A 57671-nucleotide genomic window follows, 5' to 3' on the forward strand; every position below is an offset into this window, starting at 1 on the left:
TGGATAAGTCAAGGTATCAGTCACGCAATAATCCACCACATAACCTACGCGGCTAGCAACTTTAGCTATTAAAGCCTTATAGTTACAAACTTATCAATATCCACAATTTTATTATGGATTTATTACTTAACAAAGGTGATTTGCACTGCTACTATAAAGTTAATGACTAACTAGGAGTACCTTATGAGCTACCAACATGTTTTACTGGTCACTGACTTACTATCCGATGCGGACAAAGTGGCGCTAAAAGCCAAGCGTATTCTCGCAGGCTCTCCTGAAGCCAGACTGTCTGTCTTGCATATAGTCAAAGATGATATGGTGCGCTTCGGTTATGAGCTTGTGCCTGCCTCTAGCCTTTCGGGTGATGTCGATAGTGAAAAATGGCAAGAAGCACGGGCTAAGCTGGCGCAATTTTTGGCACGTAACGGGCTAGAAGCAATCAACTCTGAGGTCACCGCTGCCATCTCTAATAGCAAAGGTATCATTAATTACTGCCGTGAAAAAGACGTCGACTTACTTATCATTGGACGCCATGAGCGCCATGGTATCGCTGCTTGGTTGGTTGGAGCCACTGCCGATAGTATCTTGCCAAATGTCCCTTGCGACAGCTTAGTGGTTAAACTTGATCAGCCTGTCTTAGAATAATTGGCATCGCTCCCATCCGCTGCTAAAGACGACAAGCTTTACTTAACAGCGCCCTAGAGTAGTGCTATAGTAAATACTATCTGACATGAGGAAGACGCTATGAGTTACGAACATATTTTACTGGTCACCGACTTACTCTCTGATGCAGATATAGTCGCCCAAAAGGCCAAGCGCATCGTCGAAAACCGTCCAGGCTCTAAGCTATCTGTTTTGCATATTGTCAAAGACACTATGGTTGGCTTCGGCTATGAGCTGGTGCCTGCCTCTAGCCTATACGATGAGATTGATGATGAACGCTGCCAAGAAGCGCGTGCAAAGCTGGCGCAATTCCTTGAACGCAATCAGCTAAATGCAGCAACGTCAGAAGTCACGACTGCCATCTCTAGCAGTGAAGGTATCGTCAGCTACTGTCATAAACACGATGTCGATCTATTGGTCATCGGACGTCATAAGCGTACCGGTATCGCTGCATGGATCAGTGGCGCGACAGCAGATAATATCTTGCCTAATGTACCTTGCGATAGCTTTGTAGTGAGATTGGACAAGCCTGTTTCAGCATAACAATATGCTTTGATTGTCTTATATTATCTAGAGCATGTCTCAAAAAAAGCGCAGCGTAACTTTTAACGCTGCGCTTTTTTATGGCTAATAATTTAAAAATTATTTCAATCAGTCCTGTTGAATGATATCTATAAAGGTTTGCCAAATGGGGCTTTGGTGACGGGCTTTATGCCAGACTAGCCACCATGTCCTTGATAAATCAATTCCCGCCACGTTCACTTGTACCAACGTCCCTGTCGAGAGTTCCGTCTCAATCACATGCTGTGATAGACAACCAAGACCAATATCTGCACTTACCATATGCTTAATGGCCTCAGATTGATGTATCGCCTTCACCACTTCTGCATTAGGTAGATACTTTAGTAATTGCTCATCGATAATTTGCCGTGTGCCTGACCCTGCCTCACGTACCAATAGTGGTAACTGCGCTAGCTGATGAATGGTCAGCTGATAGCAGTCCTTATCTTGGCTATAAATAGCCACATTCTTTAACCATTTGCTATCACGCTTGGCAAATACTACTAGCGTATCGGTACGCCATTCACGCTGCTCAATAACTTTCATATCTATCGGACGTGGCATCCCTTCTACCAGCGCGATATCGATATTTAGTTGCTCAACCTCATTTACCACTTCTTGCGTATTGGCAATATACATATCGACATTGGCATCGGGTAGCGCCTCATAGAGCTTGCCAAGCAATGATGGCAGTACGTAATTGCCAATTGTGGTACTAGCACCGATGTGAATCTGTCCTGCTTGATATTGATGATAATGCTCAAGCGTGAGCGACTGACCCAAGATAGCCTGTGCCTGTATATAAATGGGATGAGCATTGGGGTGCTGATTAAGCCGACGACCAACGCGCTCAAATAGCGGCATCTGTAGTCTAGACTCTAACTCTGTCAGTGCGCTGCTAACTGCTGATTGTGATAAATGCAGCTCTTCACTGGCGCGACTGGTGCTGCCTGTCTGATAAATGCTGACAAAAACAGCAAGCTGCTTAAGCGTAATCTTTGGCATTGTCTGCACAGATTTTTTCATAATATTAATAATGCCCTATGTTGCTTTATGTCAGTTTTTAGCCTGTCTTATTTGCTATACGTATCTTTTTTTACGCTTATGCGCGGTATACCTATTTTTATTGTAGATATTAACCTAAAAAATCGATAGTTTATATCTTATTAATCTGTTTTTATTATAAATGTAGCGAGCATATACTGTCTATTCATAAGCTTATGCTTATCTTAATATAAGTAATAGGATGCCGCGTTATGCACACATTCGTCCAATCAGTCAGCAACTCCGTTCACAACTATACCCCTAATCACCGTCACTTGGCGGGATTGGTAGTCGTTCTGATTGGTAGTTTATTTTGCTTATGGTTGGACAGCAGTTTGGATGTATGGTCAAACGGACGTATCGTTGGCTTGTCCTCTTTAACGCTAGCGATTTTGCTAGGCATGATCTTGGGCAATACTATCTATCCCAAATTCACTGAACGTTTAAACGGCGGCGTTTGCTTTGCAAAGGGTCAGATACTGCGACTTGCGATTATGTTTTATGGGTTTAAGCTAACCATGACACAAGTTGCGAGCGTCGGTATGCCAGCGATTATGACTGACGCACTGGTACTGACGTCGACCTTTACGCTGACCTATTGGTTAGGTACTAGATGGTTAAAAGTCGATAAAGAAACGGTTATCTTGATTGGCTCAGGAGCAAGTATTTGCGGTGCTGCTGCCGTTATTGCTGCAGAGCCAGTCGTCAACGCGCAAGCTCACAAGGTCACTATCGCCGTGGCAACTGTGGTGGTGTTTGGTACTATCGCGATGCTGCTCTATCCTTTTTTATATCATCTCGGTTGGTTACAACCGTGGCTCAGCGCTCAGCAATATGGCATGTACACTGGCTCAACCGTCCATGAGGTCGCACAAGTTGTGGTCGCAGGTAATGCAATCAATACTGAGATTGGTGATACCGCTGTTGTGACCAAGATGATACGCGTCATGATGCTTGCACCTTTCCTGCTTGTATTATCGTTTGCGCTAACCAAAGAGCGCACCGTAGATAATACCGCTATAGAAGATAAAAGCAGTAAAAACGAGATAACGTCATTTATGACTCGTGTCAAACAAGTCAAAGTGCCATGGTTCGCGTTTATCTTTATCGGTATTGTGTTGATACATACTTGGGTGCCGATGTCTGAGAGTATCGTACGCAGTATGGTGATGCTAGATGATGTGCTACTTACGATGGCTATGTTTGCATTAGGTTTGACCACTCATCTAAGTGCGATCAAACAAGCTGGCGTTAGACCGCTTATTTTGGGTGCCATTATGTTTGGTTGGTTGATACTGGGCGGTGGTCTGATCAATATCGGCATTAGCTTTATATAATAAGCTAAATGTCCATTCTTAACTGCTGATGTCATTGCACAATATAAAAGGCCTCCAACTATTTATAGTCGGAGACCTTTTTGCATCTGTTATTTGATCTAATATAATTGGCTAAAACCTTTAATCTTGGACTAGTACTAACTTTAATACCAGTGTCTTAGATACCAATCTCTTAAGTACTAATACTTTAAACACTAATACTGTAAATACCAAGTCTCTAAATACTAAATAGCAGACGAAAAAAAACGAACCCGAAGGTTCGCTTTTCTACATCTATTCATCTATCTGTCTATAAAGACAAATTAGATAGCAACGATGTTATGTGCTTGTGGGCCTTTTTGGCCTTGAGTTACAGTGAACTCAACTTCTTGGCCTTCAGCCAAAGTTTTGAAACCTGAACCAGTGATTTCGCTGTAATGAGCAAAAACGTCTGCGCCAGTTTCTGGAGCGATAAAACCAAAGCCTTTAGCTTCGTTGAACCACTTAACTGTACCTTTTTGAACGTCTGACATAGTATAATCCTACTTTTAAATTTATTAATGGTCTAGTGACCGGTAACGCTTGCAAATAGCTACTGAACGATAAATATTAAAACGAAGGATTATAACTAATACTACGAGGTAATGATTTGGTGCAGAACTGCTCTTAAGCTTGGGCGTATTATAAGGGGTACATCCCAGTATCGCAAGTCTTATCTCATGTTTCGTGTAACCAGAGCCGTTTATTGGCTGATTTTGGCGCAAATTGCAACGGATTTAGGCATTTGGTAAACGGAACAAATATATCGCTACCCCACTACAGACAGCGGCTACCGCCCATGCCATCCACATCATATCGGCAGGTAAACGATAAAATAACATAATTGTCGATGCTGTCATCATAACCGTCGCTAAACACTTGGCATAAAGCGGAACGGCATGACTCTCTTCCCAATCACGGACAAATTTACCAAAGTATTTATGATTAATCAGCCAAAAGTGAAAACGTCGAGAACTACGTGCCCAGCAACCTGCTGCTAGCAAGATAAAAGGCGCAGTAGGCATCACTGGCAACAATATACCGATAATACCTAAGATAAAAAACAGCCAACCAAGCGTCACAAAGGTCCAACGCAGCATTGGGCTGTTGGACTGATCGGTCTTGGGTCGGTAATAGAACGCTTTTTTATTATCGGTCATATAAGTTGTCGGTCGTGTAAGTTATCAGTTATGCCAAATGTCAATTGTTTAGAGTAGCGCCTATTATATAAGCAGCGGCATAGAAGGCTAATCATGCAATATCACCTGTCTATGCACAAGACTATTTATATAAGGTTTTTGCTATTGATAGGTATGTTTGGTTAGTAATTGGGTAAGTACCAATAATAAATGCTGCACTCTTTTATTAATCCGTCGCTAAAAATAACTATCAGTAGCCGTGATAAGCAACATCTATCATAAAGAGCGGTTAACGAACACCACTCATCACCTGCCATCGTCTTTCCCGATACGCTTGCATCACGTCTCGTAAGTCGTCTATGATGACGCAGTAGCTATCGATAATAGCCATTAGCAGTACTGATCAAAAACAGCAGTACTACTCAAAAATAATATAATACCAATCAATCTTGTCGGGGTGCTTTGATTTAACGCTGTAGATACAGCCCACATCATCGCTGAGACATACCCGTGAACCTGAAGCAGTTAGCACTGACGTAGGAAACAAGCGTGACACGCCCTCAGAGGTCTATAAATAAGAGCAGTCTATAGATGATGTACTGATAGTGATAACCATATCAAACGCAGAGCATCTGACAGTTAGCATCGAGACTTTACCTTTCTTATTTGGCCTTTCTTGTTTTACTTAATCGTATCAGTCTGATTGTTTTCTATACTTAAAAAGGAAACAACCATGCAACCGACCACCAAACTTACTCTGACCCTCGAATGGTTTTTAAACCCTGATCATCTACCCTTTATCGCTGGTGTGACCACGGGCGCATATGAGCAGGCAGGGCTTGATATCACTATTATCGAACCAGATGACCATTATGATGGCTTTGCCGAATTACAGAACCAAAGTATCGATCTGCATGTCAATGAGCCTATCCATCTGTTTGAGCATTACGCGCCTAATCTACGTGCGCTGGGCTGCTTTTTTGAGACCGATGGCGGCATATTGATGCAGCGCGCTAGCATGGATAAGTTCAAAAACAATCAGCCTATCCGCATCTGTACCCCTGCTGCTGAGGAAAAAACCAATCGTATTGGCTTTGAGATATTGGCTCGCTATGCAAAGAAAAACGGCTTTAGTATCAGCCGTGATAATGTGAGCTTTGTACAAAAAGACTTTTATCATATAAAAAATCTGCAAGAAGACCCAAGCCTAGATGCTGCATGGCTATGCTTTTATAACTTTGAGGGCGTTGAGGCAACTCATGAAGGGTTGGACTTTGAATTTATCGATCAGCACCTATCACCTTATCCTAATTTTTCGGCGTTAGAAATCCTCACGACGGATGAGATCTATAGCGCGAAAAAGGACGCGATAGATACCTTTATCGACGTGACCAACCAGATGACAGAATTGTGCAAAAACGAGCCAGCTACCGCTCACCGTATGTATTACGACTATAGTAAAACTGAAGCCGATACGCTGATGGATGCCATCATTGATAATACGCTAGGCAGATTGATCACACCTATCAAACCAAGTGCAAGTAAGTGGGAAGCACTGCGCGAGATGCTAGCTGAAATCGATATCGTGACCTTGACTGATGAGCAATATCAATCGCTTTGGTCGCTGTAGACACTTTAGAAGTTACAATATTTTGAATAATAAAAAACCGCCATGGCATTTGCTATGGCGGTTTTTTATTTAGCTGTAATTGAATCATAAAATTATTGCTGCACGATACCAAGTTGCTTGGCTTCTTTTAGCCACATTGGAAACTCTTCTAGCATGTTTTCATACAGTGCTTCTTCGCTGATATCAGCCAAGTCATCGAGTTCAAAAAAGTCGCAATTATCAATCACGCGCCCTGTCATGTCGTCTAGTTTTTTGAGAATGCCATAGCCACGACCACCCAAGCCTACAAACTGCCAAAATATCGGCAGTTTCGCCGCTTCCGTCATGACTCTGGTGATACCGCGATTGTCATTCACCCCGCCATCACTGATAAATAGCACGTATACAGGCACATCCAAGCCGTCCTTTTGGTAAAACTCCGTCACGGCTTTCATGACCTCTGCTTCGTTGTTAATGCGCGGGCCAAGTGCCCATTTGCGCCAGCCACCATGAGCGTTATTGATAAAACCGTCATAGTTGCTCAGTCCAATCTCACCCAAATACTGCGGATCTCGGGCAAACGCCCAGCAGTCTAGTGCTTGGTCGTCATCGAAGCTCACTGCCAATGGTAATATGCGATTGACCACCTCTTGCACGCGGCCTTTTTTGTACTGTCTGTTCATTGAACCTGAGGCATCTAACACCAACGCTACCTTTGCGGTTAATTGCTGCAATTGGCGTTTCTCAAGCGATATCGTGGCTTTTTTGGCGAGATTGACGAGTTTTGGGGCTTTGTCTAGCATGACCTTCTCGAGCGACGGTTTTGTTTGAACTGGCGTAGCGGTCTCTTCTACTGTAGAGCTACTCTCTTCTACGTCACCACCGAAATGTTGCACGATGGCGGCAAGTCCTCCATTAAAGCCTTGCGCGACGTTAGATACTCGCCAAACGCCACTCTTACGATAAAGCTGCATTAGCATACTGGCTTGCTGCTGGGCAAAGTCTGCTGCTTGATACTCTGCCTGCGCCTTTTGTGATTGTTGCCAAATGCCAATATCTAACGATTGTATTTGATTAAGCGGCGTGTCAGCTGATAACACAAAAAACAAGCTGTCTATATCAGTCGCCAGTTTGGATAAATTCACTTCAAACTCGGCTTGGATGCCTTTATTCGCTGTTGGCTGCGACTCGTAATGGGTAAGCTTGATTTGCCCGCAAGGCGAGATTGGCTGATTATAAAACACCATGTAATCATCGTTTATCAGTTTGCCCGCTGCGTCTAAGACAAAGCAGCTGATGTCCATCTCTATTGGGCTTTGGCGAGTGAATTTGAGCGTGATGGGTGCGGTATCGTCAATAGCAAGTTTGCTTAAAGGCGCGCGTTGTCCGACGGTGAGATGGTTCATGGTGTTCCTTACGTTAAAGTGTTATTCCTTTAAAGATAATAGACTAATTACTGATGTAGAAAAACCGCTACAGTCATAGTTGAAGCGGTGATTCATATAGAATGTATTTTTTGTAGCACACAATTACATAGTCAATTATCTTCTACTTATATTACAACACTATTTTCTAGATAACTAACTAGGCTTTCGATAGAGTTTTTATGATGCGAATGCAAACAATCAGACTTACTATCTTGGATACATTTAGCTACTGTATACTTTATACTCGACTCAAGTTTATTATCCCATGCTTTCCCTTGATCAACTGCCGCTCTTTTTATTCTTTCCGACCATTTTTTATTACCTTTAAATTTTGGATTATCTAAACTAAATCCGAATTCATCTTCAACAGCTTTCTTATAAACTTCAGGGTTAATACAGTCTTCAAACTCCGATTCATTAAAACCCTGACAATTCGTAAGAGTATAGTTATTTGTAGCAATCAAGCCATCTTCCAATGCTTTTCTAACTGCTTTATTCCCAGCTTCATCATTATCCAAAAAGCAATGATACTTGCAAAGAGAGTTTCTCAATAGAGAAGCTTTATAAGATAAATTACCTGCTCCCCCAATCTCTTCTATCACAAATAAATTGTTAGCAATCGCTTTTCCTAACTTTCTACTTAGCCTTGGTAACATAGCTTTGAAAGCAATCACATCTTCTGCACCTTCTACAATTAGTACATAGTTTGCATTAACTAAATTATCAGAAGCCTTAATACCCATTACGTTTCTTATAGATTCAATATTTTTAGCGGAAACAGCTTTCCCCATATCGACTATTATGTTGGACTTAACGTCATTTCTATCAACAAATAGTGGATTATGTGTTGTGATAATAACTTGATGGTTTTCACCTAAAGCACAGATCACATCATTCAGCTGATGTATAGCTCCTGGATGAAGATGTGACTCAGGCTCTTCTATTGCTATAATTGAAGCTCCTGATGGACCTGTTCGACTTTTCAGCATGCTTAAAGCAGCTAAATTTTTTACGCCATCACCCTTATAAGCAAGTTCTGTAGCTGTTCCATCATCTATTATAACTTCAAAGTCATTACGTAATGCTACACGTCTTTCGGTTTCAGGAATAGAGATTTTCACTTCTACTAAGTTAGGTAAAAACTCTTTAAGCGGCTCCATTAATTGATTCTCTAAATCTCTCAGCAAAGGCTCTTGAAGAATTCGGATTGTATCTATAGCTTTTAAATAATCGTCGTTATCTTCAAGTTGTTTCAGTTGTCTTGAAAGCATCGTCCTCACTACATCAAGTGTGTCGCTATCAGTTCGAATGGTAGGAATATAATTAAATTCAATATTACCTGCAATAAAAGAAGTTATTTTATTTATTTTCTTATTTAGAATTGTTGCTCCTGCACCTCTTTTATTTTTAATCTTAATAATTGGCTGATTGTCTCTACCTATTCTTATTTCCATAGGCAAAAAACCGTTTATCTTAGAGCCTACAACTTCTTGAAAACTTAATATCTCTTCCGGTTCAAGCTCAAAATCTAGCGCAAAAATGGTCTGAGTTCCAGAACTTCTACCTCTCAATGAAACTGGGAAATCTCTCTCCCAGTAGTAGTACCTATCATCTATATTCCTATATCTTGAGTTTCTTAAATTTCTATTTGACGGCCCTAATCCTCTTCGATCTAACACATGCATTGCTGTATTCAAACCTTTTAATATATTAGATTTCCCTTCATTATTTTTCCCAATCAAAATAGTTGTACTATGCAACGAAATTTTATGGGCAGTTGTAATACTTCTATAGTTAGTGATAGAAAAGTGAGTAAGCTTCATCCTATTATCCTTATCTATATTATTTTCGGCTATTTTTCGGAAGGTTATTAACTAATTGATATAAAGAAAAACTTACTCAGGATATCTCTTAAATAACTCATCGTTAATTTTCAATATCTTTTGTAGGTATCACCATGTTTATTTTACTTAATAGTGTGCACCCCGTAAGACAATGGATAATAGCACACAAATATTCAGTTATTTATCAGAACCAAGCGTTGGTTAGAGAACTAACCAGTAGACAATAAAAAACGCCATCACAAATGTGACAGCGTTTTTTATTCATACAGCTATTGTCATAGCAGTTACAGGTTCTTTAACTCTTCCATCTGCGCTGTTATCGCCGTCAACTGCCCTTCTAACTCAGCCAGTTTTGCCTTCTCAGCATTGACCACTTCCGCAGGTGCTTTACTGACAAAGCCTTCATTGCCTAGCTTACGAGCGATGCCGTCAGCTTGCTTTTGTAGTTTTTCATGCGCTTTGCCTAGGCGTGCCAGCTCAGCCGTAGGATCGATCAGACCTTTCATCGGTACGAGGACACGTAGCTGACCGACCATACTTGATGACGATAGTGGCACCTCATCGCCTTCTTTGACGATCTCTAAGCTCTCGACTTTGGCAAGCGCTTTAAACTGGTTTTTGATACGTGATAGACGAGCATCTTCATCGCTAGAGACGTTTTGTAGTAGCACTGGCAGACGTACCGCGTTACCCAGTTTCATCTCACCACGGATGTTACGGACGCTCGCGATTAGCTCTTGTAGCCATGCCATATCTGCTTCGGTCTGCTCACTGATTTGGCTGGCATCGGTCTGTGGATAGTCAGCGACCACGATGCTGTCGGTGTTTTTGCGACCCAGTAGCGGCGCGATGGTCTGCCAGATTTGCTCAGTCAGATACGGCATGATTGGATGGGTGAAACGTAGCGCAGTCTCTAGTACGTGCAGCAGCACATAGCGGATTTGCGCTTTACGCTCGCCAGATACCGAGTCATCATTTAGGCTGGCTTTGGCAAGCTCAACGTACCAATCACAGTACTCATTCCAGATAAACTCATAGATATCTTGGCTGACCATATCGAGACGATACTGAGCGAAATGTTGATGGATATCAGTAATGGTAGAGTTCAGACGACTCATGATCCACTTTTCTGGTAATTCCCAAACGTCAGGGTTGGCCGTTTGGTCGATAGGCTTGGCACTGCCTTCGCCATCGACACAGTTCATGAGGACAAAACGGCTGGCGTTCCAGATTTTATTACAGAAGTTACGATAGCCCTCGACACGCTTTAGATCAAAGTTGATATCGCGACCAGTACTGGCTAGTGAGGTAAAGGTAAAGCGCAGTGCATCCGTACCATACGCTGGGATACCTTCTGGGAACTCTTTACGCGTTTGCTTTTCGATTTTGGCCGCGTCTTTCGGGTTCATCATATTGCTGGTGCGTTTTTCTACCAGCGCTTCTAGCTCAATACCGTCAATTAGATCGATCGGATCTAAGACGTTACCTTTTGATTTTGACATTTTTTGACCATTGCCATCACGTACCAGGCCATGCACATAGACGGTCTTAAACGGTACTTGCGGCGTGCCATCTTCGTTTTTCACAAAGTGCATGGTCATCATGATCATGCGGGCAACCCAAAAGAAGATAATGTCAAAACCTGTCACGAGCACGCTGGTTGGGTGGAAAGTGTCCATCACGCGTGGATCAGCGTTGACGTCTGCCCAGTCAAGCGTACTAAATGTCCATAGACCCGAGCTGAACCACGTATCGAGCACGTCATCATCTTGGCGCAGTTTTACATCATCACTTAGGTTGTACTTACTACGTACTTCCGCTTCATCACGGGCGACATAGATTTCACCTGTCGCATCGTCATACCATGCAGGGATACGATGACCCCACCATAATTGACGGCTGATACACCAGTCTTGTAGATCGGTCATCCACGCCATATACATGTTTTTGTACTGCGCAGGGACGAACTCAATGCTGCCGTCTTCTACTGCGTCAATTGCAGGCTTAGCCAATTCTTTAACAGCGACATACCATTGATCGGTCAACCACGGCTCAACGATCGTGCCGCCACGCTCAGCACGCGGAGCCTTAAGTGCGTAGTCTTCGATATCTTCTAGCCAGCCTTGCTCGCCTGCTTGCTCTACAAGGAACTTACGTGCAGCAAAACGCTCAAGTCCTGCATACTCGCTCGGCGTAGTCTCTAGCTCTGGCTCACGTGTTTGCAAATCAGGATAAACTTCCATCGCTGGCAAAATATTGGCGCGCTCATCTAGGATATTAATCAATGGCAAGCTGTGACGACGACCCAATTCATAATCGTTGAAATCATGCGCTGGGGTGATTTTGACACAGCCCGTACCGAAGTCTTTTTCGACATAGTCATCAGCGACGATAGGCACGATACGACCCGTGATTGGCAAGGTAATGGTTTTGCCGACTAAATGCGCATAACGCTCGTCGCTAGGATTGACGGCGACAGCGGTATCACCAAGAAGCGTTTCAGGACGCGTAGTAGCAACCACTAGATAGTTTTTACCATCTTGGGTCGTTAAGTCTTTATCCGTGAAATGATAGCGAAAATGCCACAAGCTGCCTTTTTCATCGTGGTTTTCTACTTCTAAATCAGATAATGCGGTTTGGAACTTAGGATCCCAGTTGACCAAACGCTTACCACGATAAATTAAACCATCATCAAACAGACGAACGAACACTTCTTTTACCGCATTAGACAGACCGTCATCCATGGTAAAACGCTCACGCGACCAGTCAACCGAGCTGCCCAAACGGCGAATTTGGCTGGTGATATTGCCGCCCGACTCTTCTTTCCATTCCCAGACTTTATCGATGAAATCTGCACGCGTCATGTCACGGCGCTTGAGTCCTTGCGCTTCTAATCGACGCTCAACGACCATCTGGGTGGCGATACCCGCATGATCCGTACCTGGTTGCCACAGCGTATTATCGCCATCCATGCGGTGATAACGGGTGAGCGCATCCATAATAGCGTTGTTAAAACCATGCCCCATATGTAGCGAGCCGGTGACGTTTGGCGGTGGCAGCGCAATAGAAAATGACTCGTCTTTATCAAAAGTCGGCTGAAAATAGCCGCTTTCTTCCCAGCCTTGATACATACCTGCTTCAACTTCCGCAGGATTGTAGGCGCTCTCTAATTGGCTTAGCGCCGCTTGGATCGACTGGGTCAGATTGGTTTTCGCATTGCTATCAATGCTGGTATCGGTATTAGGATTGCTCATAATAGGGTGATCTTATTGTTGATAATGAATGTGGTCAAAATGAGATAGCGCAAAACGCTATAAAAACAGGAAAAATAGTTGATAGTGTGATTTTAACGCAGATAGGCAGATTTTGTTAGATGGTAAGGCAATTTATAAAGCCTGAAGGCTATTTATTACTCAAATTGTTAATCAATTAACAACAGCAATCAGAAGAATGGGAAATATAATAGAGATTACTTATGCAGCAAAATCATTAGCCTATAACCAGCGAGCCAACCGTGTCCCAAGATACCGAGCATGACCATGATTCTCAGGCTAATCGACCAAACGATGAGCGTACAAATGCGAGTACCACCCCTCCTGTGCCTGAAGATAATCATACGCTAGAAGAAAACAGCGATTCTTCTAAAGACATTGAGGTAGATAAGGACGCAGACGACACTACAGACAGTCATGCAAACGAAACTTCAGATGGCGACGTAGACGAACCTATCAAAGCCACTGAAGACTTAGAAAATGACGACCTACCAGAAGAAATCAGCGACGAAGACAAAGAAACCATCAAAAAGGTCGCCAGTGACGACAATTTAAGCCAAGCGAAAAGCTACGCCAGTATTTTAGTCGAGCAAGTTATCCACGCAAAAGAAACCTTTGAGCGTTCACTTGGCTCGCTATTTACCAGTGCTTTTACGGCTGGGCTAGAGATTGGCATCAGCTTTTTTATGATTTTATCAGCGTTTGCCTTACTTAATGACGTGATGCCAAGTCGCTATGCCATGGTGCTGTCGTCACTGTTGTATCCGATCGGCTTTATTATCGTGGTGATTGGTCAATCGCTATTATTCACAGAACAGACGTCCCTCTTGAGCTTGCCTGTCTTAAATAAAATTGAGCCGCTACATAAACTGCTGCGGCTATGGGGAATTGTCATCGCTGGTAATATCGTTGGCGGTTGTATATTTGCAGCATTAATGATCGGTCTGGGGCTGCATATGCATCTGTTTACAGACCATGCTATTGATGTTTATGCCGAGCATATCTTAGGTTTTGAGTGGTGGGTTATCTTTGGTAGCGCCGTGCTGGCAGGCTGGATGATGGGCGTGGCCGCATGGCTGGTGACCTCTGCACGAGATACGCTTAGCCGTATCGTACTGGTGACGCTTATCACTGGTAGCATTGGGTTTTTAGGCTTGCATCATAGTATCGTGGGCAATATCGAGGTATTTTCAGCATTACTATATGGCAATACCGTCAGTCTTTGGCGCTACTTGGTATTTTTAGTCGTAGTACTGGTGGGCAATACAGTGGGCGGTGTGGTATTCGTCGCGGTGCTTAAAAACCGCACATTCTTATTTGAAATTGAAAAAGTCAAAGAGCAAGCTGCCGAGGCAAGAGCGAAAATGGACAGACGAAGATTCTAGACTTGAGATAAAACTGGTTTGAGCTAAACTGATTTGGGTTAAAACGAGCGCTAAACGCAAAAGCCCATAACCAGCTTCATTATACAAAGCGGATTATGGGCTTTTTTTACTAAACCATACACTGTTGATTTTTGCCAAGTACTGTCTCAACTGGCGCAACAATGCGTTACTACGGTTATCTTAAAACTCTTACATTCTACGTGCTGCCAATACACTGTTTTCTATCTCGGTTCTTTTGGCTTTATTGTGCTGGGCAGTAAATACTCTGACCATGATACCCGCGGTCAAGAACATGATTAGCGTATAAATGGCTGGCGTCATCGACATTTTATAGTTAGCCAATAGCGTCAGTGCCATAAACATTGAAAGCGTACTGTTTTGTAGGCCGACTTCCATAGTAATCGAGCGTCTTTGTGCAGGATTCAGGCCGAACCATTTACTGGTGTAATAACCAAGCGCCATCGTCGATACGTTCAGTATCAATGCCACAGGGCCAGTAGCGATTAACGCTTCAACGATAATGTCTCGTTGCACATAGCTTAAGAAAAGTACCAAGAAGCTCAAAAATATCACGCCAAAACGAGACACCATCACCTGTCCCTTGTCTGCAGCATTAGGGGCGTAGCGTTTGATCAACATACCAATACTGACGGGTAAGATAGTCAGAGCAATTAGGCTAATCATGGTCTTGACCACTGGCAACTGAAACTCACTACCAGCACCCATGAAGTATACGAGCGAAAAACTGAGGACGATAGGAATGGTAAATACGGTAATGACACTAGCAATAGCGGTCATGGTGACCGAAAGTGCGACATCACCTTTGGCTAAATAGGTAAATAGATTCGATGTCGTGCCACCAGGACACAATACCAGCAACATGACCCCAACGGCATACTCTGGCTCGAGAGACATAGTGGTTGCCAAAGCAAAACCTACGAGCGGTAAGAATATTAGCTGATTGGTCAAGCCTATAGCGACTGCTTTAGGGTATTTGACGACTCTCTTAAAATCATTGGTAACTAAGGACAATCCCATCCCCATCATAATCAAAAAGATACTAATGGGAATGACTTTTGCATTTATAAATGTGACTAACTCAACACCTTCCATAACTACATCCTTGTAGATAGAGCCCTTACACGGGCAGGTTTATGACAACCTCGTCATGCTCAATCAGCCAATCCTGCTGATATCTTGGGTAAAAGCTACCGACGTTGTCAGCTCTTTATATGACACTTTTCCATACAGTCGTGTTTTTAAACCGACAATTTTTGATAAAACTGGTTACTACGAACTGAAATAATAACGGAACGGTAAAATTCAGTATATCGTTGTAAAAGTGTATGGTTTTGATTTTTTTGACTACTCGTCAGTCAATTATAGGTTTTCACACTTGAAAATAACGTAGAAATGATTTAAGCGGAGGTTTTGTGATTTATAGCAGATGTAGAGTGAATATGGTCGATACTGATAACAGCTGTACCGTAGGCGATGGCTTCGACCATACTGCCTAATTGGTTGACATTGGTTACCTCAAGACGTAACCCGTAAATATGCGTGTAGCCTTTGGCTTTTGCCTCAGTCCGCATACGAACAATGGCTTCGCGGCGTGCACGATCTAGTAAAGTCTCATAGGTGGTTAAGTTTTTGCCAAAGACGCTTAGTACGCGAGCGATGATCATTTTGAAGTAATCTTGAGCGATGACGACACTACCAAGCACCAGCTCGCCTTCACTACCCGCTGCTAACTTGGGACGGTATAGACGTTCGCTTGAGACAGTGATATCGCCCAATGCTTGCTCTGCTACTGTTAGCTGTGCCAAATGCTGACGCTCATGACGCGATCCGAAGAACCAGCCAGCTGCGAATAAGAAGACAAACGGCCCATAGTTGATGAGCACTTGCGTGAGTGAATCATTCATAGCACGTTTCTCATCATAAAAAGCATCGGTGCTTTTAGCATTGTAGGATTTGGTATTGTAGCTTTTAGTATTATAGAATCAACCAAAAGGATTGAAGCGCGGTAAATCATCGGGTGCGACTTGGGTCTGAGTACTCACATTTTGATTAGAATGGTTGTAACCATCGCTTGGCGGGTTTTGATATTGCTGCTGTGATATCGGCGCGACCTTGACCGCCGTACCATAGACAAACAGCTCTGAGGCACCTTGGGCGATACTAGAAGTCGAAAAACGTAGACCGACCACCGCATCAGCACCGAGCGCCTCTGCTTTGACAATCATGCGATCGATTGCTTCTTGGCGTGACTCTTCTAATAGCTCGGTATAAGCCGTCAGCTCACCGCCAACGATGTTTTTTAACCCAGCAAACAAGTCTTTACCGACGTGCTTTGAACGCACGGTACTACCGTACACCACGTCTAGGCGTTCAGTAATTTGATAGTTAGGTAAGTGTTCAAGGTTAGAGAGTTGCACAGTCATAGGATGACCTTATCGGTGACTTATAAAATACATGGTAAACCAAAGCGCTGCGATACAGCATAGATAAGACAAAAACAGCACTGCTAGTAGCAACGCTGCTTCTTAGCTTTATTAATCGTTGGTATGAAACAACAAAAACAATTCAGTCAAATTGCCTTCGATGCTATTGGCCATCTGTACCATTTTGTCTTCGTCTTTACGCATCTCAGACAGCTCTGGATCTTCATCATCGATACCGCTTAGTACGATCATTGGCAAAGTTAACACAGCCACGTCTTCTGCCGTTTCTTGATCTTCAAACCAATCGCTTGCTTCATCACCATACATGGCATCGACAAAACCGATTGACCAAGCAACGATGTCAGACTCATCAGAGAAATCAACCGCCACTTCTTCGTTACCGGCATCTTCACCAAACGGTAATTCGATCGGCGTCTCGTTTTTTAGCTCAGCCATGATCGAATCGCGCCAGCGTTTGATGCCATCGATGACGTTGTCTGGAATCTCACTCACGTGACCTTCAAAGAGGGCATCCATCCAGTTAGGCAATGGACGACCGATGACTGTCGCCGTCAAAAAACCATGCGCTGCGACACTATCTAGCACGAACTGGCTTTCTTGATTGTCCAAATAGTCTAGTAATTCATCAAAACTTAGTTGGTTACTCATAATTTGGTTTTCCTTAGCAGATAGATGTCATCAATCGCAGTGGGCGATCGGTTAAATAAAAGAGGACGAGTACTTATTTTAAGACTAAAGGCTGCTTAATTAATCAAACTCAAGCAACCTCTATCAGGTAAGTATTATCGAGATGAACTGGTTGCGAGCAACCTAGAAAATTAGCAAACAACAGGCAACCAGTTTGATGGGATGAATAATTTTAGTCATTAAAATAGCCACTGCCGTTAAAGTAGCCACTAGAGCACTTTAGTCCACTGAAACGACGGATGCCGACAAATTAAAAATCGTCATCATCCCAATCATCGCCGTCTTCATCGAAGTTGTCTATGTCGTCTAGATCGTCTTTTAACTCTTTAGCCAAACGCTTTTCTTCTAGCAAATTATCGATTAGCCGACGTTTTTCAAGACTACTTAAACGTGTACGTACGCTCGTCTCAGCTTCTTCAACCATCTTTGCATCATCATCGTCGACAAAATCATCATCAAAATCGTCGTCAATATCAGCGTCACTCATGACAAACTCCTATCATTTTTAGGCAAGGGTATTAAGAATACATCAATATATATATGCCTTATAAAGTCTCTATTGAATGTTGTCAATCCTTTTTCGCAATATGGTACATTTCAACTCTACGATTAAGATAGTCCAGTAGGCTATATAACAGACAATTGTAATATAAATGACCAAATACAGTCGGCATTAAATGTCTAGCTCGTCCTCATCTTCAATCATCAGAACTGCGTTGCGCACATCGGCCAAACGCTGAATCAATGAGTCGTTGGCCCCATCAAATATCGCACACTCGCGCTCATAGACAGTGGTTGGACGCATGATGTTATGTACTTGTACATGATTGCTGATTTGCTTGAGACCTGCATTTGGCAATAATATCAATAGCTGCTCTTTTTTGCCGATACTCTGGAGCAAATGAGTCATTGGCTCTGACTGCGCATCATCACTGACACCCGCTTTTGCTGGTAAGGCAAAACGTGACAGCTCAATATGCTTATCATGGATAATTTTGTTGAGCATTAAATATAGCTTGGCAAGCATCACGCCTGCGAGTGCCACTTTTGCATGGCTATTATCAGCCTTTAGTACCACACTTGCGCTATTATCTTCGAAGTGCGCTTCATTCATCGCACTCACACCTAGTAGCAATGGTTGTCTTAGCAACTCAGTCACGGCTTGATTGAGCAGCTGGGTGCAGAGTGCTAGATACGGAAGACGCTGCGCAGGTGCAAGGCGTTCAAGCATATTGAACTCATCATGGAATACGACTTGAACTTTGACGCTATCAACGGATCGGGTGGCAGATAGCTTAGACGTATGGCTAGTAGCTTGAGGAGCAACACCGTCTGTATCTACTATTTCACTTTCGCTACCTTCACCCGCACTCGCTAGATTGTCAGTATCGCTACCTGTCTCTTGGTTTTGCTGGGTTCTAAGGTACTCGTTCACTTCATTATGTACATTAAACTTGCGGGCATTAGTCACTTCGTCATCTGCTGCGTTTGCCGTATTATCAATCGCCACTTGACTGTCTGCTAAATGAGACGCTGATTGACCCGTTGACTGGCGCTCAAGTTCACGGTCATAGCCGCGTTGATCGACTGGTCTATATTGGTCACGATACAGCTCTTGGATATCTCGACTCAATGCATTGATTTGCTCTTTGGTCGGACGAGCGAGGTAACCATAAATCAACCACAGCAGTAAATGTAGCAGCATGGTGCCGATAACAAACGGCCATTGCATGGCGATAATTTCGCCTTTGCTAACGTCTTTTAGAGTCAGTGCAACGCTACCGATGACTGCATCGCCATTGGTAGCGATTTGACGAATGGTGTCGCCTTGCTGCATCGGCGCATTGCCTACTGGCACCAAGATATCATCGTTGTTGTCCTTAATCAGTATCCGTGTGACGTCTTGCTCGCTGGTATAGCGGTTGGCAATAACGCTTAAACTCACACGGTCTTTATTTTCTAAAGACAATCTTGCTTCATCAATCAGCTGGGCGACCATCTGCTCGCCTTTTAACGCACGACTATTGCTCAGCTGTTGGTCAGTACTAATGACCAATAACAGCGTCTGCAAACAAAAACTAACCAGAAGAATAATGGCAAACAACCCTTGCCGCGGCGCTAAATACGTCATGATATGTTAAACTTTTTTGGAGAGAAGAAATTAAAAAACGAGGCTACTGCTCATTTTTTGGCTAATTTTTAAACAATTGTGATGCGCACCAATTGTAGTGCGCACATAGTGATAAAGCAGTACTGCTTATTAATGACTATCAACACCATCAATATTGTTGCCAGCTTCGCTATCTTTTGCATTGCTATCTTTTGCGAATGCATCGTTAGTAAGAAAGCATCGTCAATCAACAGCCAGCTTATCTCATCTACTATATCACCATAATAAGCCTTATAGCGTGAGCGCTTTATAAATTTATCATAATAACTTTATCGCGTTTTCTATGGCTTCTTACGCCATAAAATCTGTTTTTTAGCATCATTGTTACTTTGCGCGTCATCTATAGGCGCTGCCCAGTAAAACTGTTATTATTCCTAATCTTATATGAGCATACAAGGGACAATTGAGCCATGCCAAAAAATACATCTTATTCGTTACCAAAAGACAGCAAAGCATGGCAACAAGCCGTCGATTCTATTGCGGCATTATTACCCGAAGATACCAATTTGCAAGACTTTGATGCGCTACAGTCGCTACCTGTCTTTGCGCTCATCGTAGTACTACCTACTCAGGTATCCGCGTTAGATATTCATCAGTACGTTCAGTCGTGGGTCGACGAACAGCCAAGCTGGCATCTAGTGACCGTTGCCGAAGATACTGACGCTAGCTTCGTCAATATCATGGTATCTGATACAGAGCCTACAGCAGCAGACGCACAGCGCCTACCCTTTACCCATACTCAGGTCTACCGTTATCTGCTAGTACCAGTCACTGACACACTAATGCACCCTGGTAAAAAAACCGCAGCCGCTCACATCATTGATGATCAGCTGACCACTCGCCTGCGTCGTGACCTAACTGAAGAATATAACAATACACGCAGTGCAGATAGCACAGGCAACATAAACGTCGTAGACTGTCATATCTTGTCTGTTGGTCATATGCTACGGACGCACAAACTTGCCTGCTTTGATATGGACTCGACCTTGATTGAGCAAGAAGTCATCGTAGAGCTAGCAAAAACGGCTGGAATTGGTGAAGAAGTTGAAGCCATCACTGAAGCCGCAATGCGCGGTGAGATTGATTTTGATGAATCGTTTGCTCAGCGTGTGGCCTTGCTAAAAGGCACTTCTACTGATGTGCTGGATGATATCTGTAGTCGCTTAACGTTATCGACTGGTGCGCGCACGACGATTAGTGCGCTAAAAGCATTGGGGTATCATACGGTGCTGGTCTCGGGCGGCTTTACTTATTTTGCCCGTTATATCGCTGAGCAGTTGGGTATCGATGAAGTGCATGCCAACGCTCTAGATATCGAGGAAGGTGAAGTTACTGGTCATGTACAGTGGCCTATTGTCAATGGTGCCAAAAAAGCCGCTATCGTTGAGCATACTGCTGAGCGCTTAGGCATTGAGATGTCACAAGTGGTCTGTGTCGGTGATGGGGCCAATGACTTACCGATGATGGCGCTTGCCGATCTTGGTGTGGCATATCATGCCAAACCAATCGTTCAAGCACGTGCTGATGCCGCTATCAACGTGACAGGGCTTGAAGGTACTTTGTACGCTCTTGGCTATCCAGCCCTCGCTCCTACTGAGTAATCGCTAAGTATTCTAGATTATCCGCTAAGCTAGGTTAATGTTTTGTCATTAATCTGGCTTTTATGCTTTAGGGCGTGGCTTAAACAAGGAAAGTAGCGTAAATAGTATCGGTAATTAGCTAGCTATTTGACGATGTCTGACAAGATTTATCCATTTTTAGTTCAGTTAGATGCCTATTAAGTGAATGGAAGACACGCCCTAGTACGTTACGATAATTAATACAATCTGCTATGCACACTGATGTTTAGCTATCGCTCACTTTTAGATAATACTTATTTTTAAATGATAAAGGAATGCCCATGACGGCACCACAATCTCCACGGCCAACTCAGCCGTCAGCGTCAACGCCATTACAGCAAGATACGGTACCTGTACGTACCGATAGCCCAAAGCAGCTGGTAGGTATCTATGTCAGAGGTATGGCCATGGGAGCAGCTGATATTGTGCCTGGTGTCTCTGGCGGCACCATTGCGCTAATTGCAGGGATCTACGAGCGCTTGATTAACGCGCTTGGCAGTATCGGCCCCAATCTTTGGACGATATTTCGTCAGGAAGGTGGCATCAAAGGATTCGCTGCGATTTGGCGACAAGTAGATGCGACATTTCTATTGTGTTTGCTACTGGGTATTGCCACTAGCTTTGCGACCTTAGCCGGTATCATTAAGCACTTATTGGACAACCAACCATTGCTTATTTGGTCATTCTTTTTTGGACTGGTCGTTGCAACGGTGTTTATCTTACTCAGTGAGATAAAGCGCTGGAATATAGGACGTGTTGCACTGTTTGCGACTGGACTTATTGCCGCCGTAGTCATCAGTAGTATGCCGTTGCTTACGACCACGCCTAGCTTACCGTATCTGTTTTTTGCAGGGGCAATTGCTATTTGTGCCATGATCCTACCGGGCATATCAGGGTCGTTTATTTTGCTATTGCTAGGCGCCTACGATGCAGTATTAGAAGCGGTCGATACGATGAATTTGAGTGCCATTTTCACAGTCATTGCGGGTATGGCGACTGGGCTATTGCTATTCACGCGCGCACTTAAGTGGCTACTCTCGCATTATTACCAAGCTACCTTGGCATTACTGACAGGCTTTATCGCAGGCTCTCTAATAAAAGTCTGGCCATGGAAAGTAGATGCGCTAGGCTCACTAAATACTGAAGCTGTCCATAATGTCATGCCGTGGCAATACCCTACTGGCGCACAGTGGTCAACGACAGTAGGACTTATGCTACTCGGTGCTATTCTAGTTTCGCTATTATCTTGGTGGGGTAACCGTACCAATCGAGTCTAAGTATTTAGCAAACTGTTAGTCCTGTTTTCTATTTTACTTTGCTAGCTAACAAACACCCTCCCGAGCAAACAAAACCATTTCCATATTCCTCAAAATAAGCGCCACTCCTCACGGCGCTTAGCCTAACATCTAGCCATCAAATATCGCAAAACAAGCCAAAAAACCAAACGTCAACGGTTGTCGCAAAGTCGCCTGTACCCTCTTCAGCTTTACTCAATAACCTCTCATAATAGTCTCATTGGAATTCACCTTATGAATAGCGAGATGAATGATGTTAATGACTATATTTTCTTTTATCGGTGTAGAGGCATGGAGCGGCGCGGCATGGCTGGGTTATGGACTGCTAGCCAGTTTAGTAGTGGTGCTCGCCTTGTCGTCATATCGTTGGCTACTGCTATATCTGTTTGGCGGTATGGCTTACTGGTTCACCGTTGAGTTGATTCAAAATATATTAGCCGGTCGTCCTATGTTGATGGAGCTATCATCATGGCATCGCTATATCATCGCTATGAGCATCAGTTGGTTACCGTTAGCAGCATGGGTACTGTATCGGGCATTACGCTATGATGATGTGAGCCAAACAGTTAGTCAGCAACGTGAGCTAGAAGCCGCACGCTATATTGAACACACTCCTGTCTACGATGATAACTATCAGCCACGTTTCCGTTAAAATTGTCCTATTTATACCTCTGCTCGTCTATAGCAACACCTTACTTACGTCAGTGACATCGAATGTTACAAGATACTTAACGCTCTCTACTTAACTCCTAAAGAGTTGACACCCGGTGATAGTTTATAATCCAGTTATATATTTGTCATAAAAACTGGTATAAAGTACGCTTTATTTTTATGCCTCATTTCTTTAGGAGTTCTGCTATGTTTACTGTTCCTGTATTAGATATCAAATCTGATCCATTAGATGCTTTATTGGCTGTTGTTGGCTATCGTTTGTCTATGTTAGCTGATAGCGATAACGAAGACGTCAAAGCGTTGTTCGCTGATCGTCAAGTTACGATTGAGTTTGCTAGTACTGAGTCAGATATCGCCCGTTCTTTTAGCTTTGACAACGGACAGTTCAATCAACAAAGCGGGCATGCAAAAGAAGCCGATTTGACCATCACCTTTAAAGATTCTATGACTGGCGTTAGACTGCTAACCAAAGGTAGCTTGCCTGCCTTTATGACTGCTGTGCAAGAAGGTAACTTGAGCATCGAAGGCGACTATAGCCTAATGATGTGGTTCAATAAACTTGCTAAGCATATCGTTCCAGCTATCCCAGAAGAGTGCAAACCATATATCCAAAAAGCCAAACCTTACGCTTATAAAGCACAGAAATTTGCTGAGCATTGGGTTGGTATCGCTAAGCATAAACTTGGTAAATAAAAAGAATGGTGCACTGAGCGGTAGTCATTGGTAGAATGGATGATATAGAACTAGATAGCCAAACGTATAGTTACTATTTATGTGCGCTACTGTGACAATTATACATACTGTCTAGCAGTGTTCTGATTTTCTAAAAAGGTTGCGGTATACTATACGGCAACCTTTTTTGTTACCTTATAAATGACAATAGATAAAAACATTGGTTTTATTTAATACCCTCTAATTCTTATAAAAGGACTTACCTTATGGCAGGATTGCTTAGCATCTCCGAACCTGACGCCACCCAGCCAACTGATCTAGCCACTCAGCCAGATGTGACCAACAGTGATTTTTTGGCCAATCTAGCCACAGACGCGACTCAAACTGATAGTAAAGTTGCCACCACATATAGCCGTGAAGAAATCGCGCAACTGTTTGACTTACCTCTAATGGACTTGTTATTACAAGCACAGACCATCCATAGAAAGCATTTTACTGCCAATGAAGTACAAATCAGCACGCTACTCTCTATCAAAACGGGCAACTGCCCTGAAGATTGCGGCTATTGCTCGCAGTCAGGTCATCATCGCGACACCACCAAACTACAAGCAGAAAAACGCATAGAAGTTGATAAAGTCATCGCAGCCGCCAAACGCGCCAAAAATAGTGGCTCATCGCGTTTCTGCATGGGTGCCGCGTGGAAACATCCAAGTGCCAAAGACATGCCTTATGTGGTTGAGCTGATCAAAGAAGTGAAAGCACTGGGACTTGAAACTTGTATGACGCTGGGTATGCTCGATACCAATCAAGCGACACAGTTGGCTGATGCAGGGTTAGATTACTACAACCATAACCTAGATACTTCGCGCAGCTACTATGAACAAGTCGTCAGCACGCGTAGCTATGATGAGCGCTTAGACACGATAGAAAACGTGCGTAACTCTGGCATCAACGTCTGTAGTGGTAATATCGTTGGTATGGGCGAAAGCCGTGATGACCGCATCGATTGGGTACTTGAGCTGCTAAAAATGCCAAAAGCGCCTGAATCAATTCCAGTCAACTTACTGGTGCCTATTGCAGGTACACCGATTGGTGACAAAGTATTGGCCGAGGGTCAGCTATCTGTACTTGAGTGGATTCGTACTATTGCGGTCGCCCGTATTTGCTGCCCGACTAGCTATGTGCGTCTATCTGCTGGCCGCGAAAGTCTATCTGACTCTGAGCAAGCATTGGCCTTTATGGCAGGTGCTAACTCATTCTTTTATGGTGACAAACTTCTTACCACTGGTAACGCGAGCCAGTCAGGCGATGACAGACTCATGCGTGAGCTTGGCCTAACCAAACAGTTTGCCGCACCAAGAGCGCCTAAAGTACTGCCTGTAATGGATGCGATGAATGGTCATCAAACACAAGTTGTATTGGCAGATTAAGCCCACGCTAAAAAATACAAGCTAAGCAAGAGAAACTATGATGGCAGATTATTTTAACTGGATTAAAGCGGCGCACATTATCTCGATGGTCTGCTGGTTTGCGGCGATATTTTATTTGCCGCGCCTGTTCGTCTATCATGCGATGAGCGACGATAGCATCAGTCATGAGCGCTTTGCCATTATGGAGCGCAAGCTATATCGCGGTATCATGACCCCATCGATGATAGCGACATGGATCTTTGGTCTATGGATGTTAGGACTAGGCTGGGATGTCTATAAAACCCAAGGCTGGCTCCACGTCAAATTACTATTAGTAGTGCTGCTGTCAGGCTATCATGGTGCTTGCGGCTTTTATCGTAAAAAGCTGATAGATAATCCACACTATAAAACGCATAAATTCTGGCGCTGGTTTAACGAAGTGCCTGTCTTTGCCTTAGTGATTATCGTGATTCTAGTCGTGGTAAAACCGTTTTAGGTTCAGAAAAACCATTCAACATGCAAAATAAAAGCGTCCGTAACTTCAATGAGTTACGGACGCTTTTTTATTCACTTATAGAACATGGTGTCAAACTGGAAATATCAAACACTAAACACTAGGGCGCATAATTTGATAAACATTGCTTAAGTCATAAACGCGATAACGAGCTGGTTCACGGCGATTTTCGCCAGCATAGCTCAGTATTAAAGCCTGCTTGGCACGCTCATCGACCCAACCGACAAACAGTCCACTATGCTCAACGCCATTGTAACCATGATTGATATAATAGAGCCAGTCGCCTGCTTCAATCTCGCTGCTACTAGCATAGGGCCCTTGCGCATAAGTGCCTTTATGTATGGTATTACGCGATACCCCTGCCCGATTAAATACCGCATTTAAATAGTCCCAACAGCCACCTTGAATAATTGTACGCTCGTTAAGTGCCATTTTTCGTGCGGTACTGACCACTTCGCGTGCTGCCATACTACTCTGCGTCTCTGCATTACTCAGCAGAGGTAGATACTCGCTATCGACATTGTCATAGTTGCCTGATAAAAACGCTGGTAAGACTGTAGGTGCTGAACGCTGTACCTCAGGATAACGATAGGACGTATTCATCGTTGGTTGAATAGATTTTTGGGCGATAAGCATACTCATACTATCTGCATGGGCTTGTCCTACCATGCCGCAGGTAAATAGTAAAAAACCGCACGACGCGGCGACTGACGGTATAGACAAACGCAGCATGACTAACTCCTTGTCAACTAAATCTCAATGACAGTATCAATAATAAGAAGGATAAATTTTATAATCCTACTTATAAACCATTTGCGCACAAATCTGCAAGCACTATTCGCCTGCGATAGGTGATAGACGGTATAAATATACTGATAGATGACAATATTGGAGAGATACGTCGAGTGAGATTTAAAATGATATTTGAGTTAGAAAGTTAGATAACACGAAGATAATAGCTATACTTTGGTAAAGTATGAAATTAAGAAAAGATACTAATTACTCTTCATTCTGATATTTACATGGCGTTTCGTTAGCGCTTGCCCTTCTAAGATAGCTTTCGCAGCTTTTGCTTCTTGAGCACTCTCGAAACCAGTAATATGATATTTGCGAACGTCACTGCTATCGACAATCTGTAATTGCTCGCCAATCAGCGTTATCTTATCACCATCCGTTAAATGAATATGCTCACGCTTACCTAGATTGTCATGGACCAACTCGCCAGCCCTTACCCATAATGTGCCACTGCTAATCATACCGCTCATGGCTTTTTTATGCTGTTGGCGCTTTTTATTAAAAATGAAGCTACCAATGATAAGCAGTGCAAGCGCACCGATAGCTAGACGCTCAGGCAATAGGCTCATCGCCATGGCGACTGCGACGGCCCCGACCAATAATGCAGAACCAAACCAAAACATGCCATTATCAGCAGCATTTGATTGCCCTTGTAAGGTGATTTTGGCGCCATCATCAGTCAGCTTTAGCATGTGTTGTTACCTATTACGTAATGTACGAATATTTTCTATTAAAAAACTGCCTATTAGCAGCTAACAGGCAGTTATTGACACTAAAAACAAAGACAGTGTGTTGTATTTAAACGCTAGTCTACCAACCAAGCGCCGTCTGTTGCATTTTAATCAATTCAGCAATGCCTTTTTCAGCTAACGACAGCATAGCATCTGCTTGAGCACGAGTGAATGGCTTTTCTTCAGCAGTACCTTGTAGCTCAATGTACTCGCCTTTTTGAGTCATTACGACGTTCAAGTCGGTATCGCAGCTAGAGTCTTCTTCATAGTTCAGATCAAGATATGCTTCGCCATCTTTCATACCAACGGAAACCGCAGCAACCAATCCGATTAGCGGATCTGCTTTTAGTTTCTTAGCCTTTTGGATACTCTCTAGCGCATCGATAAGCGCAATCGCAGCACCAGTGATACTCGCCGTACGAGTACCACCATCCGCTTGCAACACATCGCAATCAAGATAGATAGTGTTTTCACCAAGTTTGCTCAGATCAATCATGGCACGTAAGCTACGACCGATCAAACGCTGAATCTCTTGCGTACGACCTGACTGCTTACCGCGGGCCGCTTCACGCTGATTACGCGTGTTGGTCGCACGTGGCAACATACCATACTCGGCTGTGATCCAACCTTTGCCTTTACCTTTGAGCCAACGCGGCACACCAGATTCTACACTGGCAGTACATAGTACTTTGGTATCGCCAAAACTTACCAATACTGACCCTTCAGCATGCTTCGTATAATGGCGCTCAAAGCTGATCGAGCGAAGTTGGTCAAGCTCACGATTGTCAATACGCATAAAAATTCCTAGTACAATGTTATAAAAGCAGTGTCATAAAAATACCTATCAGTTGTCAGCAAACACATTGATAGGTATGTAGTCGACTAAAATCTTAAGATATCCTAACGTGACAACGGCGCAATAGCAAGATTCGCTCCTGCCATTACGCCACCATTATCAATAGAATGTCAGATATAAACTATTCTAACCCTTCCATCTTACGCAATTCCTTACGTAGGATTTTGCCAACGTTCGACTTTGGTAATTCGTCAACGAACTGTATATGACGTGGGCGCTTATAGCCAGTCAGTTGTTTTTTGCCATATTCTAGTAGCTCTTTTTCAGTCACGTCGCCTTTTTTGACCACAAACAGTTTTGGTTCTTCGCCGCGATCATCGTTCGGTACACCAATAGCACCGCATTCTACGACTGCTGGATGCTCACTCATCGCCTCTTCAATTTCGTTTGGATAGACGTTAAAACCAGACACCAAAATCATGTCTTTTTTGCGATCGACAATTTTGATAAAGCCTTTTTCGTCCATGATGCCGATATCGCCCGTTTTTAAGTAACCGCTAGCCGTAAAGGATTCAGCAGTTTCTTTCGGACGATTCTGGTAACCAATCATGACCTGTGGACCTTTTACACAGATTTCACCGCGATCGCCCATGGCTACTATATTTTCGTCATCATCAATGAGTACGATATCGGTGCTAGGCGCAGGAATACCGATTTTTCCAGTAAATTCCGCAATGGTCATCGGATTAAAAGCCACCACAGGTGAGGTCTCAGACAAGCCATAACCTTCAACGATAGGCAGACCAGTGATTTTATGCCATTCTTTGGCTACACTTGGTAATACTGACATACCGCCGCCGATAGACGCTTTTAGATTAGAAAAGTCCAAATCAGCAAAGTTATCTTTGTGTACTAAGCCATTAAACAAGGTATTTACAGCAGGAATAAACGCTGGCTTGTACTTGGCCATCTCTTTGATAAGCCCATCAAGATCGCGCGGATTCGGAATGAGTAGCGAGGCATAACCTTGGTACATGCTACACATACCGCAGACCATAAATGAGAATACGTGATATAGCGGCAGTGCGGTCAAAATCACGTCTCTACCATCTATATCATCATCAAATGCACTGTTCATCAGCGCACTGACCTGTAGCATATTGGCAACTAGATTTCCGTGAGACAGCATCGCCCCTTTCGCGACTCCCGTCGTACCACCAGTATATTGCAGCAAGGCCACATCGCTTAAGTTCAACTCAGGGCGCTGGTATTTGCTGGCTGACTCAGCATTTAAGGCATGCTTGAAGCTCACACTATTCGGTATGCTATAAGCAGGAATCATCTTTTTGACATGACGAGCCACGAGGTTGACCACGGCTCCTTTAATCGTACCTAGCATATCGCCAATGGTACACACGACTACATGCTCTACCTGACCTTTGTCTTCGGCATCTTGATACGTCTTAGCAAAGTTTTCAACGATAAATAGCGCTTTCGCACCACTGTCATGCAATTGATGTGACAGCTCACGACTGGTGTATAGAGGATTTACATTGACCAACACCATCCCTGCGCGAATGATACCCAAAGCGACTACTGGATACTGCAAGACGTTGGGCATCATGACCCCAACTTTATCGCCTGCGACCAGTCCTATTGACTGCAAATAGCTAGCAATCTGGCGACTATATAGATCTAATTGCTTAAAAGTAATCGATGAGCCCATGCAGATATAGGCAGGTTTTTGGCCATAACGGCTAAAATTACGCTCGAACACATCAAGTAGAGAGGTACTGTCTTCTGGCATCTCGATAGTAGCATCGATGCTATAGCGCTCATAAGCGCTCAGCCACGGACTATCGCTGTCGATGGTCGGCATAGTAGGAAACGCATTGCTTTGATAGGCGTCGTTAGTAGTATTAGCTTTATCATCAGTTATAGCGCTATTATCTGTCGTTTTTTTATTAATATTATCCGTCATAATTTTCCCTAAATGTTACTGTTAAAAACATTGAATATGCTAATGGAAACACCATTTTTTATGATTATTGCTGACAGCAGAAGCTTATGAATAAGAAACAGATAAGTATGATCGGGTTTGTCATTCATAAGCTTTGCAAATTAAAGGACGACACTAAGTCTATGATAAATAATACTACCACTCAGCACGACCAAGTCGAAAACGATATTTACTACCATGATTTCGCCTATTGTTTTGAGTAAAACCAGTACGATTTTTTGGATAAAAACAAAAATACGTCGATGGGCACTATAGCAGTTTTAATAGATATTCTCTATTAATAGTAGCTGTCATCCGCAAATATCAAAAGCGATAAAGACAAAAAAATGATAAGACAGCATGGTTGCAGCCTTATCATTTTTGGTTACTACTTTAGTTACTACAGTATCTAATCGAGCGATACTTTCACATGTGCCCTTAGTTAATACACGCAGCTATCAAACAACTCTCTAGGTACGTGTATCAGCAAATTAACCGTGGTTCTTTTCTTCAAGTACGCGTAGATCTTTACGTAAAATCTTACCAACGTTCGATTTTGGTAGCTCGTCAATAAACTCAACACGACGAGGACGCTTATAACCTGTTAAGTTCTCTTTACCGTACTCAAGAACTTCTTCGGTAGTCAGACTTGGATCGTTACGGACAACATAGATCTTAGGAATCTCACCGCTTTTCTCGTCTTCGATACCGATGACACCACATTCTAAAATCTTAGGATGGCCAGCCATGACTTCTTCAACTTCGTTCGGATAGACGTTGAAACCAGAAACCAAAATCATGTCTTTTTTGCGGTCAACGATCGTCACGTAGCCATTGTCAGCCATGATACCGATATCGCCAGTACGGAAGAATCCGTCTGCGGTCATCACTTCGGCGGTAGCATCTTCACGATTCCAGTAGCCTTTCATAACCTGTGGGCCACGAACACTAATCTCGCCGCGCTCACCAAGCTCTACTTCGTTACCAGCATCATCTAAGATAGCAACATCAGTCGCTGGCATCGGCACACCAATAGTACCTGTGAATGTTTTGCTATTGCTAGGATTAGAAGTCGCAACCGGTGCTGTTTCAGACAATCCATAACCTTGGATAATGATATTACCCGTTACTTGACGCCATTTTTCAGCAGTTGGACTCAGTACTGCCATGCCGCCGCCCATTGATTGACGCAGCTTGCTATGATCCATCGCGATAAATTCTTCGTTATTGGCAAGCGCGTTAAACAACGTGTTAACCGCTGGGAAGAATGCTGGTGGATTGGCTTTATATGCTTTTAATAAGCTGTCAAGATCGCGTGGGTTTGGTACTAATAGCACCACACAACCGCGATATAAACCAAACATGCCGCACACAGTAAATGAGAAAATATGATACATCGGCAATGCTGTCATAATGACAGGCTGCTCACCCCTTTGATCGAAATCATCAAAAGCGGTGCCCAAAAAGGTATTAGATTGAATTAAATTTGCGACTAAGTTTTTGTGCGTCAGCATTGCGCCTTTTGCCACACCTGTCGTACCACCGGTATATTGTAGGACGGCGATGTCATCGAGCGTGATATTGCTTGGGCGTTTATATTTACTCGCAGCGCTATGACTCAGCGCACTTTTGAAGGTAATGCTATTGCTAATACTATAGGCAGGCACCATTTTTTTGACATGGCGGACGACCGTATTGACCATAAAGCCCTTCAGCGTACCCATCAAATCGCCCATACCCGTAATCACGACTTTATCGACCACATTGCGACCGATGTCTTGATAGGTTTTGGCAAAGTTTTCGACCATGATTAGCACTTTGGCGTCTGAATCGGTCAATTGATGCTCAAGCTCTCTGGTAGTGTACAGAGGGTTGACGTTGACTAAGGTAAAGCCTGCACGTAGTACAGCGATGACAGAGATTGGTAACTGCAAAATGTTGGGCATCATGACGGCAACTTTATCGCCTTTGACCAATCCTAATGACTGTAGATAAGCGGCCATTTGACGGCTGTATAAATCTACTTCTTGGAAGCTTAACGATGAACCCATGCAGATATAGGCAGTTTTATCAGCATTTTCAGCGAAGCTTTTTTCGAAAATATCGATAAGTGACGTATTGTCGGCTGGCAACTCAATGTCATACTCCAAACCAAGTTCTTCATACGTTTTCAGCCAAACTTTATCGTCACGACGGGTTAAGTTTCCTTGATTTTCCATAATCTTTTCTCTCCTAGTAATAATACATTACCGTCAACTCACGCCAATCACAGTGTGATAAATATACAAAACGTCAGAGTCTTGCCTATCGTTATGATAAAAAGCAAGGCTGCGACATATTTGTATAGTGCTGAGCGAACAATATAGCGGTAAATAGCCCTTTGTTCATTAACATACACACTTTATACATAGTACTCAATACAAAAGATTGCTACACCAGTTCTCAAATAGGCTTGACGCTCAATATCCCTATAAATATCAATATATTAGATTAAAAATCTCAGTCAAGCTATTAGAAGATATGACCCTTGACTTTTGCTCCCTAATGACCATCCCGACACGATATCTGTTCACTATCGGCTACTTTTTAGCGCACTCGCCAGCTCAGTCAACGTCACAAAGTTGCGACGAGTACCATCAGTAACGCTACTTGGTCTATCTGCGATACTACTTTTGGCAAGCTTAGTGCTATCACTGTATTGCCAGTCATTAATATAATCGCTTTGAGTCAAGCGTTGACCGAATCCTGCTACTGCCATCGCAAACTGGGTATCGATACTGGCTTTATTTAAAGCGTGGCTGGCTTTATTAATCGGTTGACTAATCAGTTTGGAGCTACCTCCTGTCGGTGCTTTATAACGAATTTTTAGATAGCCAAGCTCATTAGAGTTTTGTTTGTTATTCGAACTAATACTGGCATTGCTATTAGCATAACGGCGATCGCTATATAACCCTTTTTGACCTTTTGGTGTCACTTCAAACAAGGCGATAACTGCCTTGCCTGCCCCGAGCTCCCCTGCATCAATTTTGTCATTATTGAAGTCTTCTTCAGCCAGTACGCGATTTTCATAACCAATCAAGCGCCACTCACTCACCACATCAGGATTAAACTCAACTTGGACTTTTACGTCTTTAGCGACGGTGTTAAATGTCGCTGCTAACTCATCCCCAAAGACTTTTTTTGCTTCAGTTAAGCTGTCAATATAGCTGTAATTACCATTGCCGTTGTCCGCCATCTGTTCCATCATGTGATCATTCAGATTACCACGACCAAAGCCAACGGTAGACAAAGAGATACCGCGATCGCGATTGGCTTTGACCAAATCAAGCATCTCATCGACATCACTAATACCAACGTTAAAATCGCCATCCGTTAGCATCATTATTCGATTGATACCGTTCTTTTTTAGTCCTTGTTCAGCTTGTCTGTAGGCCAATTTCAGAGCATCTTCCCCATTGGTTGAGCCTGAGGCGTTTAACCCATCGATCGCAGCCAATATTTTTGCTTTTTGGTCACCACTGGTCGCAGGCAATGCCACACTAGTACTACCTGAATAGGTCACGATACTGATGCTGTCTTGGGCGCGCATTTGCTCTGTCAACAGCTTAAGCGAAGACTGTGCCAATGGCAGCTTATCGCGTGACGACATAGAGCCTGACACGTCTACCAAAAATACGAGATTGGCAGGTGGCATAGATTGCTTATCTGTTTTTTGCGACCAGCTATTATCAACGGCCTTGATACCGACTTTGACGATTTTATTATCCTGATCTGCTCTATCCCAAGGTGAATCCACTACTTCAGTTGATACAACAAACGGGGCACTACCTAAACGTTTGCTATCATCAAATTGATAGTTAAAATAATTAATCAATTCCTCTACCCGTACGGCATCAACAGGTGGTAGTTGACCCTCGTTTAAATAGCGGCGCACATTGGCGTAGCTGCCCGTATCGGTATCGATAGACAAGGTTGATACCGCCATATCCGTAGTTCGATGTACAGGATTGGCTGCGTTTTTTTGATAGTTGTCTTTTGCCTCTGGCGTGACTATGATGCTCGGTAATGGGCGTACGATACCTGTCTGCGCCGCAGAACGTATCATCATCTGTTGGCTGATGACTGAGGGCTTAACACTGGGTGACGCCATGATAGACTCTGACACCACTGCTGCACCTTGATTGACTGTGCTGCTTGTCTCGGCTGGTAGCGTTTTGCTCATTTGTGAAGGGCTACAGGCTGTCAATCCTAGACTGGTTATAGCAGTAATCAATAGTACATTTCTAGTAGTGTTTTTCCCTATGTGCTTACTTTCGTTTTTCAGCATTGTAGAGGCGGAAATTTTAGATAAAGGGTCAAATGACATAACAGAAATTCCTTATTGTAAGATAATTCAGTAGCGACTTGTCCGTGTCAATACATGGTTAACGCTATTTAAATAGGCAAAGCAGCCGCCTTATTCAGTCTATTAGCTGTCATACTTTCAGTTGTTAATTTTGCATTAAAACTATTCTGTACCTACTGTTTTTGGATTGATGATAGACAAAATATCTTAAATAGAAAGGATTCAACCTTAAGACATCTATTAACCATATAAAAAACAAATATTAGATTTACTATACTTAACTTGATCTATAAAAGCTATGAATCACCACACTATAAAAGACCCTTATAAGCGCTTGTTTTAAGCACGTCACGAGATGTCGTATATTCTGATATACGTCTTTTTAATTGGTGCAATATCCTTTACGATAGCACTATCCTATTTGTATGCTTGAACCAATTATCTATACCTATTAAAACTGATAAGTGAATCCTATTTTATGTCTGATGTTATTGATCATACGATCGCCCCAATTATTCCCAATGAGCCGATGGATACTCGTTCAGTCGCAGAATTCACTGAGCAGGCCTACCTCAACTATGCCATGTACGTCATTATGGATCGGGCGTTGCCAAATATCGCTGACGGTCTAAAACCTGTCCAGCGTCGCATCGTCTATGCTATGAGCGAGCTTGGGCTAAAGTCCTCTGCCAAGGCGAAAAAGTCTGCGCGTACGGTCGGTGACGTATTGGGTAAATACCATCCGCATGGTGATAGCGCTTGTTATGAAGCCATGGTACTAATGGCTCAGCCGTTCAGCTATCGCTATCCGCTTATCTCTGGTCAAGGTAACTGGGGTAGCCCAGATGATCCGAAATCCTTTGCAGCGATGCGTTATACCGAAGCCAAAATGTCGGCTTATGCCAATACGTTGCTGGCAGAACTCGGACAAGGCACGGTCGATTGGCAAGATAACTTCGATGGCACGATGCAAGAGCCAACTACCCTACCTGCCCGCCTGCCTAATATCTTATTAAATGGTACAACGGGTATCGCAGTCGGTATGGCAACAGACATTCCGCCGCATAACCTTAATGAAGTGGTACGCGCGGCCATTCGTTTGCTCAAAAACCCAGAGCTTTCGATCAAGCAGCTTACCCAATCAATACCAGCACCTGATCTGCCGACACCTGCTGAAATCATCACTAGCAAAAAAGATTTGCAAGCGATGTACGAGACTGGACGCGGCAGTTATAAGATGCGCGCCACCTTTCATGTTGACCCTAAAGAAAAAAATCTCGTCATTATTGACGCGCTTCCTTACCAAGTTTCAGGCAACAAAATCCAAGAGCAAATTGCTAAGCTTATGACTGATAAGAAGCTGCCTTGGGTGACCGACATTCACGATGAATCAGATCACGAAAATGCCTGCCGTATCGTCCTTGAGTTGCGCTCAACGCGGGTCGATGTCGATCGTGTCATGAGTCATCTATTTGCTAGTACTGACCTAGAAAGCAATTACCGCGTCAATATGAATATGATTGGCTTAAATGGTAAGCCTCAGGTGAAAAACCTAAAGGAAGTCTTGGAAGAATGGTTAATCTGTCGCCGCTCGGTGGTCACGCGCCGCCTGCAATATCGCCTCGATAAAATTGATAAACGCTTGCATATCTTGGCGGGCTTGCTGATTGCTTATCTGAATATTGATGAAGTGATTCGCATCATTCGTGAAGAGGACGATCCAAAAGCGACCTTGATGCAGGACTATGACCTGACTGACATTCAAGCCAATGCTATCTTGGATATTCGTTTGCGTCAGTTGGCAAAATTAGAGGAAATTGAGCTGCGCCGCGAGCAAGATGAACTCGCTGCCGAACGTGCCATCATTCAAGAGTACTTAGACAATCCAGACAGTCTAACCAATCTGATGATCGATGAGCTTACCGCCGATATGAAAGAACATGGCAATGAGCGTGTATCACCATTGGCAGAGCGCGAAGAAGCACAAGCATTAAAAGAGTCAGATCTCGTACCAAGTGAGCCGGTCACTGCCATCCTATCAAAAGCGGGTTGGATTCGAGCCGCTAAAGGTCATGATGTCGATGCTGCTGGTATGAGTTACCGCTCAGGTGACAGCTATCAAGCACACGTGCGCGGCAAATCTAACGAGCGAATCTACGTGCTCGACAGCACTGGACGCAGTTACAGTATCGATGCGCATAATTTAGCGTCTGCGCGTGGTCAAGGTGATCCGCTAACCAGTGTGTTAAAGCCGCCAGCAGGCGCTAGCTTTGAGCAGCTATTAACGGGTGATAACGAGCAACGTATTATCCTTGCTAGTTCAGCAGGTTATGGTTTTATCAATACCATTGGCAACCTCGATAGCAATCAAAAAGCTGGTAAAAACGTCATTAACCTAGCAACTGACAGTCGACTGCTCCCTGTTGCACGTATCGATGCGCCAGTAGAGACGGCCGCTAATACCGAAGGTGAAAATAGCAATGTGCGTGTGACACCTGATCATGTTGCTGTCGCGACCAATGCAGGGTATCTACTGATATTTGCCCTTGATGATTTGCCTGAACAAGCTCGCGGTAAAGGGAACAAACTTATTAAATTAAAAGATGGTGAAGAAGTGCTCGCTATCACACCACTTAGTCAGCAAGACAGTCTTGTCATCACTGCTGGCAAACGCCATGTGACACTCAAGCCAAATGATTTGGCTAACTATACGGGTGTTCGCGGTAATCGTGGTGGACAGTTGCCAAGAGGCTTTCAGAACGTAACGAGTGTTGAAGTTGGGTAGTTTGACTATTTAAATTTTGGAAATCCTAGTTCAAAATCTAGCTAATAAAATTAAACAGCTCCTATTAAAAAGCCGCCTACACAAACGTATAGGCGGCTTTTCTACGCTACTCAAAATAAAGAAATTATTTAAGACTTATTAGATACAGCATCCTCAAAGATCGCTTTCAGGAAGCTTGTAATCTGAGTGCTTTTCATTAGATACGGATTAAAGTCAGCACCTGCCGAGAAGCTTTTTAGGGTATATGCTTCGTCTTCTGCACTTGATGTTAAATATTTTATTAAAAACCCATCCCACCTACGTTCTTCTATTTCCTCAATCTCACTGAGGTGGGGTACTAGGTAAGAGTACTCACTAATTAATTTTACTAGTATTTCATTGATAAGAGGTCTTGGACCTTCAATATTTTGAATAAAGTAATTGTCATTCACGACAAGCGCTGAGGTTACACCACTTTTTTCATTATTTCTTCGCCATTGCTCAAGCAGACGAGCCAACCCTATCCCATTATTACTGTCACTATTTCTGCCAATATACGTTAGGCTTAGAGTAATATGCTCACCATGTCTTTTTCTATCTTCTAAAGGTTGGCTGGTAGTGATATGCATAAGAAACCTTATTTATAAAAAATTATCTAAATCAAAAGACACTTTATAGACGGCTTTTTTATGCCAATTAAAATAGATGACTCTTATGATATGTAAATGCTACTCATCTAAAACCTATCGGATTCAGCCCCTTCAAATATCGCTGTCAAAAAGCTTTCAATCTGAGTACTTTGCATTAGATAAGGATTGAAATCAAAACCTGCTGAGAAACTTTTTAAGGCATACTCCTCATCTTCGGCACTTTCCGTCAGGTGTTTGGTTACGAATCCATCCCATCGAAGCGCTTCTATCTCTTCCACCTTGACAACATTAGGAATAATCTTGAAATGCTCATCAATTATCTTCGCTAGAGCAGCGTTGACCGCCGGTCTTGAGCCTTGAATGTTTTGAACAAAGTAACCGTCATTGATCACAAGCGCTGCAACTAACCCGCTTTCCTCAAAGTATCTTCGCCACTGTTCAAGAGCACGAGTCAACTCTATACCTGTTTTCATTTCGATGTTTTTACCGATATACGTTAGGCTAATCAGCAGATGCTCGCCATGTCTTTTCCTATTTTCTGAAGTTTGACTGGTCGTTATTTGCATAAGAAAATCCATTTATATAATAGGTATATAAATTAATATACACTTTATCATAAAGTATAATCAATAAAACTCTTAGGAATTGACCAACTTCTTATCATCTATACCTTAAAATAATATGACAAAAACAGGTATCACCAAGGCGTCTTTAGTAGTTAAGTTCTGCAAGAGTCAGGTATGAATAGTCACTTATGAACATCCGCCAATATTTTATCCAGTTGCTAAGAAAACATCCTGTACCGCTACTGCTAACTTGCTTTCAACAAAAAGCCGCCTATACAAAGGTATAGACGGCTTTTATATTCTATCTAGGACAAGTATCTATTAACTATTTTAAGAGGCAAATGCTTAAGAAATAAATGCTACTCATTAAAAATTAATTAGATTCAGCATTTTCAAAAACCGCCTTCAAGAAGCTTTCAATCTGAGAGCTTTTCATTAGATAAGGATTATAGTCAGAGCCTGCTGAAAAGTTCTTTAGGGCATGCTCTTCGTCTTCAACACTTGAGGTTAGATGTTTAACTAAAAACCCATTCCATTGGCGCGATTCTATTTCCTCTATATTCACAATATTAGGGACAATAGTGGAATGCTCGTCAAGTATCTTTTCCAAGGCAGTATTGATAGCAGGTCTTGTTCCTTGGAAACTTTGAACGAAATAACCTTCGCTAATGACTAAAGCTGAAACGATATCGTTTTCTTCAAAATATCTGCGCCAGTACTCAAGTGCGCGAGTCAGCTCAATCCCCGAATCTAGATCGACATTTTTGGCGATATATGTCATGTGGATAAGAATATGTTCGCCATGCCTTTTTCTATCTTCTGAAGGTTGGCTTGCCGTTATGTTCATAAGAAACCTTATTTATAAAAAATTCATTCAAATCAAGGTATACTTTAAGATAAAGTATAATTAATAACGTTTTTTACCATTTGCTATGATTTTTTTAGATTTATAACATAGAAGTTTCAATGATATAGTATACCGATATCCATAGTAGTAAAATTATACTACAAAGTTGTCACGTTCAGTATCTTGGCATTATTCCAATAGTTAACAAGCCTAATCTATATTCTCCTATAGCCCTGCCTCAACGCACTTATATGACTAAGTCATGTTTACTTATAGACTAAACTCTACAAGCATTTATCAGGGTCTTTAATGTCTGTTGAGTTAACGCATTTATAGGTATGTAAAACACAACCCACCCTCAATAAACAGCCGTCTATGCTATGTATAAATAGTGTTGTATAGACGACTTTGTTGCATACTAATTGCTGCATATTAATTGAATAGCTAACGTATCAATACCGACCCATCTCAACGGTTGTTTCAGCAAGTACCGAATCGCCTTGCCATGCTTGTACATCTACCGTATACAGATGGTTCTTGCCGCCAGAGCAAGGCGGCTTATATGCACCGCCCACCTCACCTTTGCGGTTACGGTATTCTGCGACCATCTCAATACCGACTGGTACTTCGTAAGTATGACCAAATACTCTTGGCACTTCTGCGCTCGTAGCACCCTCTGGTAGCGCGAACTCGACGATACCATGCCCACCATGCTGCATACGTTTGTTGCTTACATCGTTATAGACGAATACCAAGCTTTCCGCGCCTGTAGGAATGTTTGAAACAGTCATACTAGGCGTGGCTGGACTTTTGCCATCATAATTCAGACATTGCTGCCCCTCAGGTATTTTTTTGCCATCCCAAGCAGCATCATTAAATTCAACATCCATTGCAAGAGCATTGGCAGATAAAGCCAAGGTTGCCCAAACTGTAACCGATTTTAAGGTAAAGAATTTCATACTTGTTCCTTTAGGTAACTGATGCATTAATAACGATAGTCCATCTTATTTCGTAGATTATTTTTGATAATTGAATATAACTTTATAATAAATAGACACGGTTAAGTTAATCATATCGTTTAGCATTTTTGTTAATCCTCTGGACAAGCTATGAGCAATTTCACAGATCACTATGCTAATGCTGACTCAATAAGCATACTTGTAGCATCATAGGTTACTCGATAGGTATTTATCTGATTGGGTATGTTGTAGTAGTATCTGAATCATTGTATCTACACGACTAAAAATAATAGGATCATCATGTTTATCGAAGATAAGATTGCCAAAGAAAGTATGACTACTAAGATTTCGACCCCCAAAATCATCTTTTTTGACATCGATGATACCTTGAGCCGTAACGGCATTATCGCTGAACACAATAAAGCGACGCTTGAGCAGCTTGCAGATACCGATATTAAACTAGTGATTTCGACTGGTCGTTCTAAAGCCATATTGCCTGAAGACATTCTAACGTTGCTTGATGCAGATATATTGGACGCCATTATTTGTATGAATGGACAATATAGTTTTGATAAAAGCGGCCGAATCAGCCACTACCCGTTAACTGCTGAACAGACAGATAAAATCGTACGCCTGTGTCAACAGAGTGATTTGATTCATAAGTTTGACTCTGCCACTCATATCGCGTGGTCAGGTGAAAATGAACGTTTACGCGAATTCAATGCGGTCACGCCCAACTCGATCCTTGACCCTGAGTACTACAAAACAAATACCGTCTATCAGTGCTCGGTATTTTTTAATAATCAGCAAGAAAAAATGCAGGATATCGACTTTGCTCAGTATGATTTAAAGCTAGTACATTGGCATCAGATTGGTGCCGATATCTTGCCAGCAGATGCGTCAAAAGCTCGCGGTATCAAAGATATGTGCGAGTACTATGCGGTAGATGCAAGCGAATGTATGGCATTTGGTGATGGTATGAATGACTTAGAAATGTTCGACTTGGTTGGGTTTGCTGTGGCAATGGGAGATGCACAGCCAGCTTTAATAGAACGCGCTGACTTTGTCACTGGGACGATCGAAGAGTATGGTATTCAAACCGTGCTTAATCAGTTAGCAATGAAGTCGTAAGACTCTTCAGGTACATAAAGCCATTAACTTTTATTTAAAAAAAGCCCTTACTAGGTCGCTAGTAAGGGCTTCTTATTATGGACTAGTTTTATATAGAAAATACAAATGAAAGCTGGAGCGGTGATGATTTCATTACGTCGACGATCGTTTCTTTTCTTCTACAAATCCAATAGAGCGTTGAGGCATTAGCTAAGGCATCAGTTAAGGCATAGTCAAGCCACCATCAACAGCGATAGACTGTCCAGTAATAGCCATGCTCAAATCAGATGCCATGAGCAATACTGAATTGGCAAAGTCAGCTACCGAAGTCGCTTGGCGCAGCGGCGTTGTAGTCGCGATATAGTCAAATACCTCTTCAGTGGTTAAGCTGCTTGCATCGGTAGTTTTTAATAATCCACCTGCCAGCAAATTAACCCGAATACCATATTGACCAAGCTCGCTCGCGAGATTGCGTGTTAGCCCAATCAATGCTGATTTAGCCGTGGTGTAATCATAATAGGTAACCACTGGGTTGTAGATAAGATTGGTCGATATATTAATGATTTTGCCTACTTGCTGCGCTTTCATTTGCGGCAGCACCGCTTGCACCGTGTTGACTGCGCCTTTGACGATACCGTCCATTTGCTGCGAAAAATGCGACCACTTTACTGTTTCAATACTGGTGTACGCAGCGCTTGGATTGAACTGATAACTTGGTAAAGCATTATTGACCAATATATCGATACGACCATGACGAGTGATGACTTCAGCTGCCATGGCTTGTACTTGCTCAAGCTCGGTGACATCCGCCTGATAAGCAAATGCTTGACCGCCTGTCGCGATGATATCAGCCACTATCGTCTCAGCAGCCTGTTTACTATTGAGGTAGTTGACGCAAACGATAGCACCTGCTGCCGCCATTTGCTGTGCAATCTGTGCACCAAGCCCACGACTGGCTCCGGTGACTATGGCAACTTTATCCGTAAGCAATGCTGGTATAACTGAGTGGCTCTTATTCAAGGCGTTTTGAGTTGAGGTACTTTCGGTCATTGTGCTGTATCCTTTATTATTATGGTATGGTTGGTGTCTTAAAGCCAAAGGCTTACATCTGCTTAGATGATGTTCGTCATACTTCAGTCTGCGCCAATCATAGCATGGTTATATACTATGTTTTTTCGATTCGACATTAGCAGCTCGCTAGCAGTTCTACTCACAATTAGCTGTCATTAAGTTAGTTTTGCTACTCATCTCATTAGCCCAACTGGCTATTTTTATTAGTATTGTTAAGCATTGCCTTAATAATAACCCTTTAAATTGTATAAATGAATGACCATAATAGTTTTATTGGCCATATCAGGCTTTTATCTTTTTGGCTTTTTTATTGAATTTTTCTGATTTGCATTATCTTTATTTAGGAGAGATATTTTGACCCATTTATCATCGTCCCATCCAACTACTCACACCTCGGCTAGTGTCGGTCGTATAGTGCCAAAAGCATTGTTAGCAATGGCTGTCGGCTTGGTGCTTGCCAGCTGTAGCAACTCTGATAATGCAGCGGATGGCAGTGCTGCGTCGAGCAATGAGACGCTGAACCTTTACAACTGGTCAGAATATATGCCGCAAGAGATTTTAGATGGTTTTGAAGAAGAAACTGGCATCTCAGTTAATTACACCACATTTGACTCTAACGAAGCGATGTATGCCAAGCTCAAACTACTCGATGATTCTAGTCAGTATGACTTAGCGATTCCATCGACTTATTATGTCGAAAAAATGGCGAAAGAAGGACTACTGCAAGAACTAGATAAATCTAAATTGAGCAATTTCAAAAACCTTGATACCTCATTTACCAATACCAAAGTCGATCCTGATAACAAATACTCTATCCCTTATATGTGGGGCAGCACCGGTCTAGCCATTAACGGTGACAGTGTCGATCCGAAAACTGTCAATAGCTGGAATGACCTATGGGATCCTAAGTATAAGGGTCAGGTGATGCTGACTAATGATGTGCGTGAAGTCTTTGGTATGGCACTGCTAACTCTTGGCTACTCAGGTAATAGTAGTAATCCTGACGAAATCGAAGCCGCTTACGATAAGCTCACCACGTTGATGCCAAACGTCAAAACTTTTAACTCTGATGCGACACGTATGCCATATATCGAAGGTGAGACGGCACTTGGTATGACATGGAATGGTGAAGCAGTCATGGCCAATGACGAAGGTTTGACCAGCTTGGTTTATAAATATCCAACCGAAGGCGCTATCTTATGGATGGACAATTTTGTCATTCCAAAAAATGCCAAGCAAGTTGATGCAGCACATAAATTTATTGATTACTTATTGCGTCCTGAAAATGCAAAAATCGTCAGCGAAGAGATTGGCTACGCATCACCAAACATAGCAGCGCGAGAATTGATGGATGAGAGCGTCCAAAACAATCCAACGATTTATCCTTCCAAAGAAGTATTAGCAAAAGCTGAGTTCCAAGAAGATGTAGGCGATGAAGCGTTGCAAGTGTATCAACAGTACTGGGATAAGCTAAAGACTGGTCGTTAATAGTTTTAATTTAGCGTTTTAGAATAAAGTAATCTTTTAAAATAAAAACGCTGATCCTAAATGGTCAGCGTTTTTTTGCGCTATAAATGTAAATCTGTCTCGCCGCCCTGCTCTTTCATCCGGCGCTGCTCGCGGCGTTGATAGCCCAGACCAGATGCAGCAAACCAATGCGGTTTCGATGTTTGTAATAAATCACTCAGCTGCTGCAACTGAGTTTGCAAGGTTTGGGTCAGCCAAAAATAGCCCTGCCACTCAAACGCTAGGTGCTGTACGCTTGGATACTCTGAAACAGCAATACGAGTAATGGGTCGAAATACTTCATCGCTTGGACTACGTAATACCGCTGCCATATGCTGCATTGCTTGGGTTAGCTCATGCTGATAATGTACCAATAAAACATGGTTTTCTTCATCAATCTCGATATTTGCCAAGCGCGGTGCCGCACTTAGTAGTAAATCAATCGTCCCGATAATATTGCGGTGGGTACGCTGAATCGTCTCTAGCGTTTCTTTTTCGATTCCTGACTCACTGGCTGTCGCCGCGATATGTGGTCGCACAGCCAGCAGACGTTTATTAATCTGCTGTAACGCTGTGACCAATGCCCTATCAACGGGTACTTCCTTAACAGGAAAGGCTGCTGGGTTTAACTTTTGAACAGAGTCGTCCACCACTCCATCCGTTGCGTCGATATGATGACCTACGCCTGCATAGAGACTACTACAAGCGTCAAGGTTACTACTCAATAAGAATCGCCACATCAACGTTGATTTGAGCGGCAAAATCAGCGTCACTGCTACCGAAACGCCTGTCCCAAGTAAAATATTTAAGGCGCGGTAGATACCATCTTGACCAATGCTATTATTGCCTAAATCAGAGACAATCATCAACATTGTGATGCCCGTTAGCAGCCCTGTATACCCAAGCTGTCTGACGGCTAGATAGCCAATGATACCACTAAGCAGACCAATGAGCGCATAGTCTACCCACAGCCATGCACCCGCATTCTGATTAAACCATAGCACCCCAAGCGCAGTACCAATACCTAATAAAGTACCGATCACGCGCTCTTTTGCCTTGGTATAAATAGCGCCTTGGTATTGCAATAACCCTAGAATAATAAATACTGTAATGGTCGTCCATTCACCGTGCGGAAGATTGGTGATTTTATTGACCAATAGGGCTAGTATCACAGCCGTACCTAGGCGTGTGGCATGTAGGATATCTGCATGTTGGTAGCGAACATAGGGTTCGACAAATGGAGCAGTGATACGCTGATAAAGGGTGGGTTTCACGCAAGGCTACTCTTTTTGAGTGGAATATTTAAGTGAGACATTTTAATAAAGGCTTATTAGAAAATCTCACTAACTAGCGGTAAGTATAAGTTAATATTCTATCAGCAAAATGACGGGCAAAAAATAACGCCTTCTACCTATTATTCACAGGTAAAAGGCGTTATAAAAAATATCCTAGCACACTATATTGAAATCTACGCTATTGAAGATTACTTATCAAATGACTCATCAAATTATTCATTGAGAACTGCGTCAGTGTTAATGAATAATAGTCTATTGCGCTAGCGTATTACACTTCTAGGTAGTCTAGAATACCTTCCGCAGCTTCGCGGCCTTCCCAAATCGCTGTCACAACCAAGTCAGAACCACGCACCATATCGCCACCAGCGAAGATTTTAGGATTTTGGGTCTGGAATTTGAAGGTTTGCTTTTCGGCTGCTAGTACGCGACCAGAGCTGTCCATCCCCACTTGCTGAGACTCGAACCAATCAGCAGGACTTGGTCTAAAACCAAATGCCATGATGACTGCATCACATGGAATGATCTCTTCAGAATTAGGAATTGGCTCAGGGCGTTGACGACCACGGTTGTCTGGTGCACCTAGCTGAGTAGTAACAACTTTTACGCCGTTAACTTTACCGTTTAAGCCAATGATTTCGGTTGGCTGACGATTGAATAAGAACTCGACGCCTTCCTCGCGAGCATTGACCACTTCACGGCGTGAACCTGGCATATTTTCCTCATCACGGCGATAAGCACAAACTACTTTTTCGGCGCCTTGACGGATACTGGTACGGTTACAGTCCATTGCAGTATCACCGCCACCGAGTACCACCACCTTTTTACCTTTAAAGTCGATGTACTCTTCAGCGTCTTTTTCCCAGTCATTGCAACGGTTCACGTTGGCAATCAGGTAATCTAGTGCATCATAGACGCCCGTCAGCTCTTCACCAGCAAAGCCGCCACGCATATAGGTGTATGTGCCCATACCCATAAACACTGCGTCATACTCAGCCAATAGCTCATCAATGGTGACGTCTGTGCCAATCTCTGTCTCTAAACGGAATTCGATACCCATGTCTTCAAAGATCACGCGGCGATTGCGCATGACGTCTTTTTCCATTTTGAACTCAGGAATACCAAAGGTCAGTAAGCCGCCAATCTCAGGACGCTTATCAAAGACGACTGGTTTGACACCATTTCTGACCAAGATATCCGCGCAACCCAGACCTGCTGGTCCTGCACCAATGATAGCGACTTTTTTATCTGTCCAAACGACTTCAGACATATCTGGACGCCAACCAAGTGCAAACGCAGTATCGTTGATATATTTTTCAACATTACCAATGGTCACTGCACCAAAACCATCATTTAACGTACAAGCGCCTTCACATAGACGATCTTGTGGGCAAACTCGTCCGCACACTTCAGGCAAGGTATTGGTACGGTGGCACAGTTCAGCTGCCTGAAATATCTGACCTTCTGTCGCCAACTTTAGCCAGTTAGGGATATAGTTGTGTACTGGACATTTCCACTCGCAGTACGGGTTACCACACTCAAGACAACGATGCGCTTGCTGAGCAACAGCTTCGTTTTCGAAAGGTTTATAAATTTCAACAAACTCTGTTGAACGCGTTGCAATGTCTTTTTTGGTTGGATCAAATCTCGGTACATCTAAAAACTGGAAGTTATTTTCTAAGCGTTTTGCCATGGTGCTATCTCTTTTATATAAGGCTCTTTTGCAGTGGGTGGCAACAGTCAGCGATGTTTGGTTTGCCTAAAATTTAAGACATATATCGCTGCTGTCACGTACCTGCTGAAAACCTGTGAGTTAAAACGTCTCTAAAAACGGAACGCTGGCTAACCTGATTAAAGCGACTGCCGATCCATCAATACAATCCATCAATGCATTCCATTGATACAATAGGCAGTTACGTATCGGCTATTGTGGGTCGGCCATGGTAGTTTTAAGAAGGCTTGCAATGTTCGCCGCTTTTGGCTTAACCAAATAGAACTTACGAACATAGTGCTCAAAGTCGTTCAGAATTGTCTGACCCCATGCACTGCCTGTTTTATCTACATGAGCTTCTATCACTTGTTGCAAATGAATGCGATGCTCTTCTGTTTGCTCGCTTGAAATACGGTTTAGATCGATTAGCTCATGGTTGCAACGGTCAAAGAAGTCGCCTTCCATATCGAGTACATACGCAAAACCACCCGTCATACCAGCCCCGAAGTTGAGTCCAGTACGACCAAGAATCGTAACGATACCGCCCGTCATATATTCACAGCAATGGTCGCCTGTGCCTTCGATGACTGCATGTGCGCCAGAGTTACGGACGCCAAAACGCTCACCTGCAGTACCAGCAGCATATAACTTACCGCCAGTTGCACCATAGAGACAGGTATTACCAATGATGGCCGTCTCTTGTGCTACAAAGTTTGAGTCTTTTGGCGGATAAATAACAATCTCACCGCCTGCCATGCCTTTACCTACATAGTCGTTGGCATCGCCTTCAAGCTCGATATTTAGGCCGCCAGCATTCCATACGCCTAGGCTTTGCCCTGCCGTACCAGTTAGACGAAGCTTAATTGGCATATCGCTCATGCCAAGGTTGCCCCAGACTTGCGCAATCTCACCAGAAATACGAGCACCGATAGAGCGGTCACAGTTACCAACGAAATAGCTATAGTCGCCGCCCGCCCCTTTGCGAATGTTCACAAGCATATCGCTAATCATCTGCTCAGCAAGCAAACCTTTATCAAACGGTTCATTACGCTCAACCTGACAAGTTTGTGCTTTGCCCACACTAGCTGGGTGACTAAATAGCAATGGTGTTAAATCAAGATGACGCTGCTTATCAGTATTGCCTTCTAGAATGTCAAGCAAGTCAGTACGACCGACCAGCTCTTCCATACTACGAACACCTAGCGCTGCCAACCATTCACGTGTTTCGGTCGCGACAAACTTAAAGAAGTTGATCAGCATTTCTGCTTCGCCAATGAAATGCTCGTCACGCAGCTTGGCTTTTTGAGTAGCAACACCTGTCGGACAGTTGTTTAAATGGCAAATACGTAGGTACTTACAACCAACTGCAATCATCGGCGTGGTACCAAAGCCAAAGCTCTCTGCACCCAAGATAGCAGCTTTTACTACATCCAGTCCTGTTTTTAGACCACCGTCAGTCTGGACACGTACCTTATCACGTAACCCATTCACTCGTAGGGACTGATGAGTCTCAGCCAAACCTAGCTCCCATGGCGAACCTGCATGATGGATAGACGATAGCGGAGACGCTGCTGTACCACCGTCATAGCCCGAGATAGTAATCAAATCGGCATAGGCTTTTGCAACGCCTGTCGCGATCGTGCCAACACCTGGACGTGAGACCAATTTAACCGATACCAATGCATCTGGATTGACTTGCTTCAAATCAAAAATCAGCTGTGCCAAATCTTCGATAGAATAAATATCATGATGCGGCGGCGGTGAAATCAAGGTCACACCTGGCACTGAATAACGCAAACGTGCAATCAGCGCGTTGACTTTACCACCAGGTAGCTGTCCACCTTCACCAGGCTTGGCACCCTGAGCTACTTTAATCTGCATGACTTCAGCGGAGCGAAGATAAGCAGGCGTTACCCCAAAACGACCAGAAGCAACTTGCTTGATCTTTGAGTTGCGCAATGTGCCATAACGCGCAGGATCTTCACCGCCTTCACCAGAGTTTGAGCGACCACCGATGGTATTCATAGCCATCGCAATCGACTCATGCGCTTCGGGAGATAGCGCGCCTAGTGACATGCCAGCTGAGTCAAAACGCGTCAAGATTTCAGAGATATCTTCTACTTCATTGACATCGATACTGTTGTCAGTTTTCAGTTGCAACAAATCACGTAAGGTCGCGACCGGACGGCTATTAACTAGATCAGCATAATTACGGTAATTATCGTAATCACCAGTACGTACCGCGGTATGCAGGCTGTTAATCACATCAGGGTTAAAGGCATGGTACTCTTTGTTGAAGACAAACTTGAGCAGACCGCCCTGATCTAGAGGAGCGCGTCGCTTAAACGCATTGGCAGCCAATTGTGCTTGATCAGCTGCAAGGTCGGCAAAGGTAGCACCTTTAATACGACTTTGTACGCCCTTAAAGCATAAATTGACGACTTCTTCTGATAGGCCAACCGCTTCAAACAACTGCGCGCCGCGATAAGAAACAATGGTAGAGATACCCATTTTTGATAAGATTTTTAGCAAACCTTTATCCAAGCCTTTGCGGAAATTAACACGGGCTTGAATTGGGTCACCAAGTAGCTCACCAGTCGCGACCAAATCATCAATGACATCATATGCCAGATATGGATATACACAAGTTGCACCAAAGCCAATCAATACTGCTATTTGATGCGAGTCACGGGCCAGACCTGTTTCAATGATTAAGTTAGCATCGGTACGAATACCTTGCGCGATTAGATAATGATGCACAGCACCAGTCACCATAATGGCATTGGCGGGTACTTTGTCTGTATCGATATCTTTATCAGACAAGACAATCAACGTATTACCCGAGCGAATGTTATCTGCCACCTGCTCACAAATAGCCACGATAGCATCAGATAGCTCTAAAGTACGGTCATAGTTCAGATCAATGCGAGCCATCTTGAACGCTGGATCATCCAAAGTTTCAAGCTGCTGCATCTTGCTGGCTGACAATACTGGCGATGACAAAATAATACGATGAGCATCTCTCGCAGATGGCGCAAATACGTTAGTCTCAGCGCCTAAACAAGTCTGCAACGACATCACGATTGATTCACGTAATGGATCAATTGGCGGATTAGTCACCTGTGCAAACTGTTGGCGGAAGAAATCACCGACATGGCGGATTTGCTGCGACAGTACAGCCATTGGCGTATCGTCACCCATTGAGCCGACTGGTTCTTGACCATTTTCAGCATTAGGGCGAATAATTTCTGTGCGCTCTTCATTGGTGATGTGATACATCTTTTGTAGCGCTTTTAGCTTATCACCGCGGCACGCTTGCGTTGCCAACGCCTCTTCTAGACGTTCATCATCACGAACACGCGTTGCTTCTTCACGCAACCATTTACGATATGGATGCGCCGTTTTTAGTAAAGTTGCAATAGCGGTCGTATCTAGAATTTGACCAGTCAACGTATCAATGACCAGCATTTGACCAGGTCCAACGCGACCTTTTGCTAATACATCTTGTGGCTCGTAATCCCAAACACCCACTTCTGATGCAACAGTGATATAGCCGTTCTTAGTGGTTACCCAACGTGATGGGCGCAGACCGTTTCTATCGAGCATACAGACCGCATAGCGTCCATCTTGAATGACTAGACCTGCTGGACCGTCCCACGCTTCCATATGCTGTGAGTAAAACTCATAAAACGCGCGCAGATCCATGTCCATGCTATCAACATTCTGCCACGCTGGCGGTACCAAAATAGACATCGCATGGAACAGATTCATACCACCAGACATAAGCACTTCAAGCATGTTATCTAGGCTAGATGAATCAGAGCCGGTACTATTTACAAGTGGTGTCAGCTCATTCAAGTTAGGCAGTTTGTCTGATTTTAGCTTTGGCGTACGGGCTTTAGACCAGTTGCGGTTTCCTGTAATGGTATTTAACTCACCGTTGTGCGCAAGATAACGGAATGGCTGTGCCAGTGGCCAGCGCGGTAACGTATTGGTTGAGAAACGCTGATGGAATACTACGATATGTGAGGCCAAACGCTCATCTTGCAAATCCAAGAAAAACGCTGGTAAATCTGAAGGCATTACCAAGCCTTTATAAATAATGGTCTGACAACTCAATGAACAGACGTAAAATAGCTCATCATCCGTCAAACGCTGCTCTGCTTTTTTACGTGCAACAAACAGCTTACGGTTGAAATCATCAGCAGCTAGATCATCTGGCGCATTAACGAACACTTGCTTAAAGTCTGGCAATGTCTCACGACCAATCTCACCAACAATACTCAAGTCAAGTGGTACATCACGCCAGCCAGCCACTTCTAATCCTTGGGCTGTAATCTCATCACTTAATACTTGCTGGCTATGCTTGGCTTTATCGCTATCTAAATTCACGAACACCATACCGACAGCAAAGTTGTCCGTAATGGCAAATTGCTGCTCGTCAGCAATCTGTTTAAAGAAATCGGTAGGCGTCGCTAATAGTAAGCCACAACCATCACCAGTTCTACCGTCAGCAGCAACACCGCCGCGATGTGTCATACAACTTAAACTATGAATGGCAGTTTTCACCAAATCATGGCTCGCTTCACCCTCAATATGGGCAATTAGGCCAAAACCGCAATTATCAGAAAAATCATCTGGCGTGGCCAGGTGTGTTTGTGAGGAAATCATTGACATAGCTTGTCCTTTTAAGTAGACGGGCAACTTACATTTCCAATGCGGAGTATAAGTTGGTACCCGTAAGCAGAACGGGCTGATAGTGGATATTCGTGTGTTCGAATTGGCAAATAGTGCAATGCTCGATAGACATCATACTCTAAGAGAAAGTAAAACCCTTGACCCTCCTGGTCATTAGCTGATGTCTTGACATGTGGTCCGTGTATCAAAAGATAGTAAGTAGCAGCCCTTGGCAACGGGAGAATCTACGCCCTTAAATGCCAGTTACTCAATCAGTGATATCTAATGCCATTCATTTAAGCATCATTTGTTATGTTGTCATGTCTAGCATTTAGCGCTAAGCATACAATAACTTAATAACGGTGCACTTGTTTATCTTGAATATCTGACGCTCTGTATTCAAGCACTTTGTTTACCCTAAAAAGAGTGACAATAAGAGAGGTTGCGTCACTTACGATAACCTTATTATAGATAGTAAGTAACCGCGCTTGAGACAATAATATTTAGTAAAGAACTCTAAAAACTAAGAAAAAACCACTAAATAGTTGTTAAATAGACATTTTTTACGATAACTATACAGAACGTCGCCCACAGTTATATTAGTTAATGATTGTCGAAAAATCTAGTCTTTTCTATCGATTCATCAGCCATAAATTGTAAGAGGACTTATTACTATTGGTTATGAGACAAATAAAACTACTATTAAGATTTTAATGCAAACCATATAAGTGACAGTTAGTAAAAGGCTTTGATAATACTTAACAGTAGTAGCTTGCCGTTTATCATGAAGATAAAATTATTTTGTATAGTGCTAAAAAAACCCACTAACTAAATCGCTAGTGGGTTTAATTAATCAGGCAAAAATTAATTACTCTTGTCTTCTATTAGCGCTTTTATACTATCGCTATTATTTTTGGGAGGGTTAGCGTTAGCACTTTTACCATTAGCATTTGAATTATTGTTCGTGCTGCTAGGGGGCTTAGGTGTTGGCACGACTGGTGGCTTTTTACTAGTAGCGTTCTCCGCCGGTGCCGCAGGCTTTTTATTTTCTGATGCCGCGGGCTTACTTGCGTTGTTTTCATCTTTTGGCGATGCTTCAGATATTGTTTGTGTCTCACCACCAACTGTACGCTCTTCGCTAACAGATAACGTGGCAGAGGTATCTACCGACTGACGAATACTCTCTTGAGTGCTGCTACTATTAGCGCTTTCTTGGTTACCTCGATTACTATTAGCACTAACAGCTTGAGCAGCAGCGTCATCAGCTTCTTCTTGCAAACGAGCAGGCACTTCGCGCTTAGTAGGTTTTAAATCGACGGCACGTGTACGTTTCATACTTAGATCTTTTACTGGATCAGGACGCTCATAATTATCAATAATACTGACATACCGATTAATCTCTTCTGGCAATACACGTACGTTTGTAGGTAACTTAAAGTCTATTAACTTTGCTGCCCCTACCGCTTCTTGCGGACTGCTCATAATCCCATAAGTCAGCATATAACGGACTTGTTTTTCATCATCAAGATAACGGAAATAAGCAAATTTATCACGATCTTGACGACCTTCTAGGTAACTAACAATCACATCGTTTTCAGCGACATTCATTACTTGAACAGTCCACTTGCCTTTGTTAGCCAGCAGATAACGCTTGTCTTTGAACTCATCAGGATAATCGCGCAAATCTCGAATCGTTGCATCAAAGTTAATCGGTTGTACATCCGTATCTAATTCATGTAGCGATTCGACTTTTAGTGGTTGCTCAAACTCTTCATTCAAAATCTCTGGCGCTGATATCGGTGCATTCTCAATTTTGGCACCCATGGCTGGCGTTTGACTAAACATCCATACTAACGCTGTGACCACCCCTAAAAGTAGGGTCACTATTAGCCAAATCAGTGCTTGACGACTGTATGATTGGCTAGCAGTACGCGTTTTTGTTTTTGATGTTGCCATGAGGCGGTCCTTGGTAAACACATGTTTTACAGCATGGTATAAATGCTTATTCAAACAGAGGTACAGCTAACCAGTTGGCTATAAGTACGAGATTTTAGTATAAATATATAAACGATAAATTCTTGAGACGTTATGCGCTATGTTTTGACAAAACTTCATGTAATAACTGGCTGTCAAACTCATTAGTCATTACCGCATCGCCTATTGATTTTAACAAAATTAGGCGGATTTGTCCGTGTTTCACTTTTTTATCGTGTCCCATTACATCTAGAGCAGTGTCTACACCAATAGCTGGTGGCGTAATAGGTAAGTTTGCCAATTCTAAAACACGCTTAATACGTACAACTTCATCATCAGTTAACCAGCCAATCTTTTGCGATAGCTCAGCTGCTTGTACCATACCAGCCGCTACTGCTTCGCCATGCAACCAATTACCATAGCCTTCATGTGTTTCAATTACATGACCAAAAGTATGACCAAAGTTCAATAGCGCGCGCACACCGGACTCTCTTTCGTCTTGTGCCACTACATCGGCTTTGTACTGACAGCAGCGCTTTACAGCTTCACCAAGTACTGCCAAGTCAAGCGCCATCATTGCAGGCAAGTTTGCCTCAAGCCACGTTAGAAATGCCTCATCCATGATAAGGGCATATTTAATAATCTCGGCCACTCCAGCCGACAACTCACGCGCAGGCAGTGTCTTAAGCGTACTCATATCAGCAAGCACCATTTGCGGCTGCCAAAAAGCACCAATCATATTTTTACCTTGCGGATGATTGATACCCGTTTTACCACCAACACTAGAATCTACTTGTGACAATAGCGTCGTTGGAATTTGAATGAAGTTTACACCACGCATAAAGCTAGCAGCAGCAAAGCCAGTCATATCTCCGACCACACCACCGCCAAGGGCAATAAGTGTCACATCGCGATTGAAGTGTTCTGTCATCAGCGCATCATAAATCTGATCAATACTTGCCTGATTTTTGTATTGTTCTCCATCTGGCAGTACGCACACCTTTACCACAAACTGCTCTGCTAGCTCATCTTCTAATGCTTTTAAGTATAAAGGTGCCACAGTGTCATTAGTGACGATCAAAACCTGACGACCACTGACATAAGGTGCGATTTGCTTCGCCATACTGCTATGTTCAGTCGCAGATTGTTCAGTAATGACAATAGGATAATCATGACTTTGCGTATGAACTATTAGGCCATCATGAAACGGCATTACCATGTGATACTCCTAAAGCATTTTCGATGAGGTAAAAGTAATTGAGTCTGCATATCAATATCGTAGTTGCCAGTCTATTACTAGTCTTCTTGGTGCGCTGATGCGTCGGTAGTGCAGTCGACGAATGATTCTAGCTGTTGCATCAATTGATTGACCATGTGGCGTGGGTACGTGTGACCAGTAGGCATAATAATATGGGCGACTTGGCGATAGAGTGGATCGCGAGCACTGTATAACTCTTGCAGTATTTTTCTAGGATTAGGCTGCTGCAATAATGGTCGAGACTTGTCTTTAGAGGTGCGTGCCAGCTGCACCTCAACAGGTGCATTAAGATAAACGACGATGCCACGCTGTTTTAGGAATTCTCGGTTTTCAGCACACATAACTGCACCGCCACCGGTCGCTAATACGATTTGAGAGTTTTGGGTCAATTCATCAATGGCACGCGTTTCACGTTCACGGAAACCTGCCTCACCTTCTTTGGCAAATATCCAAGCAATATCGGCACCTGTCTGCGATTCAATATACCAATCACTGTCTACAAAAGTGCGACCTAACTGCTTGGCAAGCAGTTTTCCGATTGTGGTCTTCCCTGCTCCCATCGGACCCACTAAAAACACCGACGGTAATTCCTGCCCCATAATACTTACTCAGCTAAATTAGGTATGATACAACGTCATTGTTATTCTGGCTAGTAATGAGCCGTGATTATTGTGAGTAAAATTTAGAGCACACCACTCATCAGTGCCTACATAAATATTGCAACGCTAAAACCACTAATTTCGCGCATAAAAAAAGCAAGCACTATGGCTTACTTTTTCAATGAAAGATTAAAAAAACTAAATCAGTTAATACGGCTAGTACCATCATTAATAAGCTTTGGAGTCACAAAGATAAGTAGCTCTTCTTTAGTGTTGCTTCGTACATCTTTACGGAAGGCACGACCGATATAAGGCAAATCACCTAAGAAAGGGACCTTAGTTACTTCGTTATTGGTACGGTTCTTGAAAACTCCACCTAACACGACAGTTTGACCATCTTCAATAATGACGTTGGTTGAAATAGAATCCTGAGAAATTGCAACCTGACTATTAATAATAGTCGGAGTACCATTTGTGATTACCAACTTTAAACCAATTTTACCATCTGGCGTTATATTTGGTGTAGCCTCTAAACTTAACGCAGCCTCTTTGAAGCTAGTCGTTGTTGCACCACTTGCTGAGGCTTCTTGATAAGCAATCTGAGTACCAGAAGAAACCTTCGCTGTCTGCTTATCCGCGGTCAGAATCTTTGGTGTAGAAATAACTTCACCACGGTTATCCGCTTGTAGCGCTGACAACTCAAGATCAAGCATTACATCAGACATACTGAGCAAACCAAAAGCGATACTACCTGCTGGGTTGGAAACGCCTAAGTCGACGTTTAAGTTATCAGGACGACTAATGTCATACGAAGGATAAGAAACTGTTTGACCATTGACCGTCGTTGTTTCTACATCGAAATCTTTTAGATCCCATAGGGTTTGATCGCTACCACCAACCAATAAACTACGGTTGTTGGCTGCACCGTTTGATAATATACCCCAACGTACACCAATTTCTTTACTAAAGGTATCAGACGCGCTAACGATACGTGCTTCGATCATAACTTGGCGAACAGGAATATCAATTTTACTGATTAGTTTGTGGATATTTTCAATGCTGTCAGCCACGTCTTTAATAATCAAAGTATTGGTGCGTTCATCAATCGTTACCGTACCACGATTAGATAATAACGTATTGTTATCGTCAGCACTGTTGGAGTTATTGCCGCTATTACTAGATGATCCACTGCCTTGAGAAATAAGAGTCAATACATCTTGTGCTTTCGCGTAGTTCAGACGAATATATTCATTGCGTAAAGGCGCATACGAATCAACAGCTTGCTGCGCTTCAAGCTCGCGAGCCTCTTGCTCAGCAAGTTCAGTAGAAGGCGCAACCAAAATCACATTACCATTTTCACGTTTGCCAAGATTTTTACTTTTCAAGATAATATCAAGCGCTTGATCCCAAGGAACATTGATCAAACGCAAAGTGATGTTGCCAGCAACAGAATCACTCGCAACGATATTCATCTCAGTAAACTGTGCCAAAATATCTAAGACACTACGGATCTCAACATCTTGGAACTCCATCGATAAGGGTTCGCCACTATAGACTCTTTCTTCAAGCGTTGGCTCACGTAACAATTCAGGTTTCTTGATACTGATATTTAACTGGTTACCTGATTGATAAGCCTGATACTCGTAGTCATCCGTCATATTGATGGTGACGACACCGTTTTGACCCTGATTCTTAGTATCAACACTATCAACAAGACCACTATTAATATTCAAACGACGTAATAAATTTCTCGGAACTGTGCTACCAGTCAAACGTATGACAAGCTTTTTACCTTGGCGCTGTACATCTACTGGGATGGCTTCGTTAGCAAGTACAACACTTACATTGCCACCTCCATCACTACCTGCCGAAAAATTGACTGCACTTAGTCCATCATAGCTATACTGTTTGCTTACCTGTGAAGCAGCGAGTTGCGGATTTAATAGTGGGTTTACTCTCACTACCATCGTATCAGCTGGCACTTCATTTTTTACTACTGCCTTGCTCGTAGTACGTACAGGTGCCACTGGTACAGTAGAGGTCTCAACAATAGGCGTAACGACTGCGGTCGTTGTCATACTATTATTGTTATTAAGTACATCTTGAATCGGGTCGCTAGTAATAACTGGACGATTAGGATCAGTAATTGTCAGTAATAAATCATTGCCTTCAATCGCTGTCGTATAGTTTCCTGACTCTTTTAAACCGACAATGAGACG

44 protein-coding genes (1 of these 44 cut by a window edge) are annotated in these 57671 nt (G+C 43.1%); 14 read left to right on the plus strand and 30 right to left on the minus strand.

The window, feature by feature from the left end:
- Positions 1-183 precede the first annotated feature (183 nt).
- Positions 184-645, plus strand: coding sequence for a universal stress protein (locus tag B2863_RS05830; RefSeq protein WP_160023545.1), 462 nt, complete (start codon positions 184-186; stop codon positions 643-645).
- 99 nt (positions 646-744) lie between these two features.
- Positions 745-1206, plus strand: a complete 462-nt coding sequence (locus B2863_RS05835) for a universal stress protein (protein WP_057761630.1) — start codon at positions 745-747, stop codon at positions 1204-1206.
- Positions 1207-1314: 108 nt separating this feature from the next.
- Here the strand turns inward: B2863_RS05835 and B2863_RS05840 are convergent, their stop codons facing one another.
- Complete coding sequence (locus tag B2863_RS05840; protein ID WP_296208173.1) at positions 1315-2250, minus strand: LysR substrate-binding domain-containing protein; 936 nt, start codon at positions 2248-2250, stop codon at positions 1315-1317.
- Positions 2251-2480: 230 nt separating this feature from the next.
- Here B2863_RS05840 and B2863_RS05845 point away from each other — a divergent pair, with 230 nt between their 5' ends.
- Positions 2481-3605 (plus strand): YeiH family protein, encoded by a 1125-nt coding sequence (locus B2863_RS05845; protein ID WP_296208175.1) that lies wholly within the window; start codon positions 2481-2483, stop codon positions 3603-3605.
- Between the two features lie 302 nt (positions 3606-3907).
- Here the strand turns inward: B2863_RS05845 and B2863_RS05850 are convergent, their stop codons facing one another.
- Positions 3908-4117, minus strand: coding sequence for a cold-shock protein (locus tag B2863_RS05850; RefSeq protein WP_045453470.1), 210 nt, complete (start codon positions 4115-4117; stop codon positions 3908-3910).
- Positions 4118-4360: 243 nt separating this feature from the next.
- Positions 4361-4783 (minus strand): YbaN family protein, encoded by a 423-nt coding sequence (locus tag B2863_RS05855; RefSeq protein WP_296208177.1) that lies wholly within the window; start codon positions 4781-4783, stop codon positions 4361-4363.
- A gap of 712 nt (positions 4784-5495) precedes the next feature.
- Between B2863_RS05855 and B2863_RS05860 the strand changes: the two genes are divergently transcribed.
- The gene (locus B2863_RS05860; RefSeq protein ID WP_296208179.1) at positions 5496-6392 is read left to right on the plus strand and encodes an ABC transporter substrate-binding protein; all 897 of its coding nucleotides are present in this window, start codon (positions 5496-5498) and stop codon (positions 6390-6392) included.
- 92 nt (positions 6393-6484) lie between these two features.
- Here the strand turns inward: B2863_RS05860 and B2863_RS05865 are convergent, their stop codons facing one another.
- The 3 genes from B2863_RS05865 to B2863_RS05875 form a co-directional block, all read right to left on the minus strand.
- Entirely contained in the window at positions 6485-7777 is a 1293-nt protein-coding gene (locus tag B2863_RS05865) for a VWA domain-containing protein (protein WP_296208181.1), read from the minus strand.
- Positions 7778-7923: 146 nt separating this feature from the next.
- Complete coding sequence (locus tag B2863_RS05870; protein WP_296208184.1) at positions 7924-9621, minus strand: ATP-dependent nuclease; 1698 nt, start codon at positions 9619-9621, stop codon at positions 7924-7926.
- Between the two features lie 305 nt (positions 9622-9926).
- Positions 9927-12896, minus strand: coding sequence for a valine--tRNA ligase (locus B2863_RS05875; RefSeq protein WP_296208186.1), 2970 nt, complete (start codon positions 12894-12896; stop codon positions 9927-9929).
- Positions 12897-13156: 260 nt separating this feature from the next.
- Here B2863_RS05875 and B2863_RS05880 point away from each other — a divergent pair, with 260 nt between their 5' ends.
- Entirely contained in the window at positions 13157-14299 is a 1143-nt protein-coding gene (locus B2863_RS05880; protein WP_296208187.1) for a formate/nitrite transporter family protein, read from the plus strand.
- A gap of 189 nt (positions 14300-14488) precedes the next feature.
- Here B2863_RS05880 and B2863_RS05885 read toward each other — a convergent pair whose 3' ends face one another.
- The 6 genes from B2863_RS05885 to B2863_RS05910 form a co-directional block, all read right to left on the minus strand.
- Positions 14489-15412, minus strand: a complete 924-nt coding sequence (locus tag B2863_RS05885; protein WP_179799341.1) for a bile acid:sodium symporter family protein — start codon at positions 15410-15412, stop codon at positions 14489-14491.
- Between the two features lie 305 nt (positions 15413-15717).
- On the minus strand, positions 15718-16224 hold the full coding sequence (locus B2863_RS05890) for a YbjQ family protein (RefSeq protein WP_296208188.1): 507 nt from the start codon (positions 16222-16224) through the stop codon (positions 15718-15720).
- A 78-nt stretch (positions 16225-16302) separates the two neighbouring features.
- Positions 16303-16743, minus strand: coding sequence for a YbjQ family protein (locus B2863_RS05895; RefSeq protein ID WP_227526636.1), 441 nt, complete (start codon positions 16741-16743; stop codon positions 16303-16305).
- A 111-nt stretch (positions 16744-16854) separates the two neighbouring features.
- A complete protein-coding gene (locus B2863_RS05900; protein ID WP_101206057.1) occupies positions 16855-17412 on the minus strand; it encodes a UPF0149 family protein in 558 nt (185 codons plus the stop codon).
- Positions 17413-17701: 289 nt separating this feature from the next.
- Positions 17702-17938, minus strand: a complete 237-nt coding sequence (locus B2863_RS05905; protein ID WP_057761656.1) for a PA3496 family putative envelope integrity protein — start codon at positions 17936-17938, stop codon at positions 17702-17704.
- A gap of 186 nt (positions 17939-18124) precedes the next feature.
- Positions 18125-19582 (minus strand): hypothetical protein, encoded by a 1458-nt coding sequence (locus B2863_RS05910; RefSeq protein ID WP_296208191.1) that lies wholly within the window; start codon positions 19580-19582, stop codon positions 18125-18127.
- A gap of 449 nt (positions 19583-20031) precedes the next feature.
- Here B2863_RS05910 and serB point away from each other — a divergent pair, with 449 nt between their 5' ends.
- From serB to hemJ, 6 genes are all read left to right on the plus strand, one after another.
- Positions 20032-21222: a phosphoserine phosphatase SerB gene (gene serB / locus B2863_RS05915; RefSeq protein WP_102090475.1), complete on the plus strand. Its 1191-nt coding sequence runs from the start codon at positions 20032-20034 to the stop codon at positions 21220-21222.
- Positions 21223-21521: 299 nt separating this feature from the next.
- Positions 21522-22517, plus strand: a complete 996-nt coding sequence (locus tag B2863_RS05920; protein ID WP_296208194.1) for a DUF368 domain-containing protein — start codon at positions 21522-21524, stop codon at positions 22515-22517.
- Positions 22518-22794: 277 nt separating this feature from the next.
- Positions 22795-23187 carry an AciT family ciprofloxacin tolerance protein gene (aciT, locus tag B2863_RS05925; RefSeq protein WP_296208196.1) on the plus strand — a complete coding sequence of 131 codons (393 nt, stop codon included), beginning with the start codon at positions 22795-22797 and terminating at the stop codon, positions 23185-23187.
- Between the two features lie 206 nt (positions 23188-23393).
- Positions 23394-23900, plus strand: a complete 507-nt coding sequence (locus B2863_RS05930; RefSeq protein ID WP_296208198.1) for an SCP2 sterol-binding domain-containing protein — start codon at positions 23394-23396, stop codon at positions 23898-23900.
- 245 nt (positions 23901-24145) lie between these two features.
- Complete coding sequence (gene bioB / locus B2863_RS05935; protein WP_296208199.1) at positions 24146-25309, plus strand: biotin synthase BioB; 1164 nt, start codon at positions 24146-24148, stop codon at positions 25307-25309.
- A gap of 40 nt (positions 25310-25349) precedes the next feature.
- Positions 25350-25784 carry a protoporphyrinogen oxidase HemJ gene (gene hemJ / locus B2863_RS05940; protein ID WP_057762639.1) on the plus strand — a complete coding sequence of 145 codons (435 nt, stop codon included), beginning with the start codon at positions 25350-25352 and terminating at the stop codon, positions 25782-25784.
- Positions 25785-25895: 111 nt separating this feature from the next.
- On the opposite strand, the gene B2863_RS05945 is transcribed toward hemJ, so the two are convergent.
- The 6 genes from B2863_RS05945 to B2863_RS05970 form a co-directional block, all read right to left on the minus strand.
- The gene (locus B2863_RS05945; RefSeq protein WP_296208201.1) at positions 25896-26534 is read right to left on the minus strand and encodes a hypothetical protein; all 639 of its coding nucleotides are present in this window, start codon (positions 26532-26534) and stop codon (positions 25896-25898) included.
- A gap of 263 nt (positions 26535-26797) precedes the next feature.
- Positions 26798-27289: a hypothetical protein gene (locus B2863_RS05950; RefSeq protein ID WP_296208203.1), complete on the minus strand. Its 492-nt coding sequence runs from the start codon at positions 27287-27289 to the stop codon at positions 26798-26800.
- Between the two features lie 118 nt (positions 27290-27407).
- Positions 27408-28124, minus strand: a complete 717-nt coding sequence (gene rph, locus B2863_RS05955; RefSeq protein ID WP_057761673.1) for a ribonuclease PH — start codon at positions 28122-28124, stop codon at positions 27408-27410.
- Positions 28125-28305: 181 nt separating this feature from the next.
- Complete coding sequence (locus B2863_RS05960; RefSeq protein WP_296208204.1) at positions 28306-30105, minus strand: AMP-binding protein; 1800 nt, start codon at positions 30103-30105, stop codon at positions 28306-28308.
- A gap of 509 nt (positions 30106-30614) precedes the next feature.
- Positions 30615-32342: an AMP-binding protein gene (locus B2863_RS05965; protein ID WP_296208205.1), complete on the minus strand. Its 1728-nt coding sequence runs from the start codon at positions 32340-32342 to the stop codon at positions 30615-30617.
- Between the two features lie 353 nt (positions 32343-32695).
- Positions 32696-34489 carry a vWA domain-containing protein gene (locus tag B2863_RS05970; protein ID WP_296208207.1) on the minus strand — a complete coding sequence of 598 codons (1794 nt, stop codon included), beginning with the start codon at positions 34487-34489 and terminating at the stop codon, positions 32696-32698.
- A 457-nt stretch (positions 34490-34946) separates the two neighbouring features.
- Between B2863_RS05970 and parC the strand changes: the two genes are divergently transcribed.
- Positions 34947-37253 (plus strand): DNA topoisomerase IV subunit A, encoded by a 2307-nt coding sequence (parC, locus tag B2863_RS05975; protein WP_296208209.1) that lies wholly within the window; start codon positions 34947-34949, stop codon positions 37251-37253.
- Positions 37254-37381: 128 nt separating this feature from the next.
- Here the strand turns inward: parC and B2863_RS05980 are convergent, their stop codons facing one another.
- From B2863_RS05980 to B2863_RS05995, 4 genes are all read right to left on the minus strand, one after another.
- Complete coding sequence (locus B2863_RS05980) at positions 37382-37861, minus strand: BLUF domain-containing protein (protein WP_296208211.1); 480 nt, start codon at positions 37859-37861, stop codon at positions 37382-37384.
- Positions 37862-37968: 107 nt separating this feature from the next.
- Positions 37969-38448: a BLUF domain-containing protein gene (locus B2863_RS05985; protein ID WP_296208213.1), complete on the minus strand. Its 480-nt coding sequence runs from the start codon at positions 38446-38448 to the stop codon at positions 37969-37971.
- Positions 38449-38821: 373 nt separating this feature from the next.
- Positions 38822-39295, minus strand: coding sequence for a BLUF domain-containing protein (locus B2863_RS05990; protein ID WP_296208215.1), 474 nt, complete (start codon positions 39293-39295; stop codon positions 38822-38824).
- A gap of 452 nt (positions 39296-39747) precedes the next feature.
- Positions 39748-40254: a hypothetical protein gene (locus B2863_RS05995; RefSeq protein ID WP_296208217.1), complete on the minus strand. Its 507-nt coding sequence runs from the start codon at positions 40252-40254 to the stop codon at positions 39748-39750.
- A gap of 300 nt (positions 40255-40554) precedes the next feature.
- Here B2863_RS05995 and B2863_RS06000 point away from each other — a divergent pair, with 300 nt between their 5' ends.
- Entirely contained in the window at positions 40555-41385 is an 831-nt protein-coding gene (locus B2863_RS06000) for an HAD family hydrolase (RefSeq protein WP_296208218.1), read from the plus strand.
- A gap of 201 nt (positions 41386-41586) precedes the next feature.
- Here B2863_RS06000 and B2863_RS06005 read toward each other — a convergent pair whose 3' ends face one another.
- Entirely contained in the window at positions 41587-42414 is an 828-nt protein-coding gene (locus B2863_RS06005; protein ID WP_296208219.1) for a 3-oxoacyl-ACP reductase, read from the minus strand.
- A gap of 375 nt (positions 42415-42789) precedes the next feature.
- Here B2863_RS06005 and B2863_RS06010 point away from each other — a divergent pair, with 375 nt between their 5' ends.
- Entirely contained in the window at positions 42790-43923 is a 1134-nt protein-coding gene (locus B2863_RS06010) for an ABC transporter substrate-binding protein (protein WP_296208220.1), read from the plus strand.
- An 80-nt stretch (positions 43924-44003) separates the two neighbouring features.
- On the opposite strand, the gene B2863_RS06015 is transcribed toward B2863_RS06010, so the two are convergent.
- From B2863_RS06015 to pilQ, 7 genes are all read right to left on the minus strand, one after another.
- A complete protein-coding gene (locus B2863_RS06015; RefSeq protein WP_296208221.1) occupies positions 44004-45215 on the minus strand; it encodes an FUSC family protein in 1212 nt (403 codons plus the stop codon).
- A 289-nt stretch (positions 45216-45504) separates the two neighbouring features.
- Positions 45505-46926, minus strand: coding sequence for a glutamate synthase subunit beta (locus tag B2863_RS06020; RefSeq protein WP_102090376.1), 1422 nt, complete (start codon positions 46924-46926; stop codon positions 45505-45507).
- A gap of 231 nt (positions 46927-47157) precedes the next feature.
- Positions 47158-51621 carry a glutamate synthase large subunit gene (gltB, locus tag B2863_RS06025; protein WP_296208222.1) on the minus strand — a complete coding sequence of 1488 codons (4464 nt, stop codon included), beginning with the start codon at positions 51619-51621 and terminating at the stop codon, positions 47158-47160.
- 864 nt (positions 51622-52485) lie between these two features.
- A complete protein-coding gene (locus B2863_RS06030; RefSeq protein WP_296208223.1) occupies positions 52486-53577 on the minus strand; it encodes a hypothetical protein in 1092 nt (363 codons plus the stop codon).
- A 130-nt stretch (positions 53578-53707) separates the two neighbouring features.
- Positions 53708-54814 carry a 3-dehydroquinate synthase gene (gene aroB, locus B2863_RS06035; RefSeq protein WP_296208224.1) on the minus strand — a complete coding sequence of 369 codons (1107 nt, stop codon included), beginning with the start codon at positions 54812-54814 and terminating at the stop codon, positions 53708-53710.
- A 77-nt stretch (positions 54815-54891) separates the two neighbouring features.
- On the minus strand, positions 54892-55452 hold the full coding sequence (aroK, locus tag B2863_RS06040) for a shikimate kinase AroK (protein ID WP_296208225.1): 561 nt from the start codon (positions 55450-55452) through the stop codon (positions 54892-54894).
- Between the two features lie 203 nt (positions 55453-55655).
- Positions 55656-57671: the 3' portion of a type IV pilus secretin PilQ gene (gene pilQ, locus B2863_RS06045; protein WP_296208226.1), read on the minus strand. 339 nt of this gene lie beyond the right edge of the window; 2016 of the gene's 2355 nt are visible here — the last part of the coding sequence; its start codon lies off the right edge, out of view; it ends in the stop codon at positions 55656-55658.

The organism is Psychrobacter sp. UBA3480, assembly GCF_002377945.1.
In the GTDB taxonomy this organism is placed as follows: Bacteria; Pseudomonadota; Gammaproteobacteria; order Pseudomonadales; family Moraxellaceae; genus Psychrobacter.

Excerpts from the sequence above, each read along its gene's own strand:
- B2863_RS05970 (WP_296208207.1), bottom strand. The coding sequence starts at position 34,489 with ATGTCATTTGACCCTTTATCTAAAATTTCCGCCTCTACAATGCTGAAA.
- B2863_RS05860 (WP_296208179.1), top strand. The coding sequence starts at position 5,496 with ATGCAACCGACCACCAAACTTACTCTGACCCTCGAATGGTTTTTAAAC.
- B2863_RS05980 (WP_296208211.1), bottom strand. The coding sequence starts at position 37,861 with ATGCATATCACTACCAGCCAACCTTTAGAAGATAGAAAAAGACATGGT.
- bioB (WP_296208199.1), top strand. The coding sequence starts at position 24,146 with ATGGCAGGATTGCTTAGCATCTCCGAACCTGACGCCACCCAGCCAACT.
- serB (WP_102090475.1), top strand. The coding sequence starts at position 20,032 with ATGCCAAAAAATACATCTTATTCGTTACCAAAAGACAGCAAAGCATGG.
- hemJ (WP_057762639.1), top strand. The coding sequence starts at position 25,350 with ATGGCAGATTATTTTAACTGGATTAAAGCGGCGCACATTATCTCGATG.
- B2863_RS06000 (WP_296208218.1), top strand. The coding sequence starts at position 40,555 with ATGTTTATCGAAGATAAGATTGCCAAAGAAAGTATGACTACTAAGATT.
- B2863_RS05945 (WP_296208201.1), bottom strand. The coding sequence starts at position 26,534 with ATGCTGCGTTTGTCTATACCGTCAGTCGCCGCGTCGTGCGGTTTTTTA.
- B2863_RS05870 (WP_296208184.1), bottom strand. The coding sequence starts at position 9,621 with ATGAAGCTTACTCACTTTTCTATCACTAACTATAGAAGTATTACAACT.
- aciT (WP_296208196.1), top strand. The coding sequence starts at position 22,795 with ATGACTATATTTTCTTTTATCGGTGTAGAGGCATGGAGCGGCGCGGCA.
- B2863_RS05990 (WP_296208215.1), bottom strand. The coding sequence starts at position 39,295 with ATGAACATAACGGCAAGCCAACCTTCAGAAGATAGAAAAAGGCATGGC.
- B2863_RS06020 (WP_102090376.1), bottom strand. The coding sequence starts at position 46,926 with ATGGCAAAACGCTTAGAAAATAACTTCCAGTTTTTAGATGTACCGAGA.
- B2863_RS05900 (WP_101206057.1), bottom strand. The coding sequence starts at position 17,412 with ATGAGTAACCAACTAAGTTTTGATGAATTACTAGACTATTTGGACAAT.
- B2863_RS06005 (WP_296208219.1), bottom strand. The coding sequence starts at position 42,414 with ATGACCGAAAGTACCTCAACTCAAAACGCCTTGAATAAGAGCCACTCA.
- B2863_RS05950 (WP_296208203.1), bottom strand. The coding sequence starts at position 27,289 with ATGCTAAAGCTGACTGATGATGGCGCCAAAATCACCTTACAAGGGCAA.
- B2863_RS05875 (WP_296208186.1), bottom strand. The coding sequence starts at position 12,896 with ATGAGCAATCCTAATACCGATACCAGCATTGATAGCAATGCGAAAACC.
- B2863_RS05835 (WP_057761630.1), top strand. The coding sequence starts at position 745 with ATGAGTTACGAACATATTTTACTGGTCACCGACTTACTCTCTGATGCA.
- B2863_RS05960 (WP_296208204.1), bottom strand. The coding sequence starts at position 30,105 with ATGACGGATAATATTAATAAAAAAACGACAGATAATAGCGCTATAACT.
- B2863_RS05920 (WP_296208194.1), top strand. The coding sequence starts at position 21,522 with ATGACGGCACCACAATCTCCACGGCCAACTCAGCCGTCAGCGTCAACG.
- aroB (WP_296208224.1), bottom strand. The coding sequence starts at position 54,814 with ATGGTAATGCCGTTTCATGATGGCCTAATAGTTCATACGCAAAGTCAT.
- aroK (WP_296208225.1), bottom strand. The coding sequence starts at position 55,452 with ATGGGGCAGGAATTACCGTCGGTGTTTTTAGTGGGTCCGATGGGAGCA.
- B2863_RS05905 (WP_057761656.1), bottom strand. The coding sequence starts at position 17,938 with ATGAGTGACGCTGATATTGACGACGATTTTGATGATGATTTTGTCGAC.
- B2863_RS05895 (WP_227526636.1), bottom strand. The coding sequence starts at position 16,743 with ATGACTGTGCAACTCTCTAACCTTGAACACTTACCTAACTATCAAATT.
- parC (WP_296208209.1), top strand. The coding sequence starts at position 34,947 with ATGTCTGATGTTATTGATCATACGATCGCCCCAATTATTCCCAATGAG.
- B2863_RS05865 (WP_296208181.1), bottom strand. The coding sequence starts at position 7,777 with ATGAACCATCTCACCGTCGGACAACGCGCGCCTTTAAGCAAACTTGCT.
- B2863_RS05885 (WP_179799341.1), bottom strand. The coding sequence starts at position 15,412 with ATGGAAGGTGTTGAGTTAGTCACATTTATAAATGCAAAAGTCATTCCC.
- B2863_RS05830 (WP_160023545.1), top strand. The coding sequence starts at position 184 with ATGAGCTACCAACATGTTTTACTGGTCACTGACTTACTATCCGATGCG.
- B2863_RS05930 (WP_296208198.1), top strand. The coding sequence starts at position 23,394 with ATGTTTACTGTTCCTGTATTAGATATCAAATCTGATCCATTAGATGCT.
- gltB (WP_296208222.1), bottom strand. The coding sequence starts at position 51,621 with ATGTCAATGATTTCCTCACAAACACACCTGGCCACGCCAGATGATTTT.
- B2863_RS05890 (WP_296208188.1), bottom strand. The coding sequence starts at position 16,224 with ATGAATGATTCACTCACGCAAGTGCTCATCAACTATGGGCCGTTTGTC.
- rph (WP_057761673.1), bottom strand. The coding sequence starts at position 28,124 with ATGCGTATTGACAATCGTGAGCTTGACCAACTTCGCTCGATCAGCTTT.
- B2863_RS05855 (WP_296208177.1), bottom strand. The coding sequence starts at position 4,783 with ATGACCGATAATAAAAAAGCGTTCTATTACCGACCCAAGACCGATCAG.
- B2863_RS05985 (WP_296208213.1), bottom strand. The coding sequence starts at position 38,448 with ATGCAAATAACGACCAGTCAAACTTCAGAAAATAGGAAAAGACATGGC.
- B2863_RS05995 (WP_296208217.1), bottom strand. The coding sequence starts at position 40,254 with ATGAAATTCTTTACCTTAAAATCGGTTACAGTTTGGGCAACCTTGGCT.
- B2863_RS05840 (WP_296208173.1), bottom strand. The coding sequence starts at position 2,250 with ATGAAAAAATCTGTGCAGACAATGCCAAAGATTACGCTTAAGCAGCTT.
- B2863_RS05965 (WP_296208205.1), bottom strand. The coding sequence starts at position 32,342 with ATGGAAAATCAAGGAAACTTAACCCGTCGTGACGATAAAGTTTGGCTG.
- B2863_RS05850 (WP_045453470.1), bottom strand. The coding sequence starts at position 4,117 with ATGTCAGACGTTCAAAAAGGTACAGTTAAGTGGTTCAACGAAGCTAAA.
- B2863_RS05910 (WP_296208191.1), bottom strand. The coding sequence starts at position 19,582 with ATGACGTATTTAGCGCCGCGGCAAGGGTTGTTTGCCATTATTCTTCTG.
- B2863_RS05845 (WP_296208175.1), top strand. The coding sequence starts at position 2,481 with ATGCACACATTCGTCCAATCAGTCAGCAACTCCGTTCACAACTATACC.
- B2863_RS06030 (WP_296208223.1), bottom strand. The coding sequence starts at position 53,577 with ATGGCAACATCAAAAACAAAAACGCGTACTGCTAGCCAATCATACAGT.